The 56,157-nt window shown below is 65.7% G+C and carries 52 protein-coding genes and 1 pseudogene (2 of these 53 running past the window's edge); 25 read left to right on the top strand and 28 right to left on the bottom strand.

Translation table 11 applies throughout. The features are described 5' to 3' along the window. From ACQY8M_RS14715 to ACQY8M_RS14680, 8 genes and pseudogenes are all read left to right on the top strand, one after another. Positions 1 to 712, top strand: the end of a protein-coding gene (locus ACQY8M_RS14715; protein ID WP_428673357.1) for an ABC transporter substrate-binding protein. 806 nt of this gene lie to the left of the window's left edge; the window shows 712 of its 1,518 coding nt (coding positions 807-1,518); its start codon lies beyond the left edge, outside the window; its stop codon occupies positions 710 to 712. Between the two features lie 19 nt (positions 713 to 731). After that, on the top strand, positions 732 to 1,673 hold the full coding sequence (locus ACQY8M_RS14710; RefSeq protein WP_428673353.1) for an ABC transporter permease: 942 nt from the start codon (positions 732 to 734) through the stop codon (positions 1,671 to 1,673). Then, positions 1,670 to 2,557 carry an ABC transporter permease gene (locus ACQY8M_RS14705; protein ID WP_428673350.1) on the top strand — a complete coding sequence of 296 codons (888 nt, stop codon included), beginning with the start codon at positions 1,670 to 1,672 and terminating at the stop codon, positions 2,555 to 2,557. The genes ACQY8M_RS14710 and ACQY8M_RS14705 overlap by 4 nt, the downstream gene beginning before the upstream one ends. A gap of 73 nt (positions 2,558 to 2,630) precedes the next feature. Next, positions 2,631 to 4,223 carry a flavin-containing monooxygenase gene (locus ACQY8M_RS14700; protein WP_428673347.1) on the top strand — a complete coding sequence of 531 codons (1,593 nt, stop codon included), beginning with the start codon at positions 2,631 to 2,633 and terminating at the stop codon, positions 4,221 to 4,223. Between the two features lie 78 nt (positions 4,224 to 4,301). Continuing rightward, positions 4,302 to 4,802 carry a hypothetical protein gene (locus ACQY8M_RS14695; protein WP_428673345.1) on the top strand — a complete coding sequence of 167 codons (501 nt, stop codon included), beginning with the start codon at positions 4,302 to 4,304 and terminating at the stop codon, positions 4,800 to 4,802. Further along, a pseudogene (locus tag ACQY8M_RS14690) lies at positions 4,780 to 5,067 on the top strand (MvdC/MvdD family ATP grasp protein); the annotation flags it as partial. The gene ACQY8M_RS14695 and the pseudogene ACQY8M_RS14690, both read left to right, overlap by 23 nt. Next, positions 5,068 to 5,724, top strand: coding sequence for a hypothetical protein (locus ACQY8M_RS14685; RefSeq protein WP_428675630.1), 657 nt, complete (start codon positions 5,068 to 5,070; stop codon positions 5,722 to 5,724). Continuing rightward, entirely contained in the window at positions 5,721 to 7,076 is a 1,356-nt protein-coding gene (locus tag ACQY8M_RS14680; RefSeq protein ID WP_428673342.1) for an OmpA family protein, read from the top strand. Before ACQY8M_RS14685 ends, ACQY8M_RS14680 begins: the two co-directional genes overlap by 4 nt. Before the next feature lie 44 nt (positions 7,077 to 7,120). Here the strand turns inward: ACQY8M_RS14680 and ACQY8M_RS14675 are convergent, their stop codons facing one another. Then, a complete protein-coding gene (locus ACQY8M_RS14675; RefSeq protein ID WP_428673339.1) occupies positions 7,121 to 7,897 on the bottom strand; it encodes a DUF5131 family protein in 777 nt (258 codons plus the stop codon). Between the two features lie 12 nt (positions 7,898 to 7,909). Next, a complete protein-coding gene (locus ACQY8M_RS14670) occupies positions 7,910 to 9,016 on the bottom strand; it encodes a three-Cys-motif partner protein TcmP (protein ID WP_428673337.1) in 1,107 nt (368 codons plus the stop codon). A gap of 357 nt (positions 9,017 to 9,373) precedes the next feature. Between ACQY8M_RS14670 and ACQY8M_RS14665 the strand changes: the two genes are divergently transcribed. The 3 genes from ACQY8M_RS14665 (at position 9,374) to ACQY8M_RS14655 (ending at position 11,264) form a co-directional block, all read left to right on the top strand. Beyond that, the gene (locus tag ACQY8M_RS14665; RefSeq protein WP_428673334.1) at positions 9,374 to 10,141 is read left to right on the top strand and encodes an endonuclease/exonuclease/phosphatase family protein; all 768 of its coding nucleotides are present in this window, start codon (positions 9,374 to 9,376) and stop codon (positions 10,139 to 10,141) included. 137 nt (positions 10,142 to 10,278) lie between these two features. Beyond that, positions 10,279 to 10,761 carry a type II RES/Xre toxin-antitoxin system antitoxin gene (gene parS, locus ACQY8M_RS14660; RefSeq protein WP_428673331.1) on the top strand — a complete coding sequence of 161 codons (483 nt, stop codon included), beginning with the start codon at positions 10,279 to 10,281 and terminating at the stop codon, positions 10,759 to 10,761. Beyond that, a complete protein-coding gene (locus ACQY8M_RS14655) occupies positions 10,758 to 11,264 on the top strand; it encodes an RES family NAD+ phosphorylase (protein WP_428673328.1) in 507 nt (168 codons plus the stop codon). The genes parS and ACQY8M_RS14655 overlap by 4 nt, the downstream gene beginning before the upstream one ends. Positions 11,265 to 11,356: 92 nt before the next feature. On the opposite strand, the gene ACQY8M_RS14650 is transcribed toward ACQY8M_RS14655, so the two are convergent. Beyond that, the gene (locus tag ACQY8M_RS14650) at positions 11,357 to 11,797 is read right to left on the bottom strand and encodes a hypothetical protein (RefSeq protein WP_428673325.1); all 441 of its coding nucleotides are present in this window, start codon (positions 11,795 to 11,797) and stop codon (positions 11,357 to 11,359) included. Positions 11,798 to 11,801: 4 nt separating this feature from the next. Next, a complete protein-coding gene (locus tag ACQY8M_RS14645) occupies positions 11,802 to 13,193 on the bottom strand; it encodes an APC family permease (protein WP_428673322.1) in 1,392 nt (463 codons plus the stop codon). Positions 13,194 to 13,369: 176 nt separating this feature from the next. On the opposite strand from ACQY8M_RS14645, the gene ACQY8M_RS14640 reads away from it, so the two are divergent. The 3 genes from ACQY8M_RS14640 to sbmA all read left to right on the top strand — a co-directional run bounded on the left by ACQY8M_RS14640 (position 13,370) and on the right by sbmA (position 16,348). Further along, the gene (locus ACQY8M_RS14640; RefSeq protein ID WP_428673319.1) at positions 13,370 to 14,704 is read left to right on the top strand and encodes a S8 family peptidase; all 1,335 of its coding nucleotides are present in this window, start codon (positions 13,370 to 13,372) and stop codon (positions 14,702 to 14,704) included. A gap of 21 nt (positions 14,705 to 14,725) precedes the next feature. Next, positions 14,726 to 14,956 (top strand): hypothetical protein, encoded by a 231-nt coding sequence (locus ACQY8M_RS14635; RefSeq protein WP_428673317.1) that lies wholly within the window; start codon positions 14,726 to 14,728, stop codon positions 14,954 to 14,956. A gap of 141 nt (positions 14,957 to 15,097) precedes the next feature. Further along, positions 15,098 to 16,348, top strand: coding sequence for a peptide antibiotic transporter SbmA (gene sbmA / locus ACQY8M_RS14630; RefSeq protein ID WP_428673314.1), 1,251 nt, complete (start codon positions 15,098 to 15,100; stop codon positions 16,346 to 16,348). Positions 16,349 to 16,493: 145 nt separating this feature from the next. Here sbmA and ACQY8M_RS14625 read toward each other — a convergent pair whose 3' ends face one another. The 4 genes from ACQY8M_RS14625 to ACQY8M_RS14610 form a co-directional block, all read right to left on the bottom strand. Next, entirely contained in the window at positions 16,494 to 17,459 is a 966-nt protein-coding gene (locus ACQY8M_RS14625) for a CobW family GTP-binding protein (protein ID WP_428673311.1), read from the bottom strand. A gap of 19 nt (positions 17,460 to 17,478) precedes the next feature. Continuing rightward, on the bottom strand, positions 17,479 to 19,140 hold the full coding sequence (locus tag ACQY8M_RS14620) for an amidohydrolase (RefSeq protein WP_428673308.1): 1,662 nt from the start codon (positions 19,138 to 19,140) through the stop codon (positions 17,479 to 17,481). A gap of 42 nt (positions 19,141 to 19,182) precedes the next feature. Continuing rightward, on the bottom strand, positions 19,183 to 20,097 hold the full coding sequence (locus ACQY8M_RS14615; RefSeq protein ID WP_428673305.1) for an SMP-30/gluconolactonase/LRE family protein: 915 nt from the start codon (positions 20,095 to 20,097) through the stop codon (positions 19,183 to 19,185). Positions 20,098 to 20,500: 403 nt separating this feature from the next. Continuing rightward, positions 20,501 to 21,214 carry an adenylate/guanylate cyclase domain-containing protein gene (locus tag ACQY8M_RS14610; protein ID WP_428673302.1) on the bottom strand — a complete coding sequence of 238 codons (714 nt, stop codon included), beginning with the start codon at positions 21,212 to 21,214 and terminating at the stop codon, positions 20,501 to 20,503. A gap of 69 nt (positions 21,215 to 21,283) precedes the next feature. On the opposite strand from ACQY8M_RS14610, the gene ACQY8M_RS14605 reads away from it, so the two are divergent. Beyond that, positions 21,284 to 23,332, top strand: coding sequence for a hydantoinase/oxoprolinase family protein (locus ACQY8M_RS14605; RefSeq protein WP_428673299.1), 2,049 nt, complete (start codon positions 21,284 to 21,286; stop codon positions 23,330 to 23,332). Between the two features lie 177 nt (positions 23,333 to 23,509). Then, positions 23,510 to 25,228, top strand: coding sequence for a hydantoinase B/oxoprolinase family protein (locus ACQY8M_RS14600; RefSeq protein ID WP_428673297.1), 1,719 nt, complete (start codon positions 23,510 to 23,512; stop codon positions 25,226 to 25,228). Between the two features lie 88 nt (positions 25,229 to 25,316). Here the strand turns inward: ACQY8M_RS14600 and ACQY8M_RS14595 are convergent, their stop codons facing one another. Beyond that, complete coding sequence (locus ACQY8M_RS14595; RefSeq protein WP_428673293.1) at positions 25,317 to 26,306, bottom strand: hypothetical protein; 990 nt, start codon at positions 26,304 to 26,306, stop codon at positions 25,317 to 25,319. A gap of 158 nt (positions 26,307 to 26,464) precedes the next feature. After that, the gene (ppc, locus tag ACQY8M_RS14590; RefSeq protein ID WP_428673290.1) at positions 26,465 to 29,218 is read right to left on the bottom strand and encodes a phosphoenolpyruvate carboxylase; all 2,754 of its coding nucleotides are present in this window, start codon (positions 29,216 to 29,218) and stop codon (positions 26,465 to 26,467) included. Between the two features lie 107 nt (positions 29,219 to 29,325). Here ppc and ACQY8M_RS14585 point away from each other — a divergent pair, with 107 nt between their 5' ends. Then, on the top strand, positions 29,326 to 30,114 hold the full coding sequence (locus ACQY8M_RS14585) for an alpha/beta fold hydrolase (RefSeq protein ID WP_428673287.1): 789 nt from the start codon (positions 29,326 to 29,328) through the stop codon (positions 30,112 to 30,114). Positions 30,115 to 30,123: 9 nt separating this feature from the next. Here the strand turns inward: ACQY8M_RS14585 and ACQY8M_RS14580 are convergent, their stop codons facing one another. The 3 genes from ACQY8M_RS14580 to ACQY8M_RS14570 all read right to left on the bottom strand — a co-directional run bounded on the left by ACQY8M_RS14580 (position 30,124) and on the right by ACQY8M_RS14570 (position 33,834). Then, positions 30,124 to 30,618, bottom strand: a complete 495-nt coding sequence (locus tag ACQY8M_RS14580; protein WP_428673284.1) for a hypothetical protein — start codon at positions 30,616 to 30,618, stop codon at positions 30,124 to 30,126. A gap of 153 nt (positions 30,619 to 30,771) precedes the next feature. Beyond that, positions 30,772 to 31,845 carry an acyltransferase family protein gene (locus tag ACQY8M_RS14575; RefSeq protein WP_428673281.1) on the bottom strand — a complete coding sequence of 358 codons (1,074 nt, stop codon included), beginning with the start codon at positions 31,843 to 31,845 and terminating at the stop codon, positions 30,772 to 30,774. 315 nt (positions 31,846 to 32,160) lie between these two features. Further along, positions 32,161 to 33,834, bottom strand: a complete 1,674-nt coding sequence (locus ACQY8M_RS14570) for an AMP-binding protein (RefSeq protein ID WP_428673278.1) — start codon at positions 33,832 to 33,834, stop codon at positions 32,161 to 32,163. A 37-nt stretch (positions 33,835 to 33,871) separates the two neighbouring features. On the opposite strand from ACQY8M_RS14570, the gene ACQY8M_RS14565 reads away from it, so the two are divergent. Then, positions 33,872 to 34,762 (top strand): PhzF family phenazine biosynthesis protein, encoded by an 891-nt coding sequence (locus ACQY8M_RS14565; protein ID WP_428673275.1) that lies wholly within the window; start codon positions 33,872 to 33,874, stop codon positions 34,760 to 34,762. Between the two features lie 63 nt (positions 34,763 to 34,825). Here the strand turns inward: ACQY8M_RS14565 and ACQY8M_RS14560 are convergent, their stop codons facing one another. From ACQY8M_RS14560 to ACQY8M_RS14540, 5 genes are all read right to left on the bottom strand, one after another. Next, a complete protein-coding gene (locus ACQY8M_RS14560) occupies positions 34,826 to 35,902 on the bottom strand; it encodes an SbmA/BacA-like family transporter (protein WP_428673272.1) in 1,077 nt (358 codons plus the stop codon). Positions 35,903 to 35,905: 3 nt separating this feature from the next. Further along, positions 35,906 to 36,886 (bottom strand): glucokinase, encoded by a 981-nt coding sequence (glk, locus tag ACQY8M_RS14555; RefSeq protein WP_428673270.1) that lies wholly within the window; start codon positions 36,884 to 36,886, stop codon positions 35,906 to 35,908. Positions 36,887 to 36,893: 7 nt separating this feature from the next. Then, positions 36,894 to 37,967, bottom strand: a complete 1,074-nt coding sequence (locus ACQY8M_RS14550; protein WP_428673267.1) for an NAD(P)-dependent alcohol dehydrogenase — start codon at positions 37,965 to 37,967, stop codon at positions 36,894 to 36,896. Between the two features lie 97 nt (positions 37,968 to 38,064). Beyond that, positions 38,065 to 38,679, bottom strand: coding sequence for a hypothetical protein (locus ACQY8M_RS14545; protein ID WP_428673265.1), 615 nt, complete (start codon positions 38,677 to 38,679; stop codon positions 38,065 to 38,067). A gap of 17 nt (positions 38,680 to 38,696) precedes the next feature. Continuing rightward, positions 38,697 to 39,530 (bottom strand): universal stress protein, encoded by an 834-nt coding sequence (locus tag ACQY8M_RS14540; RefSeq protein ID WP_428673263.1) that lies wholly within the window; start codon positions 39,528 to 39,530, stop codon positions 38,697 to 38,699. 264 nt (positions 39,531 to 39,794) lie between these two features. Between ACQY8M_RS14540 and ACQY8M_RS14535 the strand changes: the two genes are divergently transcribed. Beyond that, entirely contained in the window at positions 39,795 to 40,289 is a 495-nt protein-coding gene (locus ACQY8M_RS14535; protein ID WP_428673261.1) for a DUF992 domain-containing protein, read from the top strand. A gap of 287 nt (positions 40,290 to 40,576) precedes the next feature. Here the strand turns inward: ACQY8M_RS14535 and ACQY8M_RS14530 are convergent, their stop codons facing one another. From ACQY8M_RS14530 to ACQY8M_RS14505, 6 genes are all read right to left on the bottom strand, one after another. Beyond that, positions 40,577 to 41,431, bottom strand: a complete 855-nt coding sequence (locus tag ACQY8M_RS14530; protein ID WP_428673258.1) for a universal stress protein — start codon at positions 41,429 to 41,431, stop codon at positions 40,577 to 40,579. Positions 41,432 to 41,467: 36 nt separating this feature from the next. Continuing rightward, positions 41,468 to 42,130 (bottom strand): CBS domain-containing protein, encoded by a 663-nt coding sequence (locus ACQY8M_RS14525; protein WP_428673254.1) that lies wholly within the window; start codon positions 42,128 to 42,130, stop codon positions 41,468 to 41,470. A 24-nt stretch (positions 42,131 to 42,154) separates the two neighbouring features. After that, on the bottom strand, positions 42,155 to 42,838 hold the full coding sequence (locus ACQY8M_RS14520) for a helix-turn-helix domain-containing protein (protein ID WP_428673251.1): 684 nt from the start codon (positions 42,836 to 42,838) through the stop codon (positions 42,155 to 42,157). Between the two features lie 85 nt (positions 42,839 to 42,923). Further along, complete coding sequence (locus tag ACQY8M_RS14515; protein WP_428673248.1) at positions 42,924 to 45,392, bottom strand: cation-translocating P-type ATPase; 2,469 nt, start codon at positions 45,390 to 45,392, stop codon at positions 42,924 to 42,926. A gap of 120 nt (positions 45,393 to 45,512) precedes the next feature. Further along, positions 45,513 to 45,770, bottom strand: a complete 258-nt coding sequence (locus tag ACQY8M_RS14510; RefSeq protein ID WP_428673245.1) for a hypothetical protein — start codon at positions 45,768 to 45,770, stop codon at positions 45,513 to 45,515. Positions 45,771 to 45,773: 3 nt separating this feature from the next. Continuing rightward, positions 45,774 to 46,073, bottom strand: coding sequence for a hypothetical protein (locus ACQY8M_RS14505; protein ID WP_428673243.1), 300 nt, complete (start codon positions 46,071 to 46,073; stop codon positions 45,774 to 45,776). Between the two features lie 120 nt (positions 46,074 to 46,193). Between ACQY8M_RS14505 and ACQY8M_RS14500 the strand changes: the two genes are divergently transcribed. After that, entirely contained in the window at positions 46,194 to 46,559 is a 366-nt protein-coding gene (locus ACQY8M_RS14500; RefSeq protein WP_428673240.1) for a hypothetical protein, read from the top strand. 19 nt (positions 46,560 to 46,578) lie between these two features. Continuing rightward, on the top strand, positions 46,579 to 47,508 hold the full coding sequence (locus ACQY8M_RS14495; protein ID WP_428673238.1) for a 1-phosphofructokinase family hexose kinase: 930 nt from the start codon (positions 46,579 to 46,581) through the stop codon (positions 47,506 to 47,508). 93 nt (positions 47,509 to 47,601) lie between these two features. On the opposite strand, the gene ACQY8M_RS14490 is transcribed toward ACQY8M_RS14495, so the two are convergent. From ACQY8M_RS14490 to ACQY8M_RS14480, 3 genes are all read right to left on the bottom strand, one after another. Then, positions 47,602 to 48,534, bottom strand: a complete 933-nt coding sequence (locus ACQY8M_RS14490) for a polysaccharide deacetylase family protein (RefSeq protein WP_428673235.1) — start codon at positions 48,532 to 48,534, stop codon at positions 47,602 to 47,604. Continuing rightward, positions 48,531 to 49,451 carry a polysaccharide deacetylase family protein gene (locus ACQY8M_RS14485; RefSeq protein WP_428673232.1) on the bottom strand — a complete coding sequence of 307 codons (921 nt, stop codon included), beginning with the start codon at positions 49,449 to 49,451 and terminating at the stop codon, positions 48,531 to 48,533. The genes ACQY8M_RS14490 and ACQY8M_RS14485 overlap by 4 nt, the downstream gene beginning before the upstream one ends. A gap of 373 nt (positions 49,452 to 49,824) precedes the next feature. Further along, on the bottom strand, positions 49,825 to 50,718 hold the full coding sequence (locus tag ACQY8M_RS14480; RefSeq protein ID WP_428673229.1) for a 2-dehydro-3-deoxygalactonokinase: 894 nt from the start codon (positions 50,716 to 50,718) through the stop codon (positions 49,825 to 49,827). A gap of 119 nt (positions 50,719 to 50,837) precedes the next feature. On the opposite strand from ACQY8M_RS14480, the gene ACQY8M_RS14475 reads away from it, so the two are divergent. Genes ACQY8M_RS14475 through ACQY8M_RS14465 form a run of 3 tightly spaced genes read left to right on the top strand, consistent with a single transcriptional unit; the run spans position 50,838 to position 53,792 of the window. Next, complete coding sequence (locus ACQY8M_RS14475; RefSeq protein WP_428673226.1) at positions 50,838 to 52,448, top strand: GMC family oxidoreductase; 1,611 nt, start codon at positions 50,838 to 50,840, stop codon at positions 52,446 to 52,448. 27 nt (positions 52,449 to 52,475) lie between these two features. After that, positions 52,476 to 52,925 (top strand): hypothetical protein, encoded by a 450-nt coding sequence (locus ACQY8M_RS14470; RefSeq protein ID WP_428673223.1) that lies wholly within the window; start codon positions 52,476 to 52,478, stop codon positions 52,923 to 52,925. 3 nt (positions 52,926 to 52,928) lie between these two features. Beyond that, positions 52,929 to 53,792, top strand: a complete 864-nt coding sequence (locus ACQY8M_RS14465) for an aldose 1-epimerase (RefSeq protein WP_428673220.1) — start codon at positions 52,929 to 52,931, stop codon at positions 53,790 to 53,792. 1 nt (position 53,793) lies between these two features. Here the strand turns inward: ACQY8M_RS14465 and ACQY8M_RS14460 are convergent, their stop codons facing one another. Next, positions 53,794 to 55,269, bottom strand: a complete 1,476-nt coding sequence (locus ACQY8M_RS14460; protein ID WP_428673218.1) for an FAD-dependent monooxygenase — start codon at positions 55,267 to 55,269, stop codon at positions 53,794 to 53,796. Positions 55,270 to 55,435: 166 nt separating this feature from the next. On the opposite strand from ACQY8M_RS14460, the gene ACQY8M_RS14455 reads away from it, so the two are divergent. Beyond that, a protein-coding gene (locus ACQY8M_RS14455; protein ID WP_428673215.1) for a glycoside hydrolase family 25 protein crosses the window boundary here: on the top strand, positions 55,436 to 56,157 show its 5' portion. Its footprint extends 55 nt past the window's final position; 722 of the gene's 777 nt are visible here — the first part of the coding sequence; the start codon lies at positions 55,436 to 55,438; its stop codon lies off the right edge, out of view.

The raw sequence follows: 56,157 nt of genomic DNA, 5'->3' as shown, positions 1-56,157 counted from the left end.
GATCAACCTCAGCAACGGCCCCAAGGCCAACACGCCGCTGGCCAAGGATGCCCGCGTGCGCCGCGCCTTCGAGCTCAGCCTCGACCGCGACGCCATCAACCAGGTCGTCTTCAACGGCGAGTTCGTGCCGGGCAACCAGTGGATCAGCCCGCTGAACCCGTACTATCAGGAGAAGTTCCCCGTCCCGAAGCGCGACGTCGCCAAGGCGAAGGCGCTGCTCAAGGAAGCCGGCGTCACCGGCCCGATCGCGCTCGACTTCATGGTGCCGAACGGCGCCGAGACACGCGCGGTCGCGGAGGTCGTGCAGTCGATGGCGGCCGAGGCGGGCTTCGACCTGAAAATCCGGGTCACCGAGTTCGCGACATCGCTGAAGCAGGCCGAGGACGGCGATTACCAGGTCTTCCTGATCGGCTGGAGCGGCCGCAGCGATCCCGACGGCAATTCCTTCTCGTTCCAGACCTGCGGCTCGCCGCAGAACAACTCGGGCTATTGCGACAAGGAGGTCGATGCCGCCCACGCCGAAGCGCGCGCGAAGACCGGTGTCGCCGAACGCAAGAAGGCCTACGAGAAGGTCGCCGAGAAGTATCTCGCCGACGGCTCGATCAAATATCTCTACCACGCGCAGGTGCTGGTCGCGCACTCCGACAAGCTCGAGGGCTATCGGCCGATGCCCGACGGCCTCGTCCGCGTCATCGGTCTCAAGCTGAAATAACCCCAGGGTGCCATAGACCGTGCTCGCCTTCCTCACCCAGCGGCTGCTGCAGATCATCCCGACGCTGATCATCGTGTCGATGCTGATCTTCGGCCTGCAGCAGCTGCTGCCCGGCGATCCGGCGCTGATCATGGCGGGCGAGGAACGCGACCCGAAGGTGCTCGCGGAGATCCGCGAGCAGTACAAGCTCGATCAGCCGATCCCGGTCCAGTACCTCTACTGGGTCAAGGGCGTGCTGACGGGCAACCTCGGCGAATCGATGCGGCTCAAGAGCTCGGTGAGCTCGCTGGTCGCCGAGAAGCTGCCGGTGACCTTGCAGCTTGCCTTCATGGCGCTGCTGATCGCGATCGGCGTCGGCATCCCCGCCGGCATCGTCTCGGCGGTGAAAAAGGAAACGCTGTGGGACTACGGCGCCAACCTGTTCGCGCTGTGGGGGCTCAGCACGCCGAACTTCTGGCTCGGCATCCTGATGATCTTCCTGTTCTCGGTGACGCTCGGCTGGCTGCCGGCGTCCGGCTACGTGCGGCTGGGCGAGGACTGGAAGTCGAGCCTCGCCACCACCATCATGCCGGCCTTCGTGCTGGGCAACGCGCTCGCCGCCGTGCTGATGCGCCATACGCGCAGCGCCATGCTGCAGGCGATGGGCACGGATTATGTCCGCACCGCGCGCGCCAAGGGCCTGCACGAGAACCGCGTGGTGCTGAAGCACGCCCTGCGCAACGCCATGACGCCGGTGATCACCCTGCTGGCGCTCGACTTCGGCACGCTGCTGTCGGGCGCGGTGCTGACCGAGCAGATCTTCTCCATCCCGGGCTTCGGCAAGCTGATCGTCGATTCGGTGTTCAATCGCGACTACGCCGTCGTGCAGGGCGTCGTGCTGGTGACCTCGTCGATCTACATCTCGCTCAACCTGCTGGCGGACGTGGCCTACGTGCTGGTCAATCCGAGGCTGCGCGGATGACCGTCACCGCCCTGCCCCCGCAAGCCGCCGCCGCCACCGCGCAGGAAGAGAACCCCTGGGCGCGCGCCTGGCGGAGGCTGAAGCGCCGCAAGGGCGCGATGGCCGCGCTGTTCGTGGTGGTGTTCCTGATCCTGCTCGCCGTCCTCGCGCCGTGGATCGCGCCCTACGATCCGACCGCCACCAGCTTCAGCACGGTGCGCAAGCCGCCGTCCTGGGCGCACTGGTTCGGCACCGACGAGGTCGGCCGCGACGTGCTCTCGCGCATCCTGTTCGGCGCCCGCGCCTCGCTCAGCGCCGGCCTCGTCTCGGTCGGCATCGCGGTCGGCGCCGGCGTGCCGCTCGGGCTGCTGGCGGGCTATGCCGGCGGCTGGATCGACGCGGTGCTGTCGCGCGTGGTCGATGCGATGCTGGCCATCCCCTTCCTGATCCTGGCGATCGCGCTGGCCGCCTTCCTCGGCCCCAGCCTGACCAATGCGATGATCGCGATCGGCGTCACCGCCACGCCGGTCTTCATCCGCCTGACGCGCGGCCAGACGCTCGGCGCCAAGGTCGAGGACTATGTCGAGGCCGCCCGCGCCGTCGGCAATCCGCACTGGCGCATCGCGCTGCGGCACGTGCTGCCCAACATCGTCCCGCCGCTGCTGGTCCAGGCGAGCCTCGCCATCGCCGGCGCGATCATTGCCGAGGCGGCCCTGTCGTTCCTCGGCCTCGGCCAGCAGCCGCCGGCGCCGTCGTGGGGCAGCATGCTGAACACCGCCCAGCGCTTCATCGCCCAGGCGCCGTGGATGGCGTTCTGGCCGGGTTTCGCGATCTTCTTCGCCGTGCTGTCGTTCAACCTGCTGGGCGACGGGCTGCGCGACGCGCTCGATCCGCGGCACAAGTAGCGGCCTCGCAGAGCGGCCCCGCTCCCTGCCCTCCCCCCTAGCGGGGGCGGGGAATCTGAGGGACGATGGCGTCATGACATACGACGCAATCATCATCGGGGCCGGGATTTCCGGTCTGTATCAGCTCCTCACCCTGCGCAGGCTCGGCCTGTCCGTCCACGTGTTCGAATCCGGCACGGGCGTGGGCGGGACGTGGTACTGGAACCGGTACCCGGGTGCGCGGTTCGATTCGGAGAGCTATTCCTACGGCTACTCCTTCAGCCAGGAGCTGCTCGACGAGTGGGACTGGACCGAGCATTTCTCGCCGCAGCCCAAGACGCTGGAATATCTCAACGTCGTCGCCGACAAGTTCGACCTGCGCCGCGACATCACCTTCAACGCCAAGGTGACCGCCGCCCACTGGCGCGAGGCCACGCGCGACTGGCACGTCACGCTGGAGGACGGCAGCACGCACGACGCGCGCTTCCTGATCACCGCCATCGGCCCCCTCTCCGCCCCGACCATGCCGACCATCCCGGGCGTCGAGGACTTCAAGGGCTTCTCCTGCCACACCGCGCGCTTCCCCAAGGAGCCGGTCGATTTCAGGGGCAAGCGGGTCGCCGTGATCGGCACCGGCGCGACGGGCGTCCAGACCATCCAGGAGGTGGCCAAGACCGCCGGCACCCTGACGGTCTTCCAGCGCACGCCCAACTGGACCGCGCCCTTGCACAACAGCCCGATCTCCAGGGAGGAGATGGCGGAGATCCGCAAGACCTACCCCGACATCCTGAAGCGCTGCCAGGAGACCTTCTCCTGCTTCCTGCACACGCCCGACCCGCGCGGCACCTTCGAGGTCGCGCCCGAGGAGCGCGAGGCGCACTGGGAGAAGCTCTACGGCTCGAAGGGCTTCGGCATGTGGCAGGGCAACTTCCGCGACATACTCACCGACCGCAAGGCCAACGCAGCCGTCTCAGAGTTCGTGGCGCGCAAGATCCGCCAGCGGGTGAAGGACCCCAAGGTGGCCGAGAAGCTGATCCCCACCAACCACGGCTTCGGCACGCGGCGGGTGCCGCTCGAGACGAAGTACCTCGAGGTCTACAACCAGCCGAACGTGCGGCTGGTCGACATCAAGGAGACGCCGATCGAGCGCATCACGCCGGCCGGCCTCGACACGACGGCGGAGAAATTCGAGTTCGACATCATCATCTACGCCACCGGCTTCGACGCGATCACCGGCAGCTTCGACCGCATCGACTTCCGGGGCGTCGACGGCCTCAGGCTCAAGGACAAGTGGAAGGGCGGCCCGAAGACCTGGCTCGGCGTGCAAGTCGAGGGCTTCCCCAACATGTTCATGCTGATGGGCCCGCACACCGCGCTGGGCAATATCCCGCGCAGCATAGAATACAATGTCGACTGGGTGACCGGCGTGATCCGCCACATGCGCGAGAACGGCCTGACCCGCGCGGAATGCAGCCCCGAGGGCGTCGCCGCCTGGACCGAGCACGTGAAGTCGCTGGGCGTGGGCCTGCTGTCCAACGAGATCGACAGCTGGATGACCGGCATCAACCGCAACGTCGAGGGCAAGAACGAGCGGATCATCGCGCGGTATTCGGGCAGCGCGCCGGCGTACCGGGCGCGCTGCGATGCTGTGGCGGAGGGTGGGTATCGGGAGATGAAGTTGGGGTAGAGCACAACCGGCGTCTACTCGCTTGACAGTTGCCTTACGCTAACTGACGCTTCCGATGCTGCCATTTGGAGCGACAAGATGAAACCATTCATTTTACGGGAAAAGCTGAAATTGGCGAGCGAGCCAGCGCCGTCGACTCAGCACACGTATGACCAAGTTAGGCAGATCTGGATAGATAGGAAGTCTGGAAAGCCGCTGGTTATGCTTCTAGAGCGCGGGTCGCTTTCATCCCAGTTCGGCGAGACGACGCTGACAGAAACGCGAGAAGGCGTGGATCAGACGGAGTCTTCGAACGTTCACGATTCCCAATTCAAAGAGACCGCTTTGACTGGAACGCGCGAGGCCGCGAAGCAACGCGAAGTCATCGCTTTGCGCCCATCACAATTCGGCGAGACTAGTACAACAGCAACGCTCGAAGGTGTGGATCAGAGCGATACTTCCGTTGCACTGTCGTCTCCCTTTGGAGAAACCACGATAACGAAGACTTTCGAGGGAACCGATCAACGGGAGGTAACTGCTACTGCGGCCCTCGACGACAGCGAGTTTACGTCGGCCAATGCTCCTTATTCTTACATCTAATCGCGACTTTTCCGCTGACTACCTTATAGTCTATTTGCTAGATCGTGGACTTCCGTATTTTCGGCTTAATGCTGAAGATCTAACTCACGCTGAATTGGGCTTAGAGCTCGAAAAAAGCGACACTCACAAGTCCATTGCATTGGGATCCAAATACCTCGATTTACACCAGGTTCGTTCTGTCTGGTATCGACGGGTATTGCAGCCGAGCCCAAACACCTCGCTTACTTTATCAGAGCGCGCATTCGTTGCAGGAGAAATTCGGCACTTGGCGACCGGCTTGGTACTCAATTCCAACGTGACTTGGGTCAATCCAATCGAGAAGGTAGCCCTCGCTGAACACAAGCTATATCAGTTGCGACTTGCGCAACAACTCGGCTTAGCAATACCACGCTCAATCGTTTCCCGAAACCCCAGGCGCCTCCGAGAATTCATTTCAAAGAGTCAATTTGGTGCTATTTGTAAGCCCATTTTCCATGGATTGTTTTTTGACGAGTCTGGCCAGTACTCCATCTACACTCGGAGAGTAAGCGCTGACGCCTTTTCTGGCGACACTCTAGAAATATGTCCTGTTTTTCTACAAGAAGAAATCCCTCGGCAAGCTGACGTCCGAATTACATTTATTGGTTCTACGTTCTTTACTGTCGACATACTTGGCCGAGAAGGCCTCGTTGATTGGAGGGCACCAGACAGCGAGGCAAATTTTCATGTTTCGACGGTTAGCGAAGCCGTAATCAGTCGATGCCAGCTCATGCTTCAAACCTTGGGCCTACGGTATGGAGCATTTGATTTTATAAGAACTCCGGATGGACGCCTCGTTTTTCTCGAAATCAACCCCACTGGTGAGTGGGCGTGGCTGGAAGACATACTTGCGTTGCCGATGCGGGAGTCTTTCGTTCGTCTACTTTATGATGAAACTCCATGAAATTTACTTTTACTGCATCTCAACCTAAGTCTCTATTCTCGCTCGGCCCTCGACAAGCGGCAAAGCAGATTTGTCAAATGATTGGAGCCCTTCTGCGGCTCTCTTGGAATACCCTTATCCCGTTTGAACGAACTCCGGGTGAGCCGCAATCGCTACCCTCTCCTGAATCGGCTGTTGATGAAAAATCTATCGAACAATGCCTCTGGATATACGAGCAGGTTGAGACAACGCGCGACGATTTGGAGAAGAAGGCGCAGTCCACCTTCTCGGTTATCGCAGTCCTTGTACCGTTGATCGGATCAATCTTCCTGTTTTTAGTCAAGGAAACGTCTCCCTTTGTCTCAGACCGTTTTATGGCCTCGGTTACATATGCGCTAGGTATTTGCGGAGTGCTATTGTTAATGGGGTTCATCTCGGCAATTAGAGCGGCATCTGTCAAACAGCGTGAGATTCTCTACGTTGGAGCAGTAGTAGATCCAGAGAATGGCTACTTCAGAAAGTACGATGAATCTTTCCACGCGCGTGGCCTAATATATTGCGCAATAAAGAACGCTGCAATGAACGGTCACATCGCGCAGTTGGTCAAGGGTGCGCAAATTCTGACGTCGATTGCGGTGGTTTCGCTTTTTCTAGTAACTATTTTTGTCGGATCGGTTTTGTCCGCACATCGCCCCCCTCCGCCATCGACCCGAATCTCTGGGCCAGTAGATCTATCAGTGGCGTCAGTGAGCGCACTTAAAGACACGCATGCCGGCCAGAGCGATAGCTACCTGCCGGGAATGGAACGCAAGTTGGCCGAAATTGAGGTACAGTTGTCTGATGCTCGAGCAATGATTACCGACCAAAATGCGAGAATGTTGGATCTGGATCGGAAAACTACAGAACTATACATTGGCAGAATCGAAGAGCTTGCACGCTACCGCTCTCAATTTTTTGGGAAACTACGCGAAGTACTTGGGCGTCAGCCGAATATAGAAATAGTTGGTGATCGCTTTGTTTTTCAGTCTGAAGTTCTGTTCCCTCTCGGTTCTGCCCAGCTGCAACCTAGTGGAGAGGCGCAGTTAGTGCGCGTGGCACAGCAGTTAGTTGAGCTTACTAGAATAATTCCCAAAGACATCGACTGGGTATTGCAGGTCAACGGCCATACTGATGGCCAGCCGATCAGTACGGCCGCCTTCCGCACTAATTGGGAGTTGTCAGTAGCGCGCGCCGTAGAGGTCGTAAGATTCCTTAGCACGCAGGGCATTCAGAGCGAGCGACTCGCCGCAGCAGGATACGGTGAATATCGTCCCCTATCGAAGATCGAAGACGGACGCAATCGACGTATCGAACTTAAACTAACCACACCGTAGTTTTTCGACAATTCGAAAGCTAGCTGCTTTGATTCTTCCGGCGTTCACTCTGCGAATTCCATTGTGGGCTGGAGTTCGTAGCGCCGCGGCAATTGATCCCACGTCCTGCCATCTAGCTGGCGGCCAGTCCGCTTCTTGTTCACGCCGCCCCATTGTTTGAAATGAAACGCCACATTCGCCACGATGCATTGGTCGCGAATTGATCGCACCCAGTCAATCGGCATCGGCCGGGCGTTGGGTCCGCTTTCGCCGCCCGCAATTGCCCAATCGATGCCATTAAGATTCAGGCCCTCTAAGGGCCCCAGAAGGGGCTCTAGGCTCAAAAACTTAACAGCCGCATGCGTACGGCGAAGATTATCGATCCGATCCACATAGTCGGCATTCTCGACGCTCACGCCAAGCCAAACGTGCTTCGGCCATGGCAGGGCCGACGACAACTCTTCGGCCCGCTCTGCCCGCTTAGTGAGGACCTGATACGTGTGCTGCGGAGTGTTCACCATGGTAGTGAAGACTTCTTTGATGAACTCCAGTGGCACGTCCTCATGGAAGAGATCTGACATAGAGTTGACGAAAATCGTGCGCCCGACTTTCCACCGCTTCGGAATGTCCAGTGAAGCGCGGTCAAGGTTGATGCGCCCGTTCCACTTGTAGCGACCACCGGACTTACGAGTGATCGCGGTGTACTTCGGTTGGCCCATCGCTTCGAGACGCGCGGCGAGTCTCATGGCGTAGCAATTCGTGCACCCCGGCGAGAGGACTGTGCACCCCGCAACCGGGTTCCAGGTCGACTCGGTCCATTCGATCGGTGAGTTGGTAGCCATGGATGAAAATCCCTATGGGAATGTTATTTCGATGTGTTTGGCGAGCGTGTTCCTGTTGTGTTTGCTACAGGTGATCTTACCCTCGGCCTCTAGCTCCAGCAGGACTTGACGGTAGTTGGGTCTCAAATAAGGCTTATCCACGCTGTGCTGCTCATAGAGCCTCTCATGCACGATCGTCTTGCCGGCATAGTCCTTCACGAGCGATCTTTTGAGCCGTGAGAGAGAAAAGTTAGATAGCGAGAACAGAAGCGGGTTCGACTGGTCTGCCGGAGAGTAGGTGAAAGTAGCTACTCCCTCGTGCTCCGATGAGCTCTCCTTTGCCATTATCCCTTTCATGATGTCGTATCCGAGAAAGTGTTTCGAGACGAACACGAGTATGTGAGACGTGCGTGTACCATTGAGGTTTCGGAACCGGAACGGTAGGACAAAGGCTCTAGGTGCAAGCTCCTTGATAGCTTGGGCAAGGTTCTCCAAGATATGCGCTTCTCTCTCGTTGGGCGTCATCTTGCGTAGCTTTGGCCTCATCTTCGCGGCGCGGTCTTCTCCGAACAGGGCGTCGATATGCTTGTCGACGATAGAGTTGCCGAAGCCAGCATTGACGCGATTGTAGTTGAGGAAGAAAACGCAGTCGCAACCCCAATCCTTAATGACACCGTTAACGAGTTTCAGCGATAGCCCTTTGTATCCCCATGGGTCCACGAAGCTGAACATTGGTATGAGGCGGGTAGTGGCGAGCCATTCCGTGAACGCCTCATCGACCGCACCGCATCTAACCTGCGGAGTATGCTTGAGGGTCTTTATGCCCGGCAGCTTGTCGATTTCTTCCTGCAACGTGCTGGTGTGCTTGTCATCGGCGTCATTAAACATGGATACAAGCATCTGCGACATCTGCGGGTGCTGGATCGCTTTTTCCAAGACCAAGAGCGGCGTGGACTTCGAGCCGTCCTTGTATCGTCCGGGCCCCGCGTACAAGTCCATGTACCCGATCTTACCTCCCCTGCCTGCGGCGGTCGTCAACACAACCTGTGCCCATGTGGCAAAGTACTTCTCGATAATCCGAGCCTTAGCCTCGGACTCGTCAGTTCGCTCATCAAAGAACTTCCCGCTCTTCGTTGCCACCCACAACCTCCCAAAGCTGCATTTGGCAGAACTTTATCTCGTTTTTGTGCGCGAGAGTACGGAACATACCAAGAACGAACGATACGCGCAACACACCAAGTTGGGCTTCGGCCGCGTTCCTGTGGCTTATTTAGTCCCTTCGTTTAGCCTGCGACTAGAACAAGCGAGAAGAGTACGCGCGCCTTCGCATCTTGCGGAATCCCGAGAAGGCGCTCGTCGGCGCGCCCTTGAGAAAGACGGGCCTTCCCTGCGCCGTCCCTAGGAACAGTTCTTCGCCGACTCGCACCGTTCGGCGGCATCGCCATGCTCTACATTATGACCACTCGATCGTTTCCGCCTGAGGAGCATCCTTCCACCATGCCGTTCCGCGTCGTCACCTTGAATCTTGAGCAGGACCACAAAAGGTGGCCGGCGCGCCGGCCGCTGATCGAGGCGGAGCTCGGGCGGCTAAAGCCGGATATCGTGGGGCTGAACGAGGTCAGCGTGCCGCTGCAGAGCGCGCAGCTCCTGCGCACGGCGCTTTCGGCGGCGGCGGGCGCCGGCTACGGGCTGGTGCAGCAGACGAAGGTCAACGGCCTGTCGAAGGTCGAGGCCGAGGCGATGCTGTCGCGCTACCCGGTGATCGAAAGCGGCAATCTCGACTATCAGGCGGGAGACATGGTCGCGCTGGTCGCCCGGGTCCTTGTCGATGGGTCGCCGCTGGATGTTTACGTGACCCATCTCTACCGGTCGCGTGGCGAGGAGTCGCTGCGTCTGTTTCAGGTGCAGCAGCTGCTGGCGTGGATCGATGCGCGCGACCCGGCGGTGCCGCGCATCGTCTGCGGCGACTTCAATGCCAGCCTCGACAAACCGTCGGCGGCCCTGATGGCGACGCGCTTCCGCCCGACGCAGACCGAGCCGACCGCCTTCACGGCCCTCGCCGACCAAGACGGCTCGGTCTCGCATCCCTATTGGCCGCGCCTCGACCGCTGCATCGACTACATCTGGGTCTCGCCCGACATCGAGGTGGTCGGCAGCGGCGTGTGCTTCGACACGCCGAGCCCCACGGATGCCACGCTGTGGCCGTCCGACCACGCCGGCGTCTGGGCCGATCTGGCCTTCAGGTTGGAGGCAGGACCTTCTTAGTCGCGCCGATTTTCCGTCATCCCGAGCGGAGCGACAGGAAGGAGTTGGCCGGTGTGAGTCGGCATCGCGAAGTCACCGCAGGAGGCTTGAAGTGTGCCAGATGGCGTATTAATTATGCCATCTGACGGAGAAGCCCTATGACCCGTGTCGATCTCCCCATTGCTGGCGCTGAAGAGCACAAGTTTGCGGCCATTTCCGAGTTCCTCGGCGGCAGCAGGATCTTCCCGAAGGGGCACAGGCCGACGACCGACCTGGAGGCTCACGAAGCCCTCGTTCGCGGCCTGCCGGGCGTATCGGTCGGCTATCTCGTGGACCATCTGCAGCATCTCGAGTGGCAGGCCCTCGAAGGTCCCATTGCGATGAGCCTGCGGACGTTCCAGCGCGTGAAGCGCGAGAAGAAGCTGCTGGACCCGGATCGCAGCAGTCGTGTCTGGAAGTTTGCCGAAGTCCTGGCAAAGGCCACGTCGGTGCTGGGGAGCCAGCAAAAGGCCGAGGAATGGCTGGCCAGGCCGGCGCAAGGGCTCAACGGGCACCGGCCCATCGATTTGCTGGCGACGCAGACCGGCACGGAGCTGGTCGAGCAATTCCTGGAGCGTCTGGACTACGGCGTCTACGTTTGACGCTTCCGCTGTCTCCTTTCCCGATCGGCGGCCCTCTCCTCGCCTGGCGCCTCGATCGCGATATTCATGCGCCGGGCTGGGACAGCGGGGAAGGCGCCTGGCGCGTGGGCGGACGCTGGAACAGTCCGGGCGTCAGGGCCGTCTATTGCTCTTTCGACGCCGCGACGGCGCTGATCGAGGTCGCGGTGCACAAGGGCTTCGAGACGATCGATCTGGTGCCGCACGTTCTTTCCTGCGTCGAGATCCTCGAACCGGCGAGCGTCTTCACCGTTGAGCCGTCGGGCCTCCCCGATCCGGACTGGCTGGTTTCGGGCATCCCCGAAGCGGCGCAACAGAAGTTTGGAGACGAGCTGCTCGCCAGGCATAAGTTCGTTGCCATTCCCAGCGCGGTTTCGAGGAACAGCTGGAACCTGCTGTTCGTGGCGGACAACGCCAAAGGCGCCTACAGGCTCAGATCGCAGGAGCCCTACGTGCTGGACAAGCGCCTCAAGCGGCCGAGGTAAGGCCGCTGGGAGCGCGGCTCTCCAGAGCCGCTCTTTCTTCGGTTCGCCCAATGCTATGAGCGGCTCTGGAGAGCCGCGCTCCCAGCAGGAGACTATTTCGTCTTCCAGCCTGGGCAGATGTGCGCCGCGACGTAGAAGGAGATCGTTTTCTCCGCCACCGGCTTGCGGCCAATATCGGCGGCATGGCCCGCCTTCGCTTGCGCTTCGGTCGCGCCCTCGCCCAGAACCTGGAACTCGCGGCTCGTGCACCAGATGCGGCGCAGGACGTAGGTCGTGCCGGTCTTGGCGTCGCGGCGGGTCAGCACGTCGACGATGTCGGGGCCGGTCCAGACCTGCTGCAGCGCCGTCAGCCGCGTGCTGTGGTGCCACGGCACGGCGATGAGCTTGGCGTCGGGCTGGACGGGCGGCGGCGGGGCGGGCGGGCCGGCCAGGGAAAAGAAGATCGCCGCGCCGAGCAGCGGGCCGGCGGCCAGCGCCAGGAGGACCGGGCCCTTGCGCGCCGACAGCGCCGTCCTGTCGCCGGGCATCGTCATGGGATCAGGCCTCCTTGTCCGAGAAGATCGCCTGCACCAGCTCGGGCCGGCGCTTGCTGAAGCGCCAGAACCAGGCGGCGCCGACGGCGAGGTAGGCGAGGAACAGCCAGGGCAGCAGGTTCGCTGGCCAGGGCGGCACGGGCCAGACGCTGCCCAGGATGACGAAGGTCATCATCAGCGTGCCGGCGCCGCTGAACAGCAGGTGGCGCACGGCGAGCGTGCCGGCCTGGAACTGGTCGAGCGGGGCGGCGAGGCAGATCAGGAAATAGATCGCGAGGAAGCCGAAGGTCGCGAGCGTGCCGGCGAAGCCGAACGCCGCGAGGGGCCCGAGCGGCAGGGTGACGAGGCAGCCCAGCAGGATGACCGCGACCGACAGGCCGACCGCCGTGGCGGGCGTGCGGTGCCGGGGGTGCACGGTCGCGAGCGCGCGGGCGAGATAGCCGTAGCGGGCCATCGAGAACAGCAGGCGCGAGACGGCGTTGAGCGAGGCGAGCAGGCAGGCCAGGCCGCTGATCAGGGCGCCGAAATACATCGCCGTTCCGGCCGCGCTGAGGCCCGCGCGCTCGGTCATGGCGATGAACGGCGCGCTGCTGTCGCCCAGGGCGCGGGTGTCGTCGCCCATGCCCAGCACCATGAAATAGGTGATGGCGATGAAGAACAGGCCGGCCAGCAGGGCGCTCATGGTGACCGCCAGCCCAACATTGCGGGCGGGATTGCGCGTCTCGCGGGCGAGCGTGGCGGCGCTTTCGAAGCCGACGAAGCTCAGCACCGCGAAGGTGAGCGAGGTCATGATGCCGCCATAGCCCAGCTTGCCGAAATCGAGCTGCTTGGGATCGATCACGGTGCCGCGCTGGGCGACGACGATCGCGGTGATCAGGACCAGGATGCCGATCGAGGCGACCTCGAGGACCAGCCCGAAGCGCGACGACAGGCGGATGTCGCGATAGGCGGCGAAGCCGGTGACGCCGAGGAAGACGCAGATCGCGAGGCCGGGGTTGGGCGTCAGGGCCTTGAGCCCGAGGCTGGCGAGGAAGTTCTCGAGGAACAGCACCTCGGCGAAGGCGACGGCCATCGCGCTCACGAGATAGCCGCCGATCATCAGCCAGCCGGCGATCAGGCCGGTGAGCGGCCCGGTCGTGCGGCCGATATAGATGAAGTAGGAGCCCGACAGCGTGTGGCGGCGCGACAGGGTGGCGATGTTGAGGGCGACGAAGAACACCCCGGTGCTGGCGATCAGGAAGCCGAGCCACGAGCCGCTGCCGGCGAGGCCGGCGATGACGGCGATGTTGATGGCGGGTGTGAGCGTCGGCGCCATGTTCGCCACCGACTGGCCGATGCAGTCCACCAGCCCGAGCGCATTGCTGCGCAGCTGCGGCCGATCCTGCTGACTGCTCACGCGAACTCCCCCGCTCTCCGGCCGCCATCGTAGGAAGGCGCGGCGGGTTGGGCAAACTCACAAATCATACTCCTCCAGGAGATCGTCGCGACCGGCAACGGTCGGGGTTGTGTCGCGAACTCCAGTATGGCAACCTGCAGTAGTGTACTCTGATCTACTTCGCCAAGGAGGATACATTGACGGATATTGATCGAACTCTGCCAACCGCCAATCCGGGCCGCCTTGGGCTCGTAATGCGGTTTGCGCCAGGAGCCAGTCGGACAGGCGTTCAGAATCTGGCAGGCACCGGTCTCAGGATCGCTTCGTCATCCGAATTCAAGACCGCCGCTGCCGTGCCGAACGACTTCGACGGTGCGGACGTGCAGTACTTCGAACGCTTCGGCATCGCCATCATCCGGCGAGACCCCGAGCGCGCCGGCCCGATGCTCCGGCGCGCCGCCGACCAGAACGTGGTGACGGCCTCTCGACCCGAGCGTCTCTACCGCGCGCTCGGTGCGCCAGGCACCCGGGATCACGAGCCCGCCAGCCCCATCCTCGGCCGGCACTCGATCCCGGGCAGGGACTACCTGATGGGCTATCGCGATGGCGTGACGCACGTCGTCCATCATCTGCTCGATGGCCGGGACGCTGGGATCAGTCGGGCAAGCGCGCAACTCGAGGAGCGGGTTGCAACCTGGGGTCTGGAAGCGACGAGGACCTCGCTCTCCACCCTGACGGGCGCCGGCATCAAGGTCGCCGTCCTCGATACGGGCTTCGACGACACCCACCCGGATTTTTTCGGCAGGCGGGTGACCAAGAAGGTTTTCGCATCCAACAGCCTCGAAACCGACCAGATCGGGCACGGGACCCATTGCGTCGGCACGGCGTGCGGCCCGCGGAATCCCGCCAGCGGCCCCCGTTACGGGATCGCGTATGAAGCAGAGATATACGCCGGCAAGGTCCTGGGAGACGACGGCTACGGAACCGACCGATCGGTCATCGCCGGCATGGATTGGGCCCTCGAGCAGGGTTGCCAGATCATCTCCATGTCGCTTGGAGCGGCGACGAACCTGGGCGATCAGCCGGTCGAGGACTACGAGCAGATCGGCCACGTCTGCCTCGACGCGGGCACGCTCGTCATCGCGGCGTCGGGCAACGAGAGCGCAAGACCCGGCCAGATTGCACCGGTCGGATCGCCGGCGAACGCCTCCACGATCATGGCCGTCGCGGCCGTCGACCTTTCCATGAACGTAGCGCCATTTTCCTGTGGGGGCATGAATCCTCACCAGGAAGTGGACATTGCGGCACCCGGCGTGGACATACTTTCGTCACTGCCCGGCGGGAGGTATGCGAGATGGCAGGGGACCAGCATGGCCACCCCTCATGTCGCAGGCATTGCGGCGTTGCTCGCGCAGTCCGATATGAAGTATCGTGGATGGACGCTATGGGCGCGGTTGCAGCAACTCGCTCGGCCTCTGGCCCTGCCGGCGCGAGATGTTGGGAAGGGCCTGGTCATGGCGCCACCAAATTGAACCTGGAGCGTTGCCCCTCCCATGGCCACTGGTGAACCAACAATCGACGTGACGATCCGGCTCGAGCCGGTCGATGCCGCCAGGATGGACAGGATCGTGCAGGATTTGGCACGCCTCGGCCTGGGCCGGATCGCGCGCCACGAGCGCTTCTCGATCGTGAACGGCAGTATTCCTGCCGACAAAGTTGGTTCCCTTCGCACTGTCGACGGTGTGGCTTCTGTCCGGGAAGATCAGGCTTATCGGGCTTTCTAGCCAGCCTACGGGTCGTCCGGAGGGTGTCATAGGCCACACATAGGTGTCGCCGCGCATGACTCCTCCGCCTCCTCCGGGCACCTCCCCAGCTTCGACAGCGAGGAAAGCGGGGGCGGGACGGGAATCTGCTATGGATGCGCGATGTTCTCATCGTTCTTCCCGACCCCCCGCCTCTTCTTCCCCGCCGCGCTCCTGTGGACCGCGCTCACCATGGCGCTGTGGTACGGGCTCGCCCGCGACCTCGGCCCCCAGCTCAGCCTGGGCTGGCTGGCGGGCTATGCCTATCCGCCGGCGGGGGCCGACGGGGCGAATGTCGCGGTCGAGAGCGCGCGCAACATCTGGCTGTTCGAGTACATGATCGCGACCGGCGCGCTGTTCGTCGGGCTGGTGCGCTGGCTGATGCCGCATCCGTGGTGGCGCTGGTCGGTCGCCGTCTCGGCGCTGATCGTCTTCCTGCTGTGGTTCCAGGTCCAGCTCGACGTGATGATCAACACCTGGTTCGGCTCGTTCTACAACATGGTGCAGAAGGCGCTGGCCACGCCGGGGGCGATCACCCAGGCGGAGTTCTTCGGCCAGCTCGTGACGTTCGGCGGCATCGCCATGGTCTACATCCTGACCGCGGTGCTGACGGCGTTCATCACCAGCCACTATGTGTTCCGCTGGCGCCAGGCGATGAACGACTTCTACGTCGGCCACTGGGAGCGGCTGCGCCACATCGAGGGCGCCTCGCAGCGCATCCAGGAGGATACGCAGAAATTCTCCTCGACGGTCGAGGGTCTGGGGGCGAGCCTGGTCCAGGCGCTGATGACGCTGATCGCCTTCCTGCCGATCCTGTGGGGGCTGTCGTCCTACGTGAAGGAGCTGCCGCTGGTCGGGCCGGTGCCGCAGGCGCTGGTGTTCGTGGCCGTGCTGTGGGCGGCGATCGGCACCGCCGCGCTGGCGGTGGCCGGAATCCGGCTGCCCGGACTCGAGTTCCGCAACCAGCGGGTCGAGGCGGCCTTCCGCAAGGAGCTCGTGCTGGGCGAGGACGACCCCGTGCGCGCCCAGCCGCCGACCCTGCACGAGCTGTTCGGCCACGTGCGGGCGAACTATTTCCGGCTGTACGCGAACTTCCTGTATTTCAACGTGGTGCGCTACGCCTACCTGCAGACCAGCGTGCTGATCCCCTACATCGCGCTCGCGCCGTCGATCGTGGCCGGCGGCATGACGCTCGGCGTGATGCAGCAGGTCATCCGCGCCTTCGGCCGGGTCGAGAGTTCCTTCCAGTACCTGGTCCAGTCGTGGACCACCATCATCTCGCTGATCTCGGTCTACAAGCGCCTGCGCGCCTTCGAGGCGACCTTGCGCGACGAGCCGCTGGGCCCGATCGAGGCGGAAGCGGTGGTGCGCTGACCATTCCTCCCTGGCGCAGCCGGGGAGGTGCCCCGTAGGGGCGGAGGGGTCATGGGCCACAGTCGTGGTGTTGCTCCATGACCCCTCCGGCCCTTCGGGCCACCTCCCCGCGCTTTCGCGCAGGGAGGAAGTCGAATCTTCGGCTTCAGGGCGTGCGGGACGGGTCCTGCGGCAGCAGCGCCTGCCTGATCGCGGCGGCGTCGAGCTGGCCGCGCAGGCCGATCGCGACCAGCAGGCCCGGCCGGGCGGAAGGCGGCGCGTCGTCGATCGCGGCGCGGGCGCCGACGATGTGCAGGGCGAGCCGCCGGTCGCCGTAGGCGACGATCGCCTTGGCGCGCAGGATGCCCAGCGCCGGCCCGGTCAGGCGCCGGGCCAGGGATGCGAGGTCGGCCCCCGGCGGCAAGGCGAAGGCAACCGAGTCGTAGAGCGTCGCGGCATCCGGCGCGGCCGGGTCGCCAGCGGCTGGGCGCGGCGGCACAGGTCCGTCGCGCAGGCCGAGCAGCAGCTCGGGCGCGACCGCCGCTCGGGCGGTGGCGACGCGGCGCGCGGACGGCACCTCTTGCGCCAGCCAGCGCAGCGCGGCGTCGGTCGCGACGGGGCCGGCGAGGTCGCAGCGGTTGGCGATCACCAGGTCCGCCGCGGCGAGCTGGCGGCGGATCGTGTCGCCGACATAGCGGTCGTCGGCCCGGGCGCGCACGGTCTCGGCGTCGGCCAGCACGACGATGCCGTCGAGCCGGTAGCCGGGCAGCAGCGAGAGCGCGGCGGCGACCTGGTCGGGCAGCGCGACGCCACTGGTCTCGAGCAGCACGCGCTCGGCCTGCGGCTGGCGCGCCGGCAGGTCGGCCAGGGTCTCGATCAGGTCGGAGCCGTATTCGCAGCACACGCAGCCGCCCGACAGCTCGAGCGTGTCGCCGCCGGCAGCGACGATCAGCTCGCGGTCGATCGGCACGCTGCCGAAATCGTTGACCAGCACGCAGAGCTTTCTTCCGTCGGCGGCGCGCAGCAGGTCGTTCACCAGCGTGGTCTTGCCGGCGCCGAGATAGCCGCCGATCAGCGTCACCGGCAGGCGGCCGCGCCACGCCAGCGGCGGTGCGGCCGCCGGCTGGTCCATGCTCAGGCCCCGTCCATGGTCAGGCCTCGGCGGCGGGGAACAGGCGGCCGTCCTGGACCGTGCCCCAGAGGCGAACGTCCTTCAGTTCCTCGGGCGCGATCGCCAGCGGATCGTCCTCGAGCACGGCGAAGTCGGCGCGCTTGCCGCATTCGATCGAGCCCAGCTCGCCGTCGAGCCGCAACGTCCAGGCGGCGCCGAGCGTGACGGTGCGCAACGCGTCGGCGACGGAGATGCGCTCGCTCTCGCCCAAAATCCGGCCGCTGGCGGTGCGGCGGTTGACGGCGCACCAGGCGGTGAACAGCGGGCCGAGCGGCGTCACCGGCGCGTCGGAATGGATCGCCATCGGCACGCCCGTGGCGAGCGCCGTCGCACAGGCGTTCATGCGCAGCGCGCGCTCGGGACCGACCGTGATCGCGTAATGCTGGTCGCCCCAATAAAAGTGATGGTTGGGAAACAGGTTCACGCACATGCCGAGCTGGCGCATGCGGCGGAACTGGGCGGCGTCGGCGAGCTGGCAATGCTGCAGCGTGAAGCGGTGGTCGCGCGCCGGCTGGCCGAGCAGCGCCTCCTCGAGGCAGTCGAGCGCCATCTCGGTCGCCTGGTCGCCGTTGGTATGGCTGTGCACCAGCACGCCGTGGCCGAGCGCCAGCGCATAGAGCTCGCGGATCGTCTCGGGCGGCGTGTACCACAGGCCGTTGGGCGCGCCGTTGTAGTAGCCGGGCCAGCGCAGGCGGGCGGAGAAGCCCTGGATCGAGCCATCGACGAACAGCTTGATCGCGCCCAGCCGCAGCCGGTCGGTGGTCTGGCCGCGCAGCGCCAGCGCATCGTCGAGCGCCTGCTGCGGCGTCAGCGCCTGGAAGCGACGGAACGGCACGATCCGCACCGGGAAGCGCGCCTCGCCGGTGACCCGGCGCATCATCGCCACGGCGTCGTCGGGCAGCAGGTTGGCGAGGTCGGTCGCAGTGGTCACGCCCTGGCGCACGCAGAGCCGGGCGAAAGCGCGCAGGCCCTGCTCGTCGTTGGCCATCGACTCGCGGTCGTAGCCGATGTGCCGGCCGACCATGGTCATGGCGTCGGGGCCCTTCAGCTCGCCGGTCGGCAGGCCGTCGGCGGCGAGCGGCACGCCGGGATGGTTGATGCCGGTGCGCAGCAGGCCGGCAAGCTCGAGCGCGCGGCTGTTGACGTTGAAGATATGGCCGCTGGCATGCATCACGCCGACGGCGCGGGCGGTCGAGACGCGGTCGAGGTCGGCACGCGCCATCCGCCGGTCGCCGTAATAGATCGGATCGAGGCCCCAGCCGGACAGCGGGGCGCCTGGAGCGGCGCCGGCGGCCGCGAGGCTGCGCTCGCTCTCCTGCAGGCTGGCGATCACCTCGTCGATCGAGCCGAGGCCGGGCCACGTCCTGCCGTCGGGATCCATGCGGTCGAAGCGACCGAGATAGCGGTAGCGCCAGAAGCTGCCCTCGGCGGCATGGCTGTGGCCCTCGACCAGGCCGGGCATCAGCACCTTGTCGGCGAAGGTGTCGTCGAGCGTATGGGCGCCCCAGCCGGCCAGCTCGTCGAGCGGGCCGACGCCCAGGATTCGCCCGTCCCGCACCGCGACGTGCGTCGCCTCGGGCCGGGCCGGGTTCATGGTCAGGATGCGCCGCGCGCGGTAGACGACGAAGGGACTCGAGCTCATGCGCGCACGCTACTCCGATGCCAGGATCTGAGGTGAAGGGTCTCAGGTGAAGTTGAGCTTAAGCCCCGGCGTCGGCCATTGCATCACACCGAGCTGCCCTGTGTCGGACAGGGTGATGTAGGCCGTCTTCATGTCCGCGCCGCCGAAGCAGATGTTGGTCGGGTAGACGTCGGGCATGGCGACCTCGCGCACGATCGCGCCCTGCGGCGAGAACTCGGTGATCTTACCGGTGCTGAGCGTGGCCACCGCGACGTTGCCGTTGGCGAGCACCGCGAGGCTGTCGAAGCCGGCCGGGCCGACCGGCGCGCCACCGACGACGCGGCCGGTATGCGCCCAATCCGCCTTGCTGCTGGCCAGAACACCCGGCGCCTCGACGTCGAAGGCGTAGAGGCGGGCGCTCACCGTGTCGGCGACGTAGAGCACCTTGCCGTCCGGCGAGAGGCCGCAGCCGTTGGGGCTGAGGAAGGGATAGATGAGGCAGGTAATCTTCGAGCCGTCGGGCCGCGCGTAATAGATGCCGCCGTGGTCGCGATGGCGGGCATAGCGCTTGCCGAGATCGGTGAAGTAGAAGCCGCCGGCGGTGTCGAACACCAGGTCGTTGGGCGCGCTGAGCTTGTGGCCGTCGCATTCGGTGTAGAGCACCTTGGCCTCGCCGGTCTTCGGGTCGAGCCGCTCGATCCAGCCGAACTTGTAGTCGGGATGCGGACCCTGCCCCATCGACTTGCCCTCGACGTAGCGGCTGCCGCCGTTGTTGCAGCAGTAGAGCGCGCCGTCCGGCCCGAGCGCGAGCCCGTTGGGCCCGCCGCCGTTGGCCGAGAAGACGCTGACCTTGCCGTCCGCCGTCACGCGCGAGCACCGCCCGTTGCGGATCTCGGTCAGGATCACCGACTCGTCCGCCATCGCCACCGGCCCCTCGGGAAACCCGAGCCCGCCCGCCAAAATCCGCACATCGCTCATCGCGCTTCACTCCCGCTGATTGGTTGGCGCAATTCCTAACATGCCGCCGCGATGCGCTCATGCTCATTTGGACCGCGAGCCTCCGGCTCGCTCATACGCGCATAGGGATGCACTTTTCCATGAGCGAGCCGGAGGCTCGCGGTCCGGAAGACATGAACGCCACTGGAGTGGCTCGGTCCCAGCGGAACTCATGCTACGATAGGTGATGGTCGAAATCGCCGAGGACCTTGTCCTTGCACAGCTTCGCGCGATTCGCGCCGAACTCGCTGAGGTCCAGGGATCACTCGGATAGATCAGGAGGCAGCCGGTCGACATCGAGAGCAGCCAGGCCTTGATCCTTCGGCTGACCGTCCAACTCGTCGAGTGCCGGCTCGACTTGCGAGAGGTCTGAGCGAACCGGAATTCACGCGCGATAGAGCATGATCGGGCTGTCGAAACCCTTGAGCGAAGTGGGTTGGCCAACGCTTCCCTGCATCAGCTCGCCGACCCGCTCGCGCACCGCCTCGGTGGCCAGGATCTCGCCCGGCGCGGCGGCGCCCTGCAGGCGGGCGGCGGTGTTCACCACCGTGCCGATGGCGGTCAGGTCGCGATGCGAGCGGCCGAACTCGCCGAAGCTCAGTTCGCCGCAGTGGATGCCGATGCCGACGCCGAAGTCGAGGCCGGCCTCCGCCTTGCGGGCCCTGACGCGACGCTGGATCTCGTGTGCCGCCAGCAGTGCCTGGCGCGCATGATCGGCCTGCCGGATCGGGAAATTGAAGACCGCCATCACGGCGTCGCCGATCGTCTTGTTGAGGAGCCCGTCATGGTCCCAGATCGCGCCGGCGCATTCGTCGTAGAAGACGTCGAGCATGCCGCCCATGCTGGCCGCAGACATCGACTGCGAAAGCTCGGTGTAGGAGCGAAGATCGGCAAAGAGGATCGTGGCGTCGATCGTGATCTTGGTCGCCTTCATCACCCGCTTGAACATCAGCTCGCACAGGGTGCAGGTGTTGGGGTTCATACGGCTGGGCCGCAGCCCGGCGATACGAAACGGTACCGATAGCGGGCCCCGCAGCGCGATCGGCACATGCATGTTCTGCCAACACCCCTTGCAGATCAGCGATTGCGGCTGCGCCATGCGGCTCTCTCAGGTTCAAGGCCCCATCTTCCTAGCACGTCGAAGGAACGGCGGCTAAGCTCCACCCACATGGACTCACACGCTCCCTCCCTCACCGCTCCCTGGCGCATCGGCGTCGATGTCGGCGGCACCTTCACCGACATGGTGCTGCGCGATACCGCTGGCGCGGTGCGCATCTTCAAGGCGCCGTCGGTGCCGGCCGATCCCAGCGAAGGCGTGCTGGGCGTGCTGCGGCTGGCCGCCCAGCAGCTCGATCTGCCGCTCACGCAGCTGCTGCGCGATTGCGCGCTGTTCGTGCACGGCTCGACCGTCGCCACCAACACGATCCTCGAGAAGAAGGGCGCGCGGGTCGGCATGCTGACCACCGAGGGCTTCCGCGATTCGCTCGAGATCCGCCGCGGCATGCGCGAGAACCAGTGGGATCATCGCGCGCCCTTCCCCGAGGTGCTGGTACCGCGCTACCTGCGCCTGCCGGTGCGCGGCCGTCTCGCGGCCGACGGCAGCGAGCTCGCGCCGCTCGCGGAGGAGGATGTTGCGGCGGCGGCCAAGGTGTTCGCCGATGAGGACGTCGAGTCCGTGGCGGTGTGCCTGTTCAACAGCTTTCTCGACGGTCGCCACGAGCGGGCGGCCGGCGCGGCACTGGCGCGTCACGGCGCGGGGCCGTGGATCTCGCTGTCGAGCGAGGTGATGCCGACCATGGGCGAGTACGAGCGCGGCTCGACCGCCGTGGTGAACGCCTACATCGCGCCCAAGGTCACCAGCTACCTGCAAGCGCTCGACCGCCAGCTGCGCCAGCTCGGCCTGCCACGTTCCCTGCTGCTGCTACAGAGCAACGGCGGCGCGGTCTCGGTCGAGCAGGTCGCGGCGCGGCCGGTGATGCTGGTGCTGTCGGGTCCGGCCGCCGGCGTCGGCGCGCTCAAGGGCTGCGCGGCGCCGGGCGAGGCCGCCAACCTGATCTCGATGGAGATCGGCGGCACGAGCTGCGACGTGATGGTGATGGCGAAGGGCGAGGTGCCGGTCGCCGACGAGCTCACGATCGACGGCTATCACCTCACCACGCCGTCGGTCGAGATCCACACTGTCGGCGCGGGCGGCGGCACCGTCGCCTGGGTCGACGATGCGGGCCTGCTGCATGTCGGCCCGCAGGTCGCCGGCGCCCGGCCCGGTCCCGCCGCCTACGGGCTGGGCGGCGAGCAGCCGACCGTCACCGATGCGCAGCTCGTGCTCGGGCGTTTGCGACCCGGCCCGCTCGCCGGCGGCGCGGTCACGCTCGACGGGGCGCTGGCACGCCGCGCGGTCGAGACGAAGCTCGCCAAGCCGCTCGGCCTGTCGGTCGAGCAGGCGGCATCGGGCGTGATCCGGCTGCTCGAGCAGAACCTGCTGCACGCCGTCGAGCGGCTCAGCATCGAGCGCGGCCATAATCCGGCAACCTTCACCCTCGTCGCCGCCGGTGGCGCGGGGCCGATGCACGGCGCCAACGTCGCGCGTGCGCTGGGCTGCAAGCGCGCGCTGCTGCCGCGCGCCGCGGGCGCCTTCTGCGCCATGGGCATGCTGCAGTCCGATGTGCGGCAGGATTATCTCAAGGTGTTCCTGGCCGATCTCGACAAGGTCGAGCGCAGCACCCTCGACGCGGCCTTCGCCGAGCTCGAGGCGCGCGCGGCCGATGCCGAGGTGATCGAGCGCGAGGTCGACCTGCGCTACGAGGGCCAGCAATGGCCGGTGCGCGTGGCACTCGACGGCTTCGATCCCGGCGCGTTGCGCGCCGCGTTCGAGGCCGAGCATCAGCGGCTGTTCGGCCATATCCAGCCGCGTGGCCGGATCGACATCACCGCGCTGCGGGTGATCGGCCGCAACCCGCTCGATTGGACGCCGCCCGCCGCGCGCTCCCCGCAAGGTGCGCCGCCCAGGCCGCGCGAGACCCGCCCCGTGTGGATCGACGCCGCGCACGGTTGGCAGGACGTGCCGGTCTACGAGGGGTCCGACCTGCGTCCCGGCTGCACGCTCCCCGGCCCGCTGCTGATCGAGGAGCGCACCACGACCGCCTTCATCGGCCCGCGCGACACGCTCGAGGTCGATTCTCGCGACGACTTTCTGGTTCACATCGATGCGCTCGCATAGCTCTTCCCGCTCACGGCTTCCTCCCTGCGCGCAGCGCGGGGAGGTGTCGCCGTCTTACGGCGACGGAGGGGTCATGGGCCGCACCGATTCTGTGACCCATGACCCCTCCGGCGCGATGACGCGCCACCTCCCCGCGCTGCGCGCAGGGAGGAATTCAAGCTTCGAAAGGCCAGTCCCATGACCCTCGACCCCGTCACCCTGGCGCTGGTACAGAGCCGGCTCGACCATATCTCGCACCAGATGGGCTGGGTGATGACGCGCACCGCGCGCTCGCCGATCTTCAGCCAGAGTCACGACTTCTCCTGCTTCATCGCCGACGCGCGCGGCACCTTGATCAGCCAGGCCGACGGCATCCCGATTCATACCGGCGGCGGCGGCTTCGCGGTGCGCGCCGTGCTGCGCGACTTCGCCGGCCAGATCGAGCCCGAGGACGTGTTCCTGCTGAACGATCCCTACACCGCGGGCGGCAACCATCTGCCGGACTGGGTGATCGCCCGGCCGGTGTTCGTCGCCGGCACGCTGGTCGCCTTCGCCTGCAACCGCGCGCACCAGGCCGATATCGGCGGAGGCGCTGCCGGCACCTACAACTCGGCAGCCACCGAGATCTTCCACGAAGGCATCCGGCTGCCCGTGCTGAAGCTGATCGAGGGCGGCAAGACGCGCGCCGACCTGTGGCGGCTGCTGATGCTCAACACCCGCCTGCCCGAGGCGCTGGACGGCGACCTGCATGCGATGATCGGCTCGACCCGGATCGGCGCCGAGCGGCTGGCGCTGCTGGTCGAGGAGCTGGGTCCCGATCGCGCCGGCGACTTCTTCGAGGCAGTGCTGGCCCATGCCGATCGGCGCTTCCGCGGGTGCATCGACCGCCTCGCGCAAGGCACGTGGCGCGCCGAGGAGGTCGTCGACAACGACTGCTTCGAGCCGATCGACGGCAGGATCGCCGTCACGCTGACGGTCGCCGGCTCCCGGCTGGTCGTCGACTTCGCCGGCACCTCGCCGCAGGTCAAGGGCTTCAAGAACAGCTCGATCGCCAACTCGACGTCGGCGGTCTACATGGCGCTGGCCTCGTTCTTCGAGCCCGACCTGCCGCGCAACGAAGGCACTTTCCGCAGCGTCGAGATCCGGCTGCCCGAAGGCACGCTGGTCAATGCACGCATGCCCGCGCCGATGACCATGAACACCGTCTTCGTGGCGCACGAGATCGTCCATGTGATGTGGAAGGCGCTCGGACAGGCGCTGCCCGAGCGCGCCTCGGCCGGCTGGTCGAAGGCGGTGCATGCCGTCACCGCGGGCCTGCGAGACGACGGCGGGCGTTATGTGATGTACCAATGGGCCGGCGCGCCGGCCGGCGGCGGCGTCGAGGGCCGCGACGGCTTCCACCTGATCGGCCACCTGATCACGCTCGGCGGGCTCACGCTGCCCAACCTCGAGACCTACGAGCAGCTCTATCCGGTGCGTTTCCGCCGCCAGGAGCTGCGCTGCGACTCGGCCGGCCCCGGCCGCTTCCGCGGCGGCGCGGGCTGCGACTACGAAGTCGAGATATCCACGCCGGCCGACTATGCCTTTCGCGGCGAAGGCGCCGGCGCACCATCGAGCTTCGGTGCCGCCGGCGGCCGCGCGGGGGGCAGCGGCGAGGTGATCCTCACCCTGGCCGACGGCAAGAAGATCGACGCACCGAAGTACGGCGTGCAACGCCACGGCCCAGGCACCTACCGCAGCCTGTCGCCCGGCGGCGGCGGCTACGGCGACCCGAAGACCCGCGACCCCGCCCGCGTCCTGCGCGACGTGCGCGACGGCATCGTCAGCCGCGGGGCTGCCGGGCGCGACTATGGCGTGGCGATAGCGGTTGACGGCAGCGACATCGATACCGCGCGAACCGCGACTCTGCGCGCGTAGAGTTGAATGCACCGTTCTTGCTGGGTGCGCACACAACCGCTTCAAGCACTTTCGGACAGGCCGAAGGCGATCTCCTCGATGTCCCTCACTACTGCCTGCAGGAAGACCCCAGCCTTCCCACGGCCCCGCCGTTCAGCGCGGGCATGATCGTCGAAACCAACGGATTCATGATCAGCCGCTTCTGGTGCTGCTTGGTCACTTGATCGGTCCAGGAAATCTCGGACGGTACGAACACTGACCCGTAGAAAGCCGTCCAGAATATTTCACCCGAATTCTCGGTGGTGACGACCGCCAGGGGCATCATTATGGACTCTCGAGCCTCGGCCTTCAGTTGCGCCATCGATCGAGTGCCGTGCAGGTTGGGAATCACGATTTCGAGGCGCTTCCAGCCTTGTCCAACAGGCTCGCTTTTGTCCGACAGAAGATCGCCGAAGTGCAAATTCTTGTCGCCGACCTTTTCCCGCCAGGCTACCGCCGGGTTGCCAGTCGCCGACGGCTTGAACCACGCAGCCATCACAATGTCGACGGCATCGGCAAATCCATAGCTCTTGACCTTCAAGGTCACGACCTGTCGAATCGACAAAGCACAGGCGCGTACTTCCATCAACCCGTTGCCCGTTGCCCAGTGATCCAGGTTCCCGCCGACCTCCCGGGCGTATTCGGTCGTCGGAAAAATGAAATCCAGCGGGCCGGCCTTCGATGTCGCGTACGTCTTGTACGAGCGGGCGAACGACCCGGCGAGAGGGGCTTCCAGCTCCAAGTTCAGGACGGCCCCGACTTCGAACATCTTCTGGTTATTCACCAGGTCGGTGGTCATCTTTGCGGCCTTTATGGCGGCTTCTTCAGCCGCCTTTCTGGCTGTTTCTGCCGCCTGGACGCCCGCCTCCGCGGCTTTGAGATTTGCCTCTGCCTTCGCAAGAAGGACGTTGGAACTCTCCTGAGATCTCGCCGCAGCCTCCTTTATCGCGCTTTCGTTGGTCTTGATGCTCGAATCGAGGATGAATCCGGCAATTGCAATGACGACGGTCACAATACCTGAGACCAGGCCGACAATCTTGCCTGCACCCTCGATCTTCATTTCCGCCTCCAGCGATCTGATTTTCTCGACTTGCTGCTCTACGCTGAAGGACAACTATACGTTGTTCAACTGATTACCGCCAGATGACGCTGTGCGGTTCCTCATATTAATCCAGGCAACGTCGTTGGCCGCGCTGCTCGCAAGTGTGAGGCTATCCCCTACCCACTGTTCCTCAATCCCGCCGCAATCCCGTTGATGCTGAGGTGGATGCCGGCGACCACATTGGGGTCTTCATCGCCGGCGCGGTGGCGGCGCAGCAGCTCGATCTGCACGTGGTTCAACGGGTCGATGTAGGGCACGCGGCCTCGCAAGGCGCGGGCCAGCAGCGGATTGCCCTCGAGCAGCTCCTGCTGGCGCATGATGCTTCGGACGGCGTCGATCGAGGCCTGCCATTCGGCGCGGAGGCGCTCGAAGATCGATGTGCGCAACGCCTCGTCGCCGACCAGCTCGGCATAGCGCGAGGCGATAGCGATGTCGCTCTTGGCCAGCACCATGTCCATGTTTGACAGCGTGGTCCGGAAGAAGCCCCAGTCGTCGTGCATCGCCTGCAGGCGCGCGAGGCCGTCTGTCGGGTTGGCCTCGATCCACTTCGCCACCGCCGTGCCGAAGCCGTACCAGCCGGGCAGCATCAGCCGGCACTGCGCCCAGCTGAACACCCACGGGATCGCCCGCAGGTCCTCGATGCCGCGGCGCTTTGAACGCGACGCCGGACGGCTGCCGATGTTGAGGCTCGCGATCTCCTCCAGCACGGTCGATTCGCGGAAGTAGATATCGAAGCCCTCGGTCTCGTAGACCAGCGCGCGATAGGCGCCGAACGCGTCGGCCGAGAGCTGCTCGATCACGTCAAGATAGTCCTTGGGCGGCAACGGCCGTTCGGCCTCGAGCAGGGTCGCTTCGAGCGTCGCGGCGGCGATGGTCTCGAGGTTGCGCCGGCCGACGTCCTGGTTGGAATACTTGCCGGCGATCACCTCGCCCTGCTCGGTCACGCGGATCGCGCCCTGCAGCGCGCCGGGCGGCTGCGCCAGGATCGCCTCGTAGCTCGGCCCACCGCCGCGGCCGACCGAGCCGCCGCGACCGTGGAACAGGCGCAGCCCGATCCGGTGGCGGCGGAAGACGTCGATCAGCGCCAGCTCGGCCTTGTAGAGCTCCCAGGTCGAGGTGAGGTAGCCGCCATCCTTGTTGCTGTCGGAATAGCCCAGCATCACTTCCTGGACGTTGCCGCGCGAGGCGAGCAGCCGGCGGTAGGCCGGCTCGTAGAACAGCGACTCCATGATCGCGCCGCAGCGCTGCAGGTCGCCGATCGTCTCGAACAGCGGCACGATGTCGATGTCGAGCCGGCCCTCGCGCGGCCGCAGCAGCCCGACCTCCTTCAGCAGCACGGCGACCTCGAGGATGTCCGACACGCTGTCGGCCTTGGAGATCACGTAGTGCGGCAGCGACGCCGCGCCATAGCGGCGATGGGCATCGGCCGCGACGCGCAGCAGGGCGAGCTCGCCGGCGGTCTCCTCGCCATAGGCATTGTGCGGCGTCGCCAGGGCGCGCGGGTTGGCGAGCTCGGCGGTCAGCAAGGCCACGCGGGCGGCCTCGTTCAGGGCCGCATAGTCCTTGCCTGCCCCGGCCGCCTCGACCAGCTCGGCCATGACCCTCTCGTGCACGTCGGAATTCTGGCGGATGTCGAGCTCGGCGAGATGGAAGCCGAACACGTCGACCGCGCGCCGCAGCGCCCGCAGCCGCCCGCGGGCGAGAGGACCAAGATTATCGGCGCCGAGGGAGTCGCGGATCGTATCGAGATCGGCCTTGAATTCGTCCGCCGTCTCGTAGGCGGGCGCGGGCCCCACCGGCCGGTGAGGCGCTTCGAGCTTGTCGAGCGACCAGGCCGTCGCGGCGAGACGGGCGTACATTCCGGTCAGCGCGCGGCGATAGGGCTCGTCCTTGCGCTCGTCGGCGGTATCGGGCGAGCGGTCGGCCAGCGCCTGCAGCGCGTCGGAAACCTGCACCATCGGTCCGTAGAGCGGCAGCTCGGCGCCGAGCAGGTGAAGCTCCTCGAGATGATGGCGCAGCGCGCGCTGGCTCTGCATCGCCAGCGTCTCGCGCGTCACCTCGGCGGTGACGTTGGGATTGCCGTCGCGGTCACCGCCGATCCAGCTCCCCATCCGCAGGAAGGGCGGCACGTCGAAGCCGAGCTGGTCCTCGAGGTCTGCGTAGAACTCCGGCAGGGCGGCCAGGAAGGTGTGATCGTAGTAGGCGAGCGCGTTGGTGACCTCGTCGAGCACGCGCAGGCGGGAATGGCGGATCAGGCTGGTCTGCCAGAGCGTCAGGACATTGCGGCGCAGCGCGCGGCGATTGTCGTTCAGCTCTTCCGGCGTGAACCTGACCCGGTCGCGCTGGTCGAGCAGGTGCGCGATCTCGCGCTCGCGATCGATCGTGCTCTGGCGGCGGACCTCGGTCGGATGCGCGGTCAGCACGGCGACGCAAAGCGCGCGGGCGAAGAAACCCTCGAGCTGCTCGCGCGTGACGCCGGCGTCCCGCGCGCGGGCGAGCGCGTAGGCCATGGTCCCGCGCCGCGGCGGCGCCTCGGCCATGGCATAGGCCCGGGTGCGCCTTATGTGGTGCTGGTCCTCGGCGAGGTTGGCAAGGTGGGAGAAATAGCCGAAGGCGCGAATGATGAGGATCGCCTCGGCGGTCGGCAGGCCGCTCATGATGGATTGCAACTCGCGCCGCGCACCCTCGTCGGCATTGCGATGGAACTGCACGCCGGTGCGCCGGATGTGCTCGACCAGATCGAAGACCTGATCGCCTTCCTGCGAGCGCACCGTATCGCCCAGGATGCGGCCCAACAGCCGCGTGTCGTAGCGCAGCGGAACGTCCTTCTCGGGCGTCTCGCCGTTGTCGGAATGCGGGGCGTCGGTCACGCGGCCTCCTGCTGTTTCAGTCCGAATCTAGCACATGGGTCTCCGGTTGAGCCGGCCGCGCGCGCATGGCACGGTTCGCAATCACAAGTCGTTGGGAGGCAATCGCCATGCCGTTCTATGAAAGAGGTCCGGTCCGCATCCACTATGAGGAGAGGGGCTCGGGCTTTCCGCTGTTCATCATTCCGGGCGGCGGTCTGAATTCGACCATCGCTGGCCTGTCCACGACGCATCCCTTCAATGCCCTTACCGAGTTCAGCGACAAGTTCCGCTGCATCGCCGCGGATCTTCGCAATGCCAATGCCGGGCAGTCATCCGGTCCGCTCGAGACCGACCGGCCGTGGGACTCCTTCACCGATGACCATATCGGCCTGATGGACCATCTCGGCATCAAGAAGTTCATGGTGCTGGGCTACTGCATCGGCCAGCCGTTCATCTGGAACCTGATCAAGCGCGCGGGAGATCGCGTGGTCGCCGCCGTGCTGACCCAGCCCAGCGGCCATCGCGAGGAGATGCCGACCCAGTTCTACGACAACAACATGAAGGGCTGGGGCCCCGAATTCGTGAAGCGCCGGCCGGAGATCTCGATGGAGCAGGTCAGCGCCTTCCTGAAGCAGATGTACCTCAGCAACCCCGACTTCGTATTCACCGTGAGGCGTGACTTCGTGAAAAACTGCCAGACGCCCATCCTGGTTCTGCCCGACGATGTCCCGCCGCATCCCTACAAGGTGGCGATGGAAGTGGCGATGCTCGCACCCAACTCGCAGGTCAGCCTGTATCCGTGGAAGGACACGCCGGACAAGGTTCCTCTCGCCGTCCGGCACATCCGGATGTTCATCGAGTCCAACCGGCCGGCGGCGGCTGCCACCACGGCCGAACGGCGGGCGGCGGCCGAGTAGCTTCTCGCCTTAGACGGCGTAGGTGGGGCGGTTCTGCCGAATGGGGAGCTTGCGCCGCTGGCCGCGGCGGAACATGACGGCCTCACGCTCGGGATCGGACCAGGGCGAGCTTTGGAATGCCCCGGCATCGGCACGCCGCTCCGCTTCGTCGATCCGCGCCAACCAATCGCGGGCCTCGCGCAGCCTGGTGAATACGCTCACCGGCCGCTCTCCCTGGGTCGCCGCGAAGGCCCGTGCAAATTCGCCCTTTTCCGGACTGACGAGGAATGCCACCGGCCCGCGCTTAACGTCAGGGCCGCCCCGCAACAGCTCGGCAATTCGCTGGATCTGCTCTGGGCTCACTTCCGCGTTTGCAGCAGCGACGTCGACAAGCTTGGCAAACTGCGGAACCTGCGCCTCGAAAAGCTGCTTGGCGGCGCCCATGATTTCCTCGGGTAGAATCGCGCCACGCGCGACAATGGTGACGCAGCGATGCAGCCTCGAAACCTCCATGTAGACCGGCATACCCCTGAACTCCTGTCGGTAGCAGCCTAGCATTTGCAGGCGGGCGAAATTGTGTCGCCACCGAAACGCCCATGTCGCCCTTCGGGATGCGGACGTTCGGAATCGTGCCTGCGGGTAGCGCCCCCCGCCTGACCATGATCGGCCCGACGCGCGCTAAACGATGCGTGCGACGCCCGGGACCCGGCGGAGCAAGCTCGCGGCGAGCCAGCTCAAACCAAATCCGGACGCCAGCACCAGCGATCCTTTCGCGACCGGACCGAGAGGCACGTGGAGCAGCGCGTACTGAATCCACAGCACGATGGGATAATGAAGCAGATAGATGCCGTAAGCGTTGGCGCCAAGGCTGTCGCCGACGGCGCTACGCTGCCGGCCGAACTGAACGGCCAGCGCAAGCAATCCGGCCGCCATTGCCGCGCAGAACAGCAACATCGCCGCGCCGTCCGCGATTGCCGGCAGCGCGATCGCGTGCAACGAAAGGAACAGAACGGCTGCCACGGCGGCGAGAAACGGCCAGTGCCACCAATGTTCCTCGCAGAAGCGCGCGAGACGGTCGGCGCCGACGATCACGCCGGCGACGAAGAAGAACGCATAGAGGCCGATGCGGCTCGCCTGGATGCCGAAGGGGCCGGCGGTCAACCACAGAGACGGGCCGAGAATGGCCAGTGCGGGCAGGAAGACGAGCGCGGCAACACCGAGGAAAGCCGCGAACCACACGCTCTTCGGCCGGCGATCGAGCGCGACTTGCAGACGCCGTGCGCCCCGCTCCGCCGGTCGTTGCGAGAGGACCAGTGCCGTCGCCGCGTCGAACACGAGCAACGCGCCGACGAACCAGAGCGGACCGCTTGGCCATGGACCTGCAGTCACCATCCGCATCCAGAAGGTGCCGAAGCTCGCCGTGCCGCCGCTCTGCAGGTACGCGGCGTAATAGGAGAGCGGCACCACGGTGACTATGCCTACCAGTAGTGGCAAGCCAAGACGCAGTGCCCGGTCCGCGAGATAGCGGCCCAATCCCTTGCGCGCGAGACTGGGGCGCACGAACAGGCCGGCAAGGAGGAACATCAGCGGCATGAAGAAGCTGTCGTTGCCTGTAACCATCCAATTGAAGCCGTCCCACTGGGCAGGATCGACGACGGGCGCGGTTGCCTTCGTATAGTCGCCGGCGTGCGCAACGTGGCCTCCGGTGCAATAGGCCATTACCGCGTGGTGCAGGACGACGAGGAAGATCACGAAAGCACGCAGATAGTCGAAGGCTGGGATTCGCTTGGCGGCAGGAACGTGCGATTCCGCGACGGCACGCGGATCGAACGCGAGAACGGTTGATTTCACGAGGCGCTGACTCCGGCAGGACGGCGAACCGCCTTACAACGCACCCCATTCCAGGTGCGTTGCCCGTCCTCCAAATGGTCACATCGGCGTCAGAAAGAGCCACCGCCCCTCCTCCCTTACGAAGCCAGGGAAGATGCCCCCGGAGGGGCGGAGGGGTCATCGACTCAGTGCGTGTCGAAAAAAGTTGACCCGATAGCCCAGGCGGACAAGGGAAGCCTAAGCCGTCTTATCGGCCTTCAGCCCAAGCTTGCCGATCGTCTGCTCCCGCATCACGAATTTCTGGATCTTGCCGGTGATGGTCATCGGGAATTCCGGCACGAACTCGATGTAGCGCGGGATCTTGTAGTGGGCGATCTGGCCCTTGCAGAACTCGCGGATCTCCTCAGGCGTCGCGCTTTGGCCAGCGTGCAGCTTGATCCAGGCGCAGATCTCCTCGCCGTACTTCGGGTCAGGCACGCCGATCACCTGCACGTCCTGGATCTTCGGATGGCGGTACAGGAATTCCTCGATCTCGCGCGGATAGACGTTCTCGCCGCCGCGGATCACCATGTCCTTCAACCGGCCGACGATGTTGACGTAGCCCTCGGCGTCCATGGTCGCGAGGTCGCCGGTATGCATCCAGCCGCCGTCGTCGATCGCCTCGCGGGTCTTCTCCGCGTCGTTCCAGTAACCCTTCATCACCGAGTAGCCGCGGGTGCAGAACTCGCCGGTTTCGCCGCGCGCAACTACCTTTCCCTCGGTATCGATAATCTTGATTTCGATGTGCGGCAGCACCTGGCCGACGGTCGAGACCCGGCGCTCGACCGGGTCGTCGGTTGCACACTGCGTCGATACAGGGGACGTCTCCGTCATGCCGTAGGCAATGGTGACCTCGTGCATGTTCATCTTCGACTGCACGCGCTTCATCACCTCGATCGGGCACGGCGAGCCCGCCATGATGCCGGTGCGCAGGCTGCCGAGGTCGAACTTCTCGAACTCGGGATGGTCGAGCTGGGCGATGAACATGGTCGGCACGCCGTAGAGCGCGGTGCAGCGCTCCTCGGCCACGGCCTTGAGCGTCGCCAGCGGATCGAACGCCTCGGAGGGATAGACCATGGTGGCGCCATGCGTCAGGCAGCCGAGATTGCCCATCACCATGCCGAAGCAGTGGTAGAGCGGCACGGGAATGCACAGCCGATCGTTCTCGGTGAGCTTCAGCCCGCCGCCGACAAAGTAGCCGTTGTTCAGGATGTTGTGATGGCTGAGCGTCGCGCCCTTGGGATGGCCCGTCGTGCCCGACGTGAACTGGATGTTGATCGCATCGTCGAACTGCAGCTTCGGCCCGAGCTCGGCGAGCTTGACCCGCTCGACATTGCCGCCGGCCGACGCCACGTCGTCGAAGTTCAGCATGCCCGGCGTCCTCTCCTTGCCGAGGCGAATGACGTGCCGGAGGTGAGGCAGCTTCCTGGCCTTCACCAGGTCGTCGACGATCTCGAGATAGTTCGAGGTCTTGAGCGCGGGCGCCAGGATCAACGCCTTGCACTCGACCTTGTTCATCGCATATTCGAGCTCGCTCCGCCGGTAGGCCGGGTTGACGTTGACCAGCACCAGCCCCGCCTTCGCGGTGGCGAATTGCGCCAGCGTCCATTCCGAGGTGTTGGGCGACCAGATGCCGACCCGGTCGCCACGCTCCAGGCCCAAGGTCATCAGGCCGGCGGCGAGATCGTCCACCCGCCGGCCAAGCTCGCCCCACGTCCAGCGCACGTTCTGGTGCTTGACCACCAGCGCCTCGCGCTCGCGGTACTTCTCAACCTGGCCGTCGAAGAAAGCGCCGATCGTGGCGCCGATCAGCTTCTTGGCCGAGACGCCATGGTCATAAGAGATCTGGGGGGAGGCGTGAGCATTGGTCATGCACGCGAGCTTAGCGCGCCGTGGCAGATTTGGGAGCATGAAACGCTCCTTCCAGACCGTCGACGTTTTCACCGACCGGAAATTCGGCGGCAATCCCCTGGCCGTCGTAACCGACGCCGAAGGCCTGACGACGGAGCAGATGCAGGCGATCGCCGCCGAGTTCAACCTGGCCGAGACGACCTTCGTGCTGCCGCCGAAGGATTCGGCGCACACCGCCCATGTCCGCATCTTCACGCCCAAGGCGGAGCTGCCGTTCGCCGGCCATCCCAATGTCGGGACCGCCTTCGTGCTGGCGCGCATGGGAAGGGCCTCGGGCGATGCGCTCGTGTTCGAGGAGAAGGCCGGGCTCGTGCCGATGGATTTGCGCCGCGAGGACGGCGTGGTGACGGCGGCACGGCTCGCCGCGCCGCAGCCGCTCCGCATCGGCGAGGAGATCGACATCGACTTCATCGCCGAGGCCTGCATGGTGCAGGCGTCCGACATCCGGATCGACGGTCACCGGCCCTGCATCGCGTCGTGCGGCACGCCTCTCGTGTTCGTCGAGCTCGCCTCGCGCGCGGCGCTGAAAGCCGCTGCGCCCCAGGCCGCAGCCTTCGCGCGTGGCCTCACGATCGATCGCGCCATCGGGATTCACCTCTATGTCCAGGCCCGGGAAGAAGACCGCGATATACAGTGCCGCATGTTCGCTCCCTTGATGGGCATTGCCGAAGACCCGGCGACCGGCGGCGCCAATATCGTGCTGGGCGGCCTGCTGGCGCATCTCGACCGGCGCGCCGATCTCACGCTGTCGAAGCGGATCGGCCAGGGCTTCGACATGGGTCGGCCAAGCATCCTCGACGCCGCGGCCGAAAAGAAAGCCGGTGTCGTGACAGCGACCTATATCGGCGGCCGCTGCGTGCCCATGTTAAGCGGTACGATCGAGATATGATTGCTATCCGGAGCGTCGTGAGGGATCGTGCATTCCTCCCCGAGCGTTGCGCCGGGGAGGATTTCAAGAAGTCGGAGCAACCTCGCGCTTGCGCTTCGTGTCGAGCGCATCGAGGGTCGTCAGGAGAATGCCTACGCGGTAGGCCGAGGACATCCATTCCGCGAGGCGCGGGTAGTTGTCTACCAGCCAGTTGAATGCGCCTTGAACGGCGACGAAGGCTGCCGCCGTCTGCGTGACCTCTCCCAGCGTGACCCGGCCCATGATGTAGTTCGGCGCACACAGGACCAGGCCGATGATCGGCGCAAGCAGCGTGTTGCCGTGCGAGACGAATGTCGTTCGCATGTGCTGGCCGCAGAGCCGCTTCCATTGGCCGATCACACTTTCCTGGGCCGCTGCGAGCGTTGGCGCATCTTCGGCATAGGGAGCCAAGGTTGTCCGTGTATTGACGCGCGCGACGACATACTTGAAGTCCGCTTCGGCCTGGTTCTTACGCTCGATGACGTCGACCATGTATCGGCCGACGACCATCATCGACAGGGTCGTACCCGCCGCATAGACCACGGAAGCCCCCACGAGATATCCCGGAAGCCGTATGACGCCCTCCCAGATCCGGACCTCGAGGGTGCCGCCCACGTTCCAGAGCACGACGACGAAGGTGCCGGCAACAAGCAGCGAACTCAGGAGGCCGACCACCAGGTCGATCGGCGCGTCGGTCGCGATACGCGCATCCTCGGTGATCCGATATTCCGGATTCTGACGTTGGCCGTTCACGAAGCCCGCCCTTTGGTAGCGCTGCTCCTCGAGCCAGGATTCGATCAGGCGGCTGGTCAGCCAGTCCCGCCACAGACGCTGAAAGGTCATGCGTCCCCAGACGGCAGTGACAGCCAGTGCGATGCTCGCGGCCGCAAGGGTGAAGAGCACTTGCGCCAGATGCCAGATCTGACGGCCTTCGCGCGCTTCGAGCGCGTTGAAGAAGTCGCGGTTCCAGTAGTTGAGCCTGTACTGGACGAAGACCTGCAGCCCCACGCCAATGACCAGAAGGACGAGCAGGGCCCATGCCGGTGTGCCCCGCCAGAAGCCCCCCGCGGTCTTCCAGAAGCGGTGCATGACGGCGCGCGCAGATGCGGCCTCGATCGACATGACCTAGCGGCTCGCGCGTGGTCGCGGCTGCTCGTTCGCCAGCCTTGCCAGATTCATCAAGCCAGCAAAAGCCGGCGTGGGATGAAGGATGACGCGGGTCGGAACACGTTCGAGATACGCTCGCATGCGGCCCTTCGCCACAAACTGCTCGCGGAACGCCGAATGTGCCAGATGATCGATGAACCGCGGCACGATACCGCCGCCGATGAAGACCCCGCCTCTCGCTCCAAAGGTCAAGGCGACATCGCCGGCGACCGCCCCGAGGAAGGCGCAGAAGGCGTCGACGGCCGCACGGCAGAGGGGTGAGCTGCCGTCGAATGCCCCTGCGGTCACATCGCTCGGCGTCCGACGCGGGGACTCGCAGCCTTCGAGCTCGGCGATCGCCTGATGCAGGTTGACCAGCCCCCCGCCGGAAAGGACGCGTTCGATCGAGACGCGACCGTACCGCTGGCGAAGGATTGCGACGACGCGATCGTAGTAGCTGCCCATGCTGGCAAGCGAAGCGTGCCCGCCTTCACTCGTCACGACGCTGCGTCCTGCCGGACCGACGATGACGCACGCCATGCCGAGGCCCGTACCGGGTGCGATGATGGCCATCGGCGCGCCCGGGATGGCGCTGCCGCCGGCACCGATCTGGCGGCTTTGCGCCGCGGTGAGGTCGGGCAGGCCTCCAGCCGTCGCCTCGAGGTCGTTGACGATCCGGACCCAGGGAAGCGACAGCGCCCGGCCAATCTCTTCTTCGTCGAGGACCCACGCCGCATTCGTGAGCTTGCATCGACCTCCTTCGACCGGCCCGGCAGCGGCCAGCAATGCGCCGGCGATCGGCTCGTCGCCATGGTCGATCGCCAGGAAATCGCGCATGGCATCGATCGCGTTGGCGCGCGAGCCGACCTCGGTCGACCACGTGCCGCCGGTCAGATGCCCGTTCGCCAGCGTGAAGCGGGCGTACGTGCCGCCGATGTCGGCCAGGAGGACGCGGCTCATCGGGCGGCTACACGCTGATGGCGACCTTTAGGACGCCGTCGCGCTGGTTGGCAAACAGGTCGTAGGCTTCCTCGATGCGATCGAGCGTGAAGCGATGGGTCACCAGCGGCTTGAGATCGATGCGGCCGGAAGCGATCACCGACATCAGCCGGCGCATGCGTTCCTTGCCGCCGGGGCAGAGCGACGTGACGATCTTGTTGTCGCCGAGGCCCGCCGCGAAGGCATCCAGCGGAATGTGCAGGTCGGTCGAATAGACGCCGAGGCTCGACAGCGTGCCGCCCGGCCTCAGCACCCGCAGCGCCCCTTCGAAAGTGGCCTGCGTGCCGAGCGCCTCGATCGCCACATCGACGCCGCGGCCATCCGTCAGCCTCAGGATCGCCTGCACGGGATCCTCGTGCTTGAAGTCGACCACGTGATCGACACCGAGGGCGCGCGCCATCGCCAGCCGGGCAGGAACGGTATCGACCGCAATGACCGTTGTGGCTCCCATGAGTCGGGCACCCGCGGCCGCGCAAAGACCGATCGGACCCTGGGCGAAGACGGCGACCGTGTCGCCGATCCTCACGCCGCCGCTTTCCGCGCCCGAGAAGCCGGTGGACATGATGTCGGGACACATCAGCACCTGCTCGTCGGCGAGCCCGTCCGGCACCGGCGCGAGGTTGGTCATGGCATCCGGAACCAGCACAAACTCCGCCTGGCAGCCGTCGATGGTGTTGCCGAAGCGCCAGCCGCCGAGCGGCCTGAAGCCGTGGCGCGTGCCGGCGCCGTCCTGGGAATGCTGGCCGCACAGGCAGGCATTGCTGTATCCGCTGGGCGTGATGGCGCCCGCGATCACCCGCTGCCCTTCCTGGAATCCGGCAACCGCGGAGCCCAGCTTCTCGATCACCCCGACCGGCTCGTGACCGATGGTAAGCCCCTTGCTGACGGGATACTCGCCGCGGAGAATATGGACGTCGGTTCCGCAGATCGTGGTCGTCGTCACGCGCAGCAGCGCATCGAGGGGACCTACGTCCGGGACGGGTTTCGATTCCAGCACGATCCGGCCGGGCTCGACGAACACGGCGGCTTTCATCTTCGGCATCGCAAACTCCTGCATAATTTCGGGAAGCTTAGAGGGCGCCGCCTTCGTCACCCTTGACCTGGGTCAAGAGAAGACTTCGCAGGAAATCGGCTTTCCTCTACCGGGAGACCTGATGCAGGCCGGCCGAAGCGCAGCGGCGAACCGCGGCGATGGCAGTGGCTCCCGCTTGCAGATCGAGAACCAGCTCGGCATCGACCCGGGGCTGGCCCTCTTCTTCCTCGAGAAGATCGAACCGCAGCTTCATTGACTTCCCGTACTGCATCGCGTCGAGCAAAGCGTCGGAAACCGACGCTGCGGAGATCGACGGTGCCAAATCCTCATGCGAATCGGCCACGACGGCGTAGGAGTCGGTAAAGAGCAGCTCTGCCGGAAAGACACGGCCATCCACTATGATCTCGACGCCTGGATCCTCTTTCAGCTGCTCCGGATCGGCACCAGCTGGCAATAGAGGGCCGAGCGTGGAAGGGTGGATCTCGAGATCGAGGTACCTCCGCTTGCCACTCTCGTTACAGACGAGCACGACGGCGTCGACATTGAGATTGCTGTCGACGGGATCGGCCACGGCATAGCTCGGAGGGTCGACACCCGGCTCCGTCACCCAATCCCTCGTCGGTGCGTCCTGAACACCGGCCGACGCCGTGGCGAGCGTCATGCACGCGAGCATCGTGACCAAAGTCCCAATGGCCGCGAGAAGTCTTCTGGAGGTTTGCATGACGCTTTCCCGCGCTATCAGTGCGCCATCAGGACGGGAACCGTCATGCTGGAAAGCATCGTCCAGCTGACGCCGCCCAGCACCATCTCGCGCAGCCGCGAATGGCCATAGAGGCCCATCACGATCAGGTCGACGTCGTGGTCCGCGGCGCGCGACAAGATGATATTGCCGACGTCGGCATCCGGTGCCACGTCGCGCTGCACGATGACCTTGACGCCGTGGCGCGCGAGCCAGGTCGCGACGTCGGCGCCCGGCTCTTCGCCGTGCCCTTCGGGCGAGACCTTGGGTTCGACCACGAGCACGATCACCTTCTGCGCGGCCTTCAGAAAGGGCAGCGCATCGGCAGCCGCCCGTGCGCTTTCGCGGCTGGCGTTCCAGCACAGCATCACCACGTGGCCGAGAGGCTTATCGGCACCGACAAACGGCACGACGAGCACCGGCCGGCCGCTCGCGAGTGCGATCGATTCGGGAACACCTCCCGGCTGGGTCGCGTCATCGACCTGCGACTGGCCGACAACGAGGAGATCGGCGTAACGCCCGCAAACCGTCATCACATCGTCGACGGGGCCATCCATCGGGCGCCATTCGGTCGAGAGGTGCTTGCCTTTGAGCGCTCGATCGAACACGGCGCGGGATGCAGCCTTGGCTGCAGTGGCAGCTTCTTCATAGGCTTCGAAGAGCGGTGCCATGCTGAAACCGTCGTCCATGAAGAGGGGAGTCGCGAACGGCGGCGTCGCGTGCACGCCGACAAGGCTGGCGTCGAAACGGCTTGCGAGCTGCGTCGCCACTTCAAGACGAAGGGGAGCCGCAGTTCCGGCGTCGCAGTGGACGAGGATTGTCTTGAAGCTCATTGGATTCTCCGGGGCGATCACTTGCACGCCCTCTTATCGCAGGGTCGCCCAGGCCCGGATTTGACTTGGCTCAACTGCGGCTCGAGTAATTGCCATGGGCGAATGTCGGCATCGGAGCCGAATTCGCAGGGAGAAGCGAGGGCCATCAAGATCGCGACTCCTCGCCGTCCGCCCTTTGATCTGCATCAAGGCCCGCTTCCGATGCGGCTGCGCATTGTCCTTAATTGCAACCGCCGGTCCGCTACCGGGATTTAGGAGACCACTATGCGCGCATCAACCTTGGCAGCGACTATTGCCGCCATGCTTCTCGCGGGCGGGACCGCACACGCTCAGACCGCCGCGACACCCGCTCCCCCCTCAGGCGGGGTCAACGCCGGCTCCCTCAGCTGCAACGTCGCTGGCGGCGTCGGTTTCGTCTTTGGCTCGTCGAAGGCATTGGACTGCATCTTCGCCCGTCCCGCCGGCGGTGCGGATCACTACTCCGGCACTGTGAAGAAGTTCGGGGTCGATATCGGATTCACCAAGCAAGCCCATATCGTGTGGCTCGTCTTCGCGCCGGGTGCGATAACGCCGGGTGCGCTGGCCGGGGAATATGTCGGAGGCACCGCGGGCGCCGCGGTCGGCGTGGGCATTGGCGCCAACGCCTTGATTGGCGGCAGCAGCAAGCAGATCACTCTGCAGCCGGTGAGTGTCGAGGGCAGTGTTGGCCTCAATGTGGCGGCCGGTCTGGTCGACATCGAGCTCAAGAGCGTGAAGTAGACGTCACATACAACGTCAGCGCGGCCGGCGGAGCGACAGCACCGCAGGCCGCGCCAGAGGTGGTAACCGGACTCCACGGATGGCGGCAGGCTGTACGAAGGGTGCCGGCGGACATTAGCGCTCCCGCCACAAGCAAGATCGCCGTGCCCGGAAAGACGAAGCTGACGATCATCAGGGACTCGCCGAACGCCACGCCGAACGCGCCCAACGCCACTTACAGCGGACGACCGGCAGCAATTGAATGACCGATTGAACACTGGTCTTCATGATGTCCTCCGGTCGGTCTTTCAGTGCGACAGGAAGAGCGCGGTCGGTGGCTTGCTCAGCATGCCCCTGGTGGCACCGCCAAGAACGAACTCGCGCAGGCGCGAATGCCCGTACGCGCCCATGACGAGCAGCCCGGCGTCGTGGGCATCCACCTGGGCCTGAAGCACGTCACCGATCGAACGCCCATCGGCGTTCACCTCGTCGACAACGCAATCGACACCGTGAAAGCCCAGGTGGTGCGCTAGTTCCGCGCCCGCGTGGTGCGCCTCGATCGGCTTCTCACCGATCACCGTGAGGATTCGCACATGCTTTGCCGTTTGCAGGATCGGCATTGCATCGGCGATCGCCCGCGCCGCAGCGCGGCTCTTGTCCCAGGCAACGATCACCGTATCGAACGCAGCCGGTGCGATGGCGTCAGCCGGCACGACGATCGCCGGATGACCCGATTGGAAAAGGATCGTCTCTACATCCCATTGCGCGTCGAATTGCGAGACATGTTCGCCCTGCGGCATCGGAACGATGGTCAAGTCGCGAAGACGCGAACAACCGGCCAGCGCGTCAGGCACCTCGAATGGGCGGCACGTCCTGAGAATACGTTCGCCGAATACCCGGTGTCTTTTTGCCGCCTCCTCGAATGCCTCGAGCAGCCGCTCTGCGTCGTGCTCGCTCTTCCTGTATTCCTCACCGACCATGGCGGAGACGTCGAGGAGAGCATTGCCGAGAATGCTCCGCGGCACACGCGGCTTGACCGCGCACGCGATCGCCGAGACGCGCGGTGCGAGCGCCGCGGCGATCTCGACAGCCGAACTCACCGCGCCAACCGATATGCCGGCGGGGTAGGCTCTGAGCACAACAAGTATGTTCCGGAACGACATGAACACCCCCGCTGATCGACTGCAATGCGTCGTGGCCTACAGCCCCACGCGCGTCGCCGGCGGCGGCACGATGTGCATATGGACCTCGACTGCCTGGACGCCCGGCACGTTGCCCGCCGCCACGCGGTAGGCGTCGCGCACCAGGTCGGAGGGCGCGATGCCCCAGAGGTGTGCGACGCCGCCGTTCACGACAACGTCGAGCTGTCGCGCGAGCGACCAGTTGCGCCCCTGGCAGGCTGCCGAGATTTCGCGCCGGAGCTGCTCGTCGCGGGTCGGCTTCGAACTCTTGCGGTCCTGTCCGGAGTCGAGCGAGATCAGCGCGCGCAGGAGGTCGATGCGGCTGACGATGCCGACGACCGCGTCCTCGCGCAGGATCGGCAGGCGCTTGATGTGCCGCTCCGTCATCAGCTTAGCCAGCGCGGCAACCGGCGTGTCTTCGCCGGCGGTGATGACGTCACGGGTCATGATCTCGACCACCTTGCGCGATCGGGCACCGAGGAGACCGCCCGTCGGACCGTCACCATCGGCCGTATTGGCGAGCAGGTCGGCCTCGCTCAGGATACCGATCATGCGGCCGGTGCCGTCCACGACCGGCATGGCGCTGACGTGGCAATTGACCAGCAACTGTGCGGCTTCGAGCACCGTTGCATCGGCTGCCAGCGACATCACTCCATCCGACATCACATCCCTGGCGCGCATGGGATCCTCCTTCGAAGTGCGGAATCAGGCGTCGAGGAGCTGCAGCGCGGCCCTGTCGGCCAGGATGACGGTACGGCCGGCCTCCGCCAGCCGGATCAGGCCGTCGCGCACCATCTGGGTCAGCGTGCGGGACACCGTCTCGATAGTGAGGCCGAGATGATCGGCGATGTCGGTGCGTTGCATCGGCAGCACGACCTTGTCGGCGCCCGGGCGGCGGCTCGCCATATCGAGCAGGAAGCTCGCGATCTTCTCGAGCGCGGTCTTGCGCCCAAGCAGCACCATGTGGTCATGGGCGCGGTCGAGACTGGTCAGCATCGAGGCCATGAGCAGCTCGCCGAATTCCGGGTCGTCATGAACGAGGCTTGCGAAGCGGCTGCGGCGGTAGGCGATCACCACCACGTCGTCGACCGCCTCCGCGGTGAAGCGGTGGCGGTCGCCGCTTTCCAAGCCGAAAACATCCCCCGCGAGATGGAAAGCGTCGATCTGACGGCGGCCATCGGCCAGCAGCTTGCCGGTGCGCACCGTGCCCGAGACCACCTTGTAGAAGAACGTACCCGCATCGCCCTCGGCGAACACCTCCTCACCGCGGGCGAAGCGCTGCCGTGCTGCGTGCTGGACCTCGTCGGCCCCGCGCGGCATGGCAGCGGCGGCGCGCATGGCGAGGGCTGCGGGGATACGTGAACCTGAGGTGGCGGTGAAGGTTTGCATCGTTGTCTCCCATCGAGGCTTGCGCGATGAGGTTGAATACCGCCGTGCCGGCCAATGCAAAATTCAGGTCTTCTCCTAAGGGATTCTACCTAGATGAAGAAAGGCGGCGCAGCAGCATCAACACGAGCCCCAGCGCGCCGATCGCCACGGCGACAACGGCCAGGTCGTCGATATGGAGCGGCCCGAAGCCGAACAGCGTCCGCACCGGGGGCCATGTCACCGACAGGGCCAACAGCACGCCGGTTAGCGCATGGATGCCGAGCAGCACGGGATTGCCGCCGACCAGGAAATCGAACGGGTTCCCGCGGAAGGAACGGTTGGCCAGGATCAGGACGAGATTGGCCAGAACAAGCGTGAAGAACGAGAGCGAGCGTACATCTTCCACCGGCAGGCCGCGCTGCACGGCGAGCACATAGACGCCGGCGACCGTCAGCAGGGCGAGCGCGCCCTGAAGCAGGCTGCGCATCAGCATCGTCGACGAGAACAGCCGCGCGACAGGCGAACGCGGTGGCCGGCGCATCAGGTCGGGCTCGTCGTGCTCCGCCTCGAACGCGATCGAGCAGGCCGGATCGATGATCATCTCGAGGAAGGCGATATGGACGGGGTAAAGCACCAGCGGCCAGCCGGTCAGCAACGGCAGCAGTGCAATTCCCGCGATTGGTACGTGGACCGCAAGGATGTAGCCCATGGCCTTGCGCAGATTGTCATAGATGCGGCGGCCGAGCCGGATGGTGCGGACGATCGAGCCGAAGTCGTCGTCGAGCAGGACGATCGACGCGGCCTCGCGCGCGACGTCGGTTCCGCGACCTCCCATGGCGATGCCGATATCGGCGGCTTTCAGGCTCGGTGCGTCGTTGACGCCATCACCGGTCATGGCGACAACCTCGCCGCTGGCCTGCAGCGCCTTCACAATTCGGAGCTTCTGCTCGGGCAGGATGCGCGCGAAGACACCGACCTCTCCTGCCCGGACCGCCAGGTCGGCGTCCGACACACGCGCAAGCTCCGGGCCAGCGAGCACGGCATCGTGCCCAAGCCCTGCCGATCGCGCGACCGCCTGCGCCGTGGCCGGGTAGTCGCCTGTGATCATGACCACGCGAATGCCGGCCTCGCGACATTCGGCGATCGCCTTCGGCACCTCGGCACGCAACGGGTCGGCCAAGCCGATCACCCCCGCCCATTCGAGCCGGAAGCCGCGCGGCGTGTCTGGCAAGGCGGCAACGGCGTGCTCCCCGCCGGCGACCGCCAGCACACGCACGCCCCGGCGCGCCATGCCTTCGACTGCTTCGCGCAAACGCGCTGCTGCCGGCCGGTCAAGTTGGCAAAGCTCGATGATGGCCTCAGGTGCGCCCTTCGTCGCGACGACGGCGTTCTCTCCACCGGGCGCATGCCAGACCTGGGTCACGGCCAGAAGATCGGGTGCGAGGCCGTAGCTCCTGACCAGAACCCGCGCCTCGGCCGGACGCGCCGCTGCCGCCGAAATCGCCCGGTCCATCGGATCGAATCCTTCAGGATTGCTGGCCAGCGCACCCAGGACCAATAGCCGCTCCGCATCGATGGCTTGCTCGGGCAGGAGCTCGACGACCGACATGCGGTTTTCCGTAAGCGTGCCCGTCTTGTCGGTGCACAGGACGGTCGCCGCTCCCAGCGATTCGATGGCCGCGGCGCGCCGGGTCAGCACACGCGCCTGCGAGATGCGCCAAGCGCCCATGGTCATGAAGACCGCGAGCACGAGGGGGAACTCCTCGGGCAGCATCGACATGCCGAGCGCAATCCCGGCGAGGCCGGCATCGAGCCACGAGCCGCGGAGCGTGCCATAGAGCACGGCCGCGACCACGCTGGCTGTCAGGCCTCCGAGTGCGAATACGCGCACCAGCCGTTTCGTCTCGCCGGCGAGACGCGGTATTGCGGGGTCGATGGAGGCGAGAGACTTGCCGATACGGCCGATTTCCGCGCGGGAGCCCGTGGCGTGGACCTCGGCAATGCCGCTCCCCCGCACGACCAGCGAGCCCGAATAGATCGTCGGCAGGTTGTCTCCGCCCGGCGCCGCGGGCTTCTCGTCCTCCGATGCGCGCGGCCGCTTGGCGACCGCGACCGATTCGCCGGTCAGCAATGATTCGTCGACCAGCAGCTCGCTGGCGTCCAGCAGGATGGCGTCAGCCGGCACGCGGTCACCCTCGCCGATGACGACCAGATCTCCGCGGACGACCTCGCGGCCCGGAATGCGCCGGCGGATGCCGTCGCGAATCACCAGCGCGCGCGGGCTGGTCATGGCGCGCAGGGCGTCAAGCACGCGCTCACTGCGCATCTCCTGCACGATCGATATCGTGACCGAGAGCGACGCGAACACCAGAAGCACCACGCCGCCGAGCAGGTCGCCGATGGCAATGTAGATGGCGCCGCCGGCGAGCAGCAGAGCGAACATGGGTTCACGCAGGATCTGGAACGCAATGGCCCACAGAGAGCGCGTGCTTGCGGCCGGCAGCTCGTTCGGTCCCTCGGCCGTCAACCGATGGCGAGCTTCAGCCTCGGCGAGGCCATTGCGAGGCGGAGGCATCAACTCGTGCATTCTTCATGATCCCACGGCGCACCGGTCAAGTGCCTTGATCCAGGGCAATCTGCAAGACGGCCGCGCGGCTGAGGCTCGAGACCGCCTGCGACGAGGCGGAGAACGATGTCAGCGCTGTTTGGACTGGATGATCAGCAGCGTGATCAGGCTCGCCACGAAATAGACGCACCCGACAATGAGCAGCGCAGGGACATCGCCGAGCGAATGGCTGAGTGCACGATAGGCGGCAACGGTGAAGAACCCCAGGCTCGTCACCAGCAATGCTGCGGCGACGAGGAGCCCCGCCACGGTGATCGCGGCACGCCGGGCGGCAGCCATCGCCGACCCAACCCCGATCGCGACGACGGATTGCAGGATCGCAAGCATGGCTCAGCGTCGACGGAACGAGGCAAGCAGGAACCCCGCGGCTGCGGCCAGGGCGAGGGCAACGAGCGGTTGCTTACGAACCGACTCCTCGACTGTGGAACGGATATTGGCCGGCTCGGCAATCAACGGTTCGAGCTTGGCGAGCAACTTCCGGGCCTCGCTGTGGGCGAACTGGACGGCCGCTGCACCGTCGCCCTTGGCCATCTGTTCCAAGGAGGCCGCGAGGCAACGCAGCAGTTCCGTAGCCGTCATGTCCTCGGCACCAAGGTGACCAGAAGTGTCCTTGCGATCGCTGTCGGTCATAAAGCGTCTCCCTGCGAAAGGCATCTGTGCCCGCGACCGCTCCTGCGCTCCTTGATCTAGGTCATGGGGTGCCGTTCGCGGTGCGTCCAAGGTTCCGGTGCACAATCAGCAGAGGTGCTCGTGGCATTGAAAAGAATTCGACTGGAACTGGCCCGCGCGCCCGAAGCCCGCGGGGGCAATCCATATTGCGGCTACGAATTCACGGCGCCGCTCGACAGCGCGGGCAAGCTCGACCTCGAGCAGTGGGCGCGCAACAAGGACAAGTGCCTGGTGCGGCGCTTCTGGAACAGCACGACGGACGAACGCGGCAGGCTGGTCCATCAACACGGGGGTCACTGGGCCTTTGCCTGGCCAGGCGAAGACCGCGAAGAGCCGATCTTTCGCTACGACAAGCATGCCTTCGTGACAGGGGAATATGTCTCGGTGACGGAGCACGACGGGATCGAGCGGCCGTTTTGCATCGTCGATATCAAGCCGGCGGACTGACGAGCGCGAAGGGCCGAAGATGACGAGTTCACGGATCGTGACGCTCACCGTCAATCCCGCCCTCGATCTCGCAGCAGAGGCTGCGAGCGTGCGCCCGGTGCACAAGATCCGCACGTTCGGCGAGCACTACGACGCCGGCGGAGGTGGGATCAATGTCGCCCGCGTGGTTCACGCGCTGGGCGGCGACACCCTCGCGCTGTTCGCGGCGGGCGGCGCGACCGGACGGATGATCGAGGAAATGCTTTCCGAGGCCGGCGTTCCCTGGCAGTGCGTTCCGGTCGCAGGCACGACCCGCATTTCACTGACAGTCCGCGAGCAAGAGAGCGGGCTCGAATATCGCTTCGTGCCGCAGGGTCCTGCCTTCAATGTCGCCGACGGCGACCGTATCCTTGCCACGCTGGCCGGCCTGGAAGCCAAATGGGTTGTGGCGAGCGGCAGCCTGCCGCCGGGACTGGCGACCGACTTCTACGCACGAGCCGCTCACATTGCGTCGGCACGGGGCGCGCGGTTTGCCCTGGACACATCCGGTGCCGCCCTCAAGGCGTCGCTTGGTCAGGGCATCGATTTGCTGAAGCTCAGCCTGGGCGAGCTCGAATCCATCGCTGGCCAAGAGGTCCGCGCTCCAGAGGTCCAGGCCCAGCAGGCTCAAGGTATGGTCCGCGCCGGAAGAGCCCGGATGATTGCGCTGACCCTCGGGCGTGATGGCGCTCTGCTCGCGACGGCCGATCGTGTCATGCGCGCTCCCGCCATTCCCGTCACCGAGCACAGCACTGTGGGTGCCGGCGACAGCTTTCTTGCGGGGCTTATCCTGGGCCTCGTTCAGGGCCTGTCCGACCGTGACTCCCTTCGTCTGGCGCTCGCTGCGGCGGCGGCTGCCGTAGCGAGCGAGGGAACGGCCCGAATATCCCGCTCGAAGGTCGATGCCCTGGTGGTCCAATGCCCAGCCTGACCGGCGAGGATAGGTCGTCCACCTGACTTTCAGACGAGAACGCTGCGGCTAGGACGATGGAGTCCGTTCCGCTCCGGAAGTTCAGCGAGCGTCTCAATCGCTCGCACGCCAGGCGTCGACGATCTCCGCCCCCGTCGCGGACCAAACGCCCGCGTGCCCGAGAATCCGGTCGAGCATCGCGCCCAGGGCACGAATGCGATGCGGCTGCCCCATCAGCCAAGGCGTGATCGTCAGTGTCAGGATCCGACCACTGCCCGTTTGCGCGGCCTCGGCGTACAGGGTCTTGAAGGCGCGCAGGACCTGTTCGACGAATTCGCCGGTATCCATGTGCTGCTGGAACAGCAGGTGCAGATCGGACAGATCCCAGGTCAACGGCATTGCCGTCAGCCCTCCGCTCGCCGCGGTCACCGGATAGGGCATGTCGTCGTTGATCCAGTCGGTGACATAATCGAGCCCGGCCTCCGCCACGAGGTCGAGCGTGCGCATCGATTCGGAATGGGCCGGCGAATGCCAGCCGCGGATCTTCGACTTGAAGGCGCCGCGCAGGGTGCCGACAGCCTCCTTCACCAGCGCCCGCTCGTCGGCCTCCGCCAATCCGCCGTGATGCAGGCGGCCCATGTCGACCCCGGCGGCCGCGACCTCCCACTGGCTGGCGGCAATCTCGGCCGTGAGCGCGGGATAGCGCGTGGCGACCGCCGAATTGAGCAGCGCCGTCGCACGCAAGCCGCGTGCATCGAGGGTGCGCATCAGGCGATAGATGCCGACCCGGTTGCCATAGTCGCGTTGCGTATAATCCCAGTAGCTCGGATAGGGCCGGTCGACCCCGCCCGGCGCCACGAAAGGTTGGCGCGGCATGTCCATCGGGAAGTGCGCGACATGGACCGCGACCCACAGGGCCACCCGCGCCTTGCCAGGCCATACGACCGGCTTGGCTTGCGGCAGGTTGCGGTGGAGGAACCGATCGTGGTCGAGACCGCGCCGGCGCCACGGATAGTCGAGGTAGTTGGGGATGCCCGCGCCGCTCATCGCCGGCCTCCCGGCGTTCCGGCCGCCAGCCATTGCGAGAAGACGTCGTAATAGTGCTCGGTGTACCAGGCGGCGATCTCGCGTCCGGTCGCCAGCCACACGCCGTCATGCGCCACGATGTGGGCTAGGGCCTCGTCGAGCGCAGCGATGCGCTGCGGCTGGCCCGTGAGAAACGGATGAAGTGGCAGGCACATCACTGTGCCGCTCTCGGCACCCTCGGCATAGAGCTGGTCGAACTGCGCCTTGACGATGGCCGTGTAGCGCTCGACCGGCGTGTTGCGATTCTGGTACAGCGGCACGTCGTTGACCTCGAGCGAATAGGGCACGGAGATCAGGCGGCCGTTGCGCACCTTGACCGGCATCGGCTGGTCGTCGTGCACCATGTCGAGCGTGTACTTGATGCCCTCCTCCGCCAGCACGTGCTGAGTCGTCTCGTCGTTGGTGATGGCCGGCGTCAGCCAGCCGTCGAGCGACTGGCCGCTGTATTTCAGGATGGTCTCGCGGCTGTCGGCGATCACCGCGCGCTGCTGATCTTCCGACAGGTCGTAGAAGTAGCGCGTGTTGTAGGTGCCGTGGCTGAACAGCTCCCAGCCCAGCTCGCAGCAGCGCTCGATGATCTCCGGATAATGGTCGCAGACCGCGACGTTGAGCGAGACGCTGCCGCGCACGCCGTGCCTGGCCATGACGTCTGCCATGCGCCAGAAGCCCACGCGGTTGCCGTAGTCGCGATGGGCATAGTTGAGCACGTCCGGCACCGGGCGGGGCCACGGCACCTTGCGGGGATTGTTCGGCGGCTCGAGCTCGTAATGCTCGATGTTCGGCGCCAGCCACACGGCGATGCGAGCACCGCCCGGCCAGACGATGCGCGGGCGCCCGCTGTAAGGTGCGTAGTCGTAGTGTCCAGGCTCAGCCAGCATCGCGTCCCCCTCGGGCATCATCGCCCGTGCCGGCCTTCGCCGGTCCATCGAGCGAGCAGGATTCGTTCCACCTTTCGGTGGGACACTCCAGGCGTTTCGTTGCGCGTTTCCGAATGGATGTAGGTCTCTGCTCCTGGGACGGTGACACACCGGGGGCGCGCCACTCCAGTGCCGCGTCTTCTTCGCACGGCATGACGCGTCACTTGAGAGCGTTGGCGCCTGCTTCCAGGGCATCGAAGGCCTCGGTCGGCGTCATCACACCCGGCCACCAGAACATCACCGATGGCAGGCGCTTCTGCCGGCGTGAGGCCGCGCAGGATGGCCACGAGGGGCAGCTCGCTCATCGCGGCTTCGAACTTCGCCAAGGGTGCATTCATGAGGAGCGCTGGGCTTGCAGGACCGTGTGAAGGGCGAAGGCGCCGGCCCATGTCGCTTCGGCGCCGAGCGCCCTGGCGTCGATGCCGACCGTCTTCAAGGCGAGAGCGTAGCGTGTCGTGAGCGCCGGCGCACCGATCAGCACGACGTCGCGTATCCCCCGCAGCGGCTGCGTGCGTAGCTCCTCGCCGATCAGCACGCCGGACAGGTAACTGGCCAACGCCGGCGGCGGCATGCGCCGGAACAGTCCGAGCGTGCGCGCACCGAAAGCATTGTGCAGCAGTCCTTCGCCGTTGGCGGCGCACGCTACGCCGCGCAGGAACGCGGCCTCGTCGAGCGGAGCGTCGGCTTGCAGCGTGCGCGCCAGGATCGAGTGCTGGCTCAGCAGCGAATAGAACTCGCCCGTCATGCAGGTGCGGAAGCCGGTCACGCGGCCGTCGCGCACCGTCGCCCATTTGTTGTGCGTGCCCGGCAGCACGAGCAAACCCGTCGTCATGCCGGTAAGGCGCATGGCCCCGAAAATCTGCACTTCCTCGCCGCGCATGACGTCGGGCACGCCGTCGTGCTCGTCGCACAGGCCGGGCACGATGGCGATGCGCCCGCTTTCGATCCAGCACAGGCGCCGCGCCAGGTCGGGCAGCCCGGCGGGACAGGTTTCATAGGGTGCCTCGGCCCAACCCTGCTGGCTGCCGGCCATCCCCGAGATCAGGCAGAAACGGCCGGTGGCCCGCATCCACGCCGCGAAGATCGAATCGAAGACGGCAGAGAATTCACCGGCAGGCACGGTCAGGATGCCGCGCGGTGCGGTCTTTTCCTCGAGCACCCGACCAGCATCGTCGAGCAAGGCGCCGCGCAACGAACTCGTTCCCCAGTCGACTGCGACCAGGCTCATCCGATTTCTCCTCAACAGCGTCCACCCTATCCAACGCCCGCGAGCGTATCACTTTCGGCGCTATCGCCAGTGCGTATAAGGTAGTCGGAAAAGCTGCACGAGACTCGGGGGAGCCTCAATTGACCAACGCGCCCGTCGACATCCTGATCATCGGCTCCGGAGCCTCGGGCGGCGCCGTGGCATGGCGGCTCTCGGACGCCGGCTTCAGCATCCTGTGCCTCGAACAGGGCGGATGGCAGAAGCCGGAGGAATATTCGACGGTATCCGCCAACTGGGAGTTCCGCGCCGCCTCGAGCTTCAGCTTCAACCCGAACGTTCGCGGCCTGCCGGCGGATTATCCGATGAACGACAGCGAGTCCGACATCACCCCGTTGATGTTCAACGCGGTGGGCGGCAGCACGGTCCACTGGACGGCGCATGCACCGCGCTTCCATCCGTCCGATTTCAGGGTGAAAAGCCTCGATGGCGTGGCTGACGACTGGCCGATCTCCTACGCCGACCTGGAGCCTTATTACGACCTCAACGATGCGTGGATGGGATGTTCGGGCATCGCCGGCGATCCGGCCAATCCGCCGCGTTCGCCGCGGCCGATGCCGCCGCTGCCGCTCGGCCCGGACGGTGAGCGCCTCGCGCGCGGCTTCGACCGTCTCGGCTGGCACTGGTGGCCGTCGGATTCCTACATCAATTCGACCGACTACCGCGATCGCGCCGCTTGCAACAATTGCGGCCCGAACGGCCTCGGCTGCGCGCGGCGCGCCAAGGGCTCGACCGACGTCACCTACTGGCCCGCTGCGATCGCCAACGGCGTGGAGCTGCGGACCGGCGCGCGCGTGTTCGAGATCACGACCGGGCCGGACGGACGCGCCACCGGAGCCCGCTACTTCGACGCCGACGGGACGGTAAGGTTTCAGCCGGCCCGCGCCGTGATCCTGGCGGCCAACGGCATCGGCACGCCACGCCTGATGCTGCTGTCGGCGTCAGAGCGCCATCCGCGGGGCCTCGCCAACTCCAGCGGCCTGGTCGGCTGCAACCTGATGTTTCATCCCTGCGCGATGACCACCGGCTTCTTCGATGACGGCATCGCACCGACATGGCAGGGCGCGCTGGGCAATATCCTGCTGTCGCAGGAGTTCTACGAGACCGATCCGTCGCGCGGCTTCGTGCGCGGCTACACCTACCAGATGAACCGCAGCACCGGCCCCGCCAGGACGGCGGCCGGCTTCACCCTGCCCCCGGTGCGGTGGGGCGCCGGGCATCATGCCGACTTCGCGATGCGCTTCGGCAACTCCACCTTGCTGGTGGCGCTCGGCGAGGACCTTCCAGAGGCGCACAATCGTGTCGAGCTGGACCCTGTGCTGACCGATTCGCACGGCATCGCCGCCCCCAAGATTTTCTATAAGCTATCTGAGAATTCGGCGCGGCAGATGTCGCACGCCGTCGCCAATGCCGAAACGGTGATGCGAGCTGCCGGCGCGCATACGGTCATGTCGACGCCTCTATTGCGCTCGGCGGGCTGGCATCTGATGGGCACGGCCCGGATGGGCGACGATCCGGCCCGCTCCGTCGTCGATGCCAACGGTCGGGCCCACGACGTCGACAATCTCTACATCGTCGACGGCAGCACGTTCGTCACCGGCGCCGCCGTCAATCCGACGCCGACCATCCAGGCCATCGCCTTGCGCATAGCGGACCATATCAGCGCCGCGCGCCCCGATCTGAAGTCCCGCTGACTCCTCCGCCGCAAGACAGGCAGAACCATGACATCCCCCACGCGATCCCTGACCGAGGCCGAACGCGCTGTCCTGCGCGACGTCATGGACCGGCTCGTGCCGCCGATCGACGCGCTGCCCGGCGCGGGCGCGATGGGCCTTCTGCCCGAGGTCGAAGCTATGGCCGGGCAGCACGGGCCGTTCCACAAGGCGCTCATCGGCCTGCTGGACGGCCTCGCGGGGGAAGGGTTCGCCGCGCTGTCCGGCCCGGCCCAGGACGACGCGATTCGCACCTTCGAGAAGGCCCAGCCGGCGGTGTTCAACGCACTGCTGGAGGTGGTCTACATCGCCTACTATGGCGACGAGCGGGTCCATCGGCGGATCGGCTGGCGCACCGGCGCCCTGCAACCGCTCGGCTTCGAGCTGCCGCCGTTCGACGAGGCGATCCTCGACAAGACCCGCCGGCGTCAGCCCTTCTGGCGGCCGATCGATTCCTGATCCATGAGCCTGTTGACCCTGAGGACGGCGCGCCTCGGCCTGGATCTCGCTCCGGCTGCGGGAGGTGCGATCGCGCGCTTTACCGTCGACGGCGCCGACATCCTGCGACCGATGGCGGCCGCCGACATCGCCAGCGGCAAGGGCAACAACGGCAGCTCCTACCCGCTCGTGCCGTTCGCCGGCCGTATCCGCGATGGCCGGCTCGACTTTCGGGGCGAGCAGATCCGGCTGGCTCCGAACTGGCCCGGCGCGTCTCATCCGCTGCATGGCGACGGCTGGGCCAATGCCTGGCAGGTCGTGCGGAGCGATCGCACGTCGGCAGAGATCTCTTATCTTCACGAGCGCGCCGGCGGCCAGGGCGGCTGGCCGTTCCGTTACCGCGCCGGGCAGAATTTCCGGCTGGAAGACGATCGCCTGACGATCCGGATGACGCTCGAGAACCTCGAAGACCGACCGGTGCCGGGAGGCTTTGGCCTGCATCCCTACTTTCTGCGCGACACCGATTCCGAACTCGTCTGCCGCTCGCGGACCGTGTGGCTCATGGATGCGGACGTCATGCCGATCGAGCGCGTTGCGGTGCCGCCGGAATGGGATTTCGCCATGGGACTCAAGGTGGATGAGGTCGCGCTCAACACCTGCTTCGAGGGTTGGGACGGCCGCGCAACCCTGACCTGGCCGCAGCGGCGATTGCGCCTCGACATGGCGGCCGGCGCGCCCTTTGGCAACCTCGTGCTTTTCATGCCGGCCGGCGAGCGCTTCTTCTGCGTCGAGCCGTGGAGCCACGGGCTCGGCCAGGCGGACTGGGCACCGCTCGGTCCGCGCGCGACCCTGGAAGGCGACGTCGTCTTCCAGGTCACGACGCTGTAGGCTACAGGTCCGCCGCCAGCCCGGCGAGATAGGCCTCGGCGTGCGCGCGCTCGCTGGCCGATCCCGCGAAGCCGACATAGCCGTCCGGCCGGATCAGCCTCAGCGCCGTGACATGGCCGGGATCGTGCTCCGAGGCTGCAACCACCAGCCGGGGAAATTTCGCAGCCAGCGCCGCCGCCGCGTCGGGCGGCCCCATCGCCAGGAACCGTGCGCCGCGCGAGCCGGTCGGCAGCTTGTCCGGCCAGCGCTCGCCCGCCTTCGGCCCTGTGGCGACGTGCCCATGGTGCGCCGTCAGCGGGCTCTCCGGATAGCCGATGTCCATCTCGGCAAGCTGATTCGCCATCTTGTGCTGCACCACCGGGAAGCCGCTGGCGAACTTCGCGACCGTGTTGCGGATGCCCTGCAGCAGCGGATTGCGCAGGGTCGCCGCCTCGGTAAGGCGGCCGGCGTTGCGCAGCACCCGGTCTCCCACCGCCGTACGCTCCGGGGAGTAGCTGTCGACCAGCGACGGCTTGGCGTCTCCCTTGATGACCAGCGCCAGCTTCCAGGCGAGGTTGAAGGCGTCCTGCATGCCCGTGTTCATGCCTTGTCCGCCCGCCGGGCTGTGGATATGAGCCGCGTCGCCCGCGAGGAACACACGCCCCTTGCGGTAGTCCTTCACCTTGCGTTCGTTGATCCGGAACGACGCGAGCCAGATCGGATCCGACATCACGAAATCCCGCGAGCCGCGATGGGCCAGCAGCTCGTTGATGTCGGCCAGGGTCGGATCGTCCTGGCGCGCCCCGTCCATCGCGAGACCAAGGTCGCCCACCACCCGCCAGCGGTCGCCGACGATCGGGAAGAAGGCCAGGATGCCGTCGCGATGCCAGACGATGTGCAGCCGGTCATTCGGCTCGAGGCCGGAGATATGGCCGTCGGCCAAGGCCCATTGGCTTTCCTGCGTCGAACCTTCGAAGGCGAAGCCGAGCCCGTGCCGCACCGACGAATGCGCACCGTCGCAGCCGACCAGCCAGTCGGCTTCCAGTGTCTCCGTTGCGCCATCAGCCTTGTTCAGGGTCGCCTCGACCGATGCGCCCTTGTCGGCGAAAGTGGTGAGTTCGACCGACCGCTCGACGACTATCCCATGGGTCGTCAGTCGCTCCTCGAGGATGCGCTCGGTCTCGCTTTGCGGGATCATCAATGCGTAGGGAAAGCGGCTGTCGACCGAGTCGAAGCTGACCCTGGCGACGATCTCCTTGCCGGTCGAGATTTGCGCCCCGTGCGCCGGAAAGCCGGCTGGCAGAAACGCCGCCGCATAGCCCGCATCGTCGAAAAGCTCAAGCGATCGGCTCCATAGCACCAGTGCCTTGGACTTGTCGGTGCGGGCCGCGGCCTTGTCGACGATGCGCACCGCCACGCCGTGCCGCACGAGTTCGTTGGCGAGGGTGAGCCCGACCGGCCCCGCGCCGGCAATCAGGACAGTCGAACGGTCGGCCATGCAATGATCCCTCGAAAGAGCGGGACAACAAGCGTATCATGAGAAGCGCAAGCTCCGTGTCGCGCTATAATGCCTGACTTTTGCGAAGACCCTGATATCCTGCCGAGTGTCGCATTTGACCAATGGATTGCACCGAATGATCTCCCGCCGGGCGATGCTCGCAGGAATGACTGCCCTGCCTACCGTGGCAGCGTGCTCCAGCCAACAGACCGCGTCGTATTCCTCGAGCAGCTCGTCCGGGTACCCCGCCAGGGCGGGCCTCGATGCCGTGATCGACATCAGCCACAACGTTCGGGTCAGCGATTTCAACCTGGTCCGGCGCAGCAACATCCTCGGCGTCATCCATAAAGCGACCGAGGGCGGCGACTGGTTCGATCCGAGCTATACCTCTAGGCGCCGCCAAGCCGAGGCTGCCGGTCTGCTATGGGGCAGCTACCATTTCGGCACGCGCCAATATCCGGGCGAACAGCAGGCGGCGGCCTATCTCTCGCTCACGCAGCCTGGACCGAATACGCTGATGGCGCTCGACCTCGAGCCGAACGAAGGCAACCCGCGCAACACCATGCGGCTCGCGCAGGCCGAAGCCTTCGTGATGGCGATCCACCGGGCGACCGGCCGGCTGCCGATCGTCTACACTCATCCGAAATGGGCCAACGGCGTGCGTTACGGCCGCGCCGGCTTGATGCTCGACGCGCCGGTCACCTCGTCTTCGGTCGTGTCCCGCTGCGATCTCTGGCTGGCCGACTACCGGGAGGAGCCGGAAGTGCCGTTCGCCTGGGCCGATCGCGGCTGGCGGCTCTGGCAGTATGCGGCCGACGAGCGCGAGAGCGATGCTGCCTACGGCACCGTGTCCCGCGCAGTCAAAGGCCTCGACTTCTGCGATCGCAA

The organism is Reyranella sp., assembly GCF_965279465.1.
GTDB lineage: Bacteria > Pseudomonadota > Alphaproteobacteria > Reyranellales > Reyranellaceae > Reyranella.
The sequence above is the reverse complement of the archived record's forward strand: the minus strand, read 5'-3'. Positions and strand labels throughout refer to the sequence as shown.

Excerpts from the sequence above, each read along its gene's own strand:
- ACQY8M_RS14705 (WP_428673350.1), top strand. The coding sequence starts at position 1,670 with ATGACCGTCACCGCCCTGCCCCCGCAAGCCGCCGCCGCCACCGCGCAG.
- ACQY8M_RS14700 (WP_428673347.1), top strand. The coding sequence starts at position 2,631 with ATGACATACGACGCAATCATCATCGGGGCCGGGATTTCCGGTCTGTAT.
- ACQY8M_RS14695 (WP_428673345.1), top strand. The coding sequence starts at position 4,302 with ATGAAACCATTCATTTTACGGGAAAAGCTGAAATTGGCGAGCGAGCCA.
- ACQY8M_RS14680 (WP_428673342.1), top strand. The coding sequence starts at position 5,721 with ATGAAATTTACTTTTACTGCATCTCAACCTAAGTCTCTATTCTCGCTC.
- ACQY8M_RS14675 (WP_428673339.1), bottom strand. The coding sequence starts at position 7,897 with ATGGCTACCAACTCACCGATCGAATGGACCGAGTCGACCTGGAACCCG.
- ACQY8M_RS14665 (WP_428673334.1), top strand. The coding sequence starts at position 9,374 with ATGCCGTTCCGCGTCGTCACCTTGAATCTTGAGCAGGACCACAAAAGG.
- parS (WP_428673331.1), top strand. The coding sequence starts at position 10,279 with ATGACCCGTGTCGATCTCCCCATTGCTGGCGCTGAAGAGCACAAGTTT.
- ACQY8M_RS14650 (WP_428673325.1), bottom strand. The coding sequence starts at position 11,797 with ATGACGATGCCCGGCGACAGGACGGCGCTGTCGGCGCGCAAGGGCCCG.
- ACQY8M_RS14635 (WP_428673317.1), top strand. The coding sequence starts at position 14,726 with ATGGCCACTGGTGAACCAACAATCGACGTGACGATCCGGCTCGAGCCG.
- sbmA (WP_428673314.1), top strand. The coding sequence starts at position 15,098 with ATGTTCTCATCGTTCTTCCCGACCCCCCGCCTCTTCTTCCCCGCCGCG.
- ACQY8M_RS14625 (WP_428673311.1), bottom strand. The coding sequence starts at position 17,459 with ATGGACCAGCCGGCGGCCGCACCGCCGCTGGCGTGGCGCGGCCGCCTG.
- ACQY8M_RS14620 (WP_428673308.1), bottom strand. The coding sequence starts at position 19,140 with ATGAGCTCGAGTCCCTTCGTCGTCTACCGCGCGCGGCGCATCCTGACC.
- ACQY8M_RS14615 (WP_428673305.1), bottom strand. The coding sequence starts at position 20,097 with ATGAGCGATGTGCGGATTTTGGCGGGCGGGCTCGGGTTTCCCGAGGGG.
- ACQY8M_RS14610 (WP_428673302.1), bottom strand. The coding sequence starts at position 21,214 with ATGGCGCAGCCGCAATCGCTGATCTGCAAGGGGTGTTGGCAGAACATG.
- ACQY8M_RS14605 (WP_428673299.1), top strand. The coding sequence starts at position 21,284 with ATGGACTCACACGCTCCCTCCCTCACCGCTCCCTGGCGCATCGGCGTC.
- ACQY8M_RS14600 (WP_428673297.1), top strand. The coding sequence starts at position 23,510 with ATGACCCTCGACCCCGTCACCCTGGCGCTGGTACAGAGCCGGCTCGAC.
- ACQY8M_RS14595 (WP_428673293.1), bottom strand. The coding sequence starts at position 26,306 with ATGAAGATCGAGGGTGCAGGCAAGATTGTCGGCCTGGTCTCAGGTATT.
- ACQY8M_RS14585 (WP_428673287.1), top strand. The coding sequence starts at position 29,326 with ATGCCGTTCTATGAAAGAGGTCCGGTCCGCATCCACTATGAGGAGAGG.
- ACQY8M_RS14580 (WP_428673284.1), bottom strand. The coding sequence starts at position 30,618 with ATGCCGGTCTACATGGAGGTTTCGAGGCTGCATCGCTGCGTCACCATT.
- ACQY8M_RS14570 (WP_428673278.1), bottom strand. The coding sequence starts at position 33,834 with ATGACCAATGCTCACGCCTCCCCCCAGATCTCTTATGACCATGGCGTC.
- ACQY8M_RS14565 (WP_428673275.1), top strand. The coding sequence starts at position 33,872 with ATGAAACGCTCCTTCCAGACCGTCGACGTTTTCACCGACCGGAAATTC.
- ACQY8M_RS14560 (WP_428673272.1), bottom strand. The coding sequence starts at position 35,902 with ATGTCGATCGAGGCCGCATCTGCGCGCGCCGTCATGCACCGCTTCTGG.
- glk (WP_428673270.1), bottom strand. The coding sequence starts at position 36,886 with ATGAGCCGCGTCCTCCTGGCCGACATCGGCGGCACGTACGCCCGCTTC.
- ACQY8M_RS14550 (WP_428673267.1), bottom strand. The coding sequence starts at position 37,967 with ATGCCGAAGATGAAAGCCGCCGTGTTCGTCGAGCCCGGCCGGATCGTG.
- ACQY8M_RS14545 (WP_428673265.1), bottom strand. The coding sequence starts at position 38,679 with ATGCAAACCTCCAGAAGACTTCTCGCGGCCATTGGGACTTTGGTCACG.
- ACQY8M_RS14540 (WP_428673263.1), bottom strand. The coding sequence starts at position 39,530 with ATGAGCTTCAAGACAATCCTCGTCCACTGCGACGCCGGAACTGCGGCT.
- ACQY8M_RS14535 (WP_428673261.1), top strand. The coding sequence starts at position 39,795 with ATGCGCGCATCAACCTTGGCAGCGACTATTGCCGCCATGCTTCTCGCG.
- ACQY8M_RS14530 (WP_428673258.1), bottom strand. The coding sequence starts at position 41,431 with ATGTCGTTCCGGAACATACTTGTTGTGCTCAGAGCCTACCCCGCCGGC.
- ACQY8M_RS14525 (WP_428673254.1), bottom strand. The coding sequence starts at position 42,130 with ATGCGCGCCAGGGATGTGATGTCGGATGGAGTGATGTCGCTGGCAGCC.
- ACQY8M_RS14520 (WP_428673251.1), bottom strand. The coding sequence starts at position 42,838 with ATGCAAACCTTCACCGCCACCTCAGGTTCACGTATCCCCGCAGCCCTC.
- ACQY8M_RS14515 (WP_428673248.1), bottom strand. The coding sequence starts at position 45,392 with ATGCCTCCGCCTCGCAATGGCCTCGCCGAGGCTGAAGCTCGCCATCGG.
- ACQY8M_RS14510 (WP_428673245.1), bottom strand. The coding sequence starts at position 45,770 with ATGCTTGCGATCCTGCAATCCGTCGTCGCGATCGGGGTTGGGTCGGCG.
- ACQY8M_RS14505 (WP_428673243.1), bottom strand. The coding sequence starts at position 46,073 with ATGACCGACAGCGATCGCAAGGACACTTCTGGTCACCTTGGTGCCGAG.
- ACQY8M_RS14495 (WP_428673238.1), top strand. The coding sequence starts at position 46,579 with ATGACGAGTTCACGGATCGTGACGCTCACCGTCAATCCCGCCCTCGAT.
- ACQY8M_RS14490 (WP_428673235.1), bottom strand. The coding sequence starts at position 48,534 with ATGAGCGGCGCGGGCATCCCCAACTACCTCGACTATCCGTGGCGCCGG.
- ACQY8M_RS14485 (WP_428673232.1), bottom strand. The coding sequence starts at position 49,451 with ATGCTGGCTGAGCCTGGACACTACGACTACGCACCTTACAGCGGGCGC.
- ACQY8M_RS14480 (WP_428673229.1), bottom strand. The coding sequence starts at position 50,718 with ATGAGCCTGGTCGCAGTCGACTGGGGAACGAGTTCGTTGCGCGGCGCC.
- ACQY8M_RS14470 (WP_428673223.1), top strand. The coding sequence starts at position 52,476 with ATGACATCCCCCACGCGATCCCTGACCGAGGCCGAACGCGCTGTCCTG.
- ACQY8M_RS14465 (WP_428673220.1), top strand. The coding sequence starts at position 52,929 with ATGAGCCTGTTGACCCTGAGGACGGCGCGCCTCGGCCTGGATCTCGCT.
- ACQY8M_RS14460 (WP_428673218.1), bottom strand. The coding sequence starts at position 55,269 with ATGGCCGACCGTTCGACTGTCCTGATTGCCGGCGCGGGGCCGGTCGGG.